This is a genomic window from Clostridium tetani (genome assembly GCF_900167265.1).
Classification (GTDB): Bacteria; Bacillota; Clostridia; order Clostridiales; family Clostridiaceae; genus Clostridium_G; species Clostridium_G tetani.
The window spans coordinates 115,343-173,013 of sequence record NZ_FUWT01000003.1 but is presented as its reverse complement, the minus strand read 5'-3'; the positions used below and the strand labels follow the sequence as shown (position 1 = coordinate 173,013).

Here is a 57,671-nt window from a genome sequence, read left to right as displayed (position 1 = left end):
GCTTCTTAGTTTATTAATTTTAATTAAGTTCTTTGATAATTCTACTATATTTTCTCCACTTCTATAATTAATTTTTAAAAATATTTTTTCCCCTTGATGAAAATACCTAGGAAAATCTACCATACCTTCTGGTTTTGCCCCTCTAAAACTATAGATGCATTGATCTTCATCTCCCACTGCAAAAATACTATTATCTTTATTTAACATCTTTAATATACTTAACTGCATATGATCACAATCTTGAAACTCATCTATTAATAAATACTTAAATTTATTTCTACATTCATTTAAAATTTCACTATTGTTTACTAAAAGTTCTCTGCATTTTATTTGTATATCATCAAAATCTAATTTATTTTTTAAACTTTTATATCTTTCGTATTCATCATAGCATTCATAAAATAACTTTTCATCTATATGATTATCTATTCGCTGTTTACTTTTATATTTTGATATATTATTTAATACATCTTTAACTAATTCTTCTCTTATATTATTAGTGTACTTTTTTAAAACTTTCTCTATTATAAATATACTTTCTTTTTCCGAAATTATATTTATAACTCCACAATAAGTTCTTAATATATTATAAAATAAGCTGTGTAATGTTCCAAAAAATGGTGTATGCATAGAATAATAATTATTAGCTTTTTTTAATATCAAAAATCTTCTCTCCATATCTTTAGCTGCACTTTTAGTAAAGGTCATGGCAAAGATATTCTTTCCACATACACCCCTCTCTTTCATTAGATAAAATATTCTATTTATAATAACAAAAGTTTTACCGCTTCCTGGAGGTGCAATCACTACTAAGTTTCTATGATTGCTTTTTACAGCTTCCATTTGATATTTGTCTAATCTTATTTCTTTCAAGCTCTTCTGTCTCCTTTCCAATATAATAAACTTGTAATATAACATATATGGGGGTAAAATAATAATTATTAACATTAAAATTATTGCCAAAAATAAAAAAAATAAAACTTAATATGGAGGATATAGATGGAGTATAAAAAAAATTTCGACATAAGAAGTAATAGAAATTTAACTATGTTAGCAGACTTCTATGAACTTACTATGGCAAATGGATATCTTAAAAATAATTTAGGAAACAAAATAGCTTATTTTGATATGTATTTTAGAAGAGTCCCTGATGGTGGAGGATATTGTGTAATGGCTGGCCTTCAACAACTGGTAGAATATCTTTCAAATCTAACATTCTCTGAAGACGACATAAATTTCCTTAGAAGCAAGAGTATATTTTGTGAAGAATTTCTAGATTACTTAAAAAATTTTAATTTTACTTGTGATGTTTGGGCAATACCAGAAGGAACTCCAGTATTTCCAAATGAACCTTTAGTTACTGTAAAAGGTCCTATTATACAAGCTCAATTTGTAGAAACTATGATACTTTTATCTATAAACCATCAAACTTTAATTGCAACTAAGGCAAATAGAATTTGTAGAGCCGCCGAGGGTAGATCTGTTATGGAGTTTGGCTCTAGACGTGCTCAAGGTTATGATGGTGCAATATATGGAGCCCGTGCAGCAATAATTGGTGGTTGTAATTCAACCGCTTGTACAATTGCAGAGCAAATGTTTGGAGTTCCATCCATTGGAACTATGGCACATAGTTGGGTTCAATTATTTCCAACAGAATATGATGCTTTTAAAGCTTGGGCAGAGGTTTATCCAGACAACTGTGTTTTCTTAGTGGATACATATAATGTACTTAAATCTGGAATACCAAATGCTATTAAGGTTTTTAATGAGATTTTAAAGCCTATGGGATACAGACCTAAAGCTGTAAGAATTGATAGTGGTGATATAACTTATTTATCAAAAAAATGTAGAGAAATGTTAGATGAAGCAGGTTATGAAGATGTTCAAATAACTGTGTCTAATTCATTAGATGAATACATAATAAGATCTGTTTTAAAACAAGGAGCTCCTATAGATAGTTTTGGAGTTGGTGAAAGACTTATAACAGCTAGATCCGAACCTGTGTTTGGAGGAGTTTATAAACTAGTTGCTGTAGAAGAGGATTACAAAATAATTCCAAAAATAAAAATAAGCGAAAATGAAGAAAAAATAACAAATCCAGGATTTAAAAAAGTATATAGAATTTTTGATAAGGCCACTAATAAAGCAATTGCAGATTTAATAACACTACAGGATGAAAGAATAGATGAAGAAAAACCTTTGGTTATATTTAATCCAGTATTTACATGGAAAAAGAAAAAACTAACAAATTTTTATGTTAAGAATTTAATGGTAAAAATCTTTGATAATGGAAAACTTATATATGAAAATCCTGAAGTTTCAGAAATTAGAAAAATAGCTGAACTAGAAAGCAATAAACTTTGGCATGAAGTACTAAGATTTGAAAATCCCCATAAATACTATGTGGATCTTTCCTCAGAGCTTTGGGATTTAAAGCAAAATTTAATAAATGAACACTCCAAACATTATGATGAAATATAGCTTTAAATATAAATCTCCACATGTAACATGTGGAGATTTATATTTAAAAATAGGATTTATTTACATCATAATAATATTCTTTTAAAAAATCAAAACCTTTACAGTCAGGATTGACTTCATCATAATTATTTTTTATTTCTGACTTATACATTTCTAATGTTTTAAAAGGACAGTTGCCATAAGTATCCTTATATTCATGAATAGGACACTCTTCAAAACATTCTACATAATCATTTCTGGATGATAAAAAAGGACATTTCCCCATAATTACCCCCACCTTTCCCCTGATTAAATGTTACGTTTTTGCTTAAATTATATTATACATTATTTTGCAAATAAAATAAATACATTTTCAGAAAATTAAATAAATATTAATAATGAAAATTAATTTTCATTATTAATTTTACTTTTTAATTCCTCAATAAAACTTTTTACAATTAAAGCTGTAAATCCCCATATTACATAGCCATTATATTGATAAAAGTACTGTTTTAAATTTCCTTTGCTAAAATTATAATCTTTTCCTCCTATTATTAAATGATAAGGAAAGTCTTCTGGAAACTCAGAAACTATATTCACTTCATAACATTTCGGTTCATTTTCCATAAAAAATTTTAATGGCACTTTAAATACATGATTTACTTCATCTTTATTCGGCTTTATATCTATATCCTTAATTAAGCCTACAAATGGATAAATAATTTTATTGTAAGGAGTAACATAACAATCCATAGCTCCAATTATAGAAATGTTCTCTAAGTCCACATTTAATTCTTCTAAGCTTTCTCTAGTGGCTGCTTGTTGTGGACTTTCATTTTTTTCTATTTTCCCCCCTGGTAAAGATATATCCCCAGGTTGGTGATCTAAATGTAATGCCCTCACTTCAAAAATTATATACAACTCTCCTTTGCTGTCTTCACATAAAAATAGAACTACAGCACTTCTTTCATGATTTCCTAAGATTCCATTTTCTCTATTCTCAAATATCTTTTTTATATCGTTAATCATAAAATCATCACCTTATAAATTTATTATATCTCTAATTATAGACATTATTTAATATTTGTAAAATCCTATTTTACATGATATACTCATGAAGTGTAAATTATTTTGCAAATAGATTATTAGAAACTGGGGAGATGGAAAATGAAAAAGAAATTTATTTCTTCATTATTAGCAACTTTCATGATTTTTTCTTCAACTAGCGGTGTATACGCTGCTAATACAAATACTCAACCTAATATATATGGTAAATCTGCGATAACACTAGATATGGATACTGGAGAAATCATATATGCCAAATCTCCTGATGATAAAATGTATCCAGCTAGTACAACTAAGCTTATAACTTCCTTATTGTTGGCTGAAAATAAAAATAAAGATGATGATCTTACATATACAAAGGATGCAAAAGATCAACCTGAATACTCTTTAAACAAGAACCTTCATGCTATTTCCGTAGGAGAAACTATGAAAGCCAGCGATGCAATGGATGGATTACTTTTATATTCTGGTAATGATGTAGCTTATTTAATTGGAGATAATATTGGTGGAAATCGTGAAGGCTTTGCCAAGCTTATGAATGAAAAAGCTAAGAGTTTAAACTTAAAAAATTCTAACTTTGTAAATCCAAATGGACTTCATCATAAGGATCACTACACTACTTCCTATGATTTAAGTATATTAGGTAGAGCTGCTTATAAAAATCCATGGGTTAGTGAAACTATGGCTAAAAAAAATAGCTCTGTAAGTACTTCTAAAGGAACAACTTTTTTAATTGAAAATAGAAATAAATTAGTTGGAAGTAAAGGATGTGTTGGAGGCAAAACTGGATATACCTCCGCTGCTGGTAGATGTTTAGTGGCTATATTCGATAGAGATGGAAGAAAAATACTAGGTGTTGTTTTGAACTCTGTATATGATGCTAATGACTCCTTTGTATTTAATGACATGGAAAAAATAATAGACTGGAGTTATAAAGCTGAAAAAACTATTTTACATAATAAAGACTCTGTTGTTGGCACAAAGACTGTGTCCTATAAACCTTTACTATTTATGGGGCCTGTTAAAACTATAGATGTACCTTTAATTGTAAAAGAAGATGTTGCATATTATAACAATGTTATAAATAAAAATGAGTTTAAAGAATCTGTATCTTTAAATACTGAAAATCCTTGGAAGTTAGCTAAATCAGATAGTGTAGGAAAACTTACTATTAAAGAAAGAGAAGCTTTAAAAGAGTATAAGGTATATTCTAATATATCTAAAGGTACAATATTTAAGGAAAATATATTAATATATTTATCTGCATTAGCTATAATAATAGTGTTATTTGTAGTTATAATTTCTATTATAGGATTTTTAAATAAAAGAACTAGAAGAAATAAAAGAAATAGATATATATAATAAAAACGTCTCATTTTTGAGACGTTTTTTTATTTATCCTTTTAATGCTTCTATAATTTGTTTATTTATTTTTTCACTTTTACTAGCTAGAAATAAACCTATAATAATTATAGCACTTCCAAGTATTTGTTTTGAATTTATATTTTCATTTAATAAAATTTTAGCACTTATTATACTTACTATAGGCTGGAGATTTATATAGGTAGTTATAACTGTAGCACCTAATTTATTTTGACAATAAATATATATAGCATATCCAATACAAGTACAGAAGAATGACAGATACAACAAATTAGCTATTGCTTTTGTCGAAGGCATAATACTATGTTGAAAAATAAATATACTTGGGCTTAAAAAAATACATCCCCAAATAGTTTGGTATGTTGTAATTACTATACTTCTATAATTTCCTTTAAGTTTACTAATAACTACAGTATATGCCACCCAACAAAGAGCGGCTCCTATTCCCATTAAATCACCAATAGTTCCTTTAGAAAATAAACTTACTTTTCCCTTTGATAATAATATTATACCTATACCTATTATACTAAGAGAGGCTCCTATAGCTTTTACCACATTTATTTTTTCTTTAAAGATAATTCTCTGAGAAATTAACGTAAATATAGGTATAGATGATATTATTATTGCTACATTAGAAGCAGTTGTAAAATACACTGCATAATTTTCAAATAAAAAATACATGGCTACTCCAAAAAAACCGCCTAAAGCCATTTTAATTTTATCTTCTTTTAAAACTTTCTCTTCTGGATATCTAACTTTTAGATATATAAATAGTATAATAGCTGCTATTAAAAATCTATAAAAAGCAGATAAAACAGGATGTATTTCATGAACTACTACTTTTATACTTAAATAAGACATACCCCATAAAATCATTAAAATAATTGCTAAAAAATGAGCTTTCTTTACATCTTTCACTCTCTTCCCCCCAAATCTTAATTATACAATCTTAATTCTTATATATGCTATAATATATGTATAGATTATAAGATATGTAATTATATAAAAGCAAATGATATCTATATAATAAAAGTGATATAATTTAAATATATTCTTATTTTTAGAACTTGGAGGGGTAATTATGAAAATAGAATTCTTTGGTGCTGCAAGCTGTGTAACTGGTTCTTGTCATCTTGTGAAGATTAAAGATAAAAAAATCCTATTAGATTGTGGTCTTTATCAAGGTAAAGATGAAAAAGAACGTGGCAATGAAACATTTAATTTTAACCCTAAAGAAATAGACTATGTTATATTATCTCACGCTCATATAGATCATAGTGGAAGAATTCCTCTTTTGTATAAAAAAGGATTTAAGGGAAGAGTTATATGCACAGAGGGTACAAAAGATCTTTCTTCTATAATGCTTTTAGATAGCGGACATATTCAAGAAATGGAAACTGAATGGACTAATAGAAAAAGAATGAGATTAGGGCAACAACCTGTTGAGGCTTTATATACATCAAAAATCGCAGAACTATCTTTATACTTATTTGATGGTTATCCATATAATCAATGGATTGAATTATTTGATGGATTAAAAATTAGATTTAGGGATGCTGGACATTTATTAGGATCAGCCATAGTTGAACTATTAATAAATGAAAATGAAAAAGATACAAAGCTTGTCTATTCTGGAGACCTAGGTAATAAGGGTAAACCAATAATAAAAGATCCTTCAATAATAGAAGAAGCTGATTATTTAATATTGGAAACTACCTATGGAGATAGACTCCATGAAAACTTAGATACAGATTTAAGAGAATTGGTAGATATAATAAAAATGACCTTTCAAAGAGGAGGTAATGTAGTCATTCCGTCTTTTGCTGTGGGAAGGACTCAAGAAGTTGTTTATGCACTTAATAAATATGTAGAAAATAATTTATTAAAAGATATAAAAGTCTATGTGGATAGCCCACTTGCTTATGAATCAACAGAAGTGTTTAGAAAGTTCACTAAATATTATGACAAAGAAGCATGTAACTTATTAATATCTGGTGATAATCCTTTGGATTTCGAAGGTTTAAAATTCACAAAATCTCCTGAGGAATCTGTGCAAATCAATAAAATCAAAAATGGTGCTATAATTATATCTGCCAGTGGAATGTGCGAAGCGGGTAGAATTAAACATCATCTTAAACATAATTTATGGAGAAAAGAGTCTTCTATTGTATTTGTTGGATATCAAGCAGAGGGAACTTTGGGACGAAAAATACTAGATGGTGCTAAGAGAGTAAAGATATTTGGAGAAGAAATAGCTATAAATGCTAAAATTTATAATTTACAAGGCTTATCAGGACATGCTGATAAGAATGGACTCTTTAAATGGATTCAAGCAATGGATAGAAGACCTAAAGCTATACTGCTAGTTCATGGTGATCCTGAAAGCCAGCTTAGCTTTAAAGAGCTATTGGACTCTAAAAAATACAATTCTTTTATAATGAAATCTGGTGATAGTTTTATTCCTGGTCAAGAAAACGAAGAAAAAAGCATGATAAAAGAAAATGTGATAAACCTATTACACTCTTTAAATGATGTAGATAATATTGATAAAGACACTCTTATATCTAAAATAAAAGAAGTTATTGAAAATACTAGTATTTAAAGTAAACTTTTCATTTCTCAATATTGAAAAATTAATTTTTCCATAATCTTGACATTGAAATGTTAGTGTTATATCATATATCTATATAATGCTCATTGCCTTTCGTCCCTTCCCAGCGGATGAGAGGTTTTTATTTTATCTAATAACTATTAAGAAATTAAAATTATTAATTTATAAGGAGTTGAATTTTATGAATGGAAACAAAATAAGAACAAGATTTGCTCCAAGCCCAACTGGTTATATGCACGTTGGAAACTTGAGAACAGCTCTTTACGCTTATTTAATAGCTAAACATGAAAATGGAGATTTTTTACTAAGAATTGAAGATACAGATCAAGAAAGACAAGTAGAGGGTGCTTTAGATATTATCTATAACACTTTAAAAATGACAGGAATTCACCATGATGAAGGTCCTGATATTGGCGGTCCAGTAGGTCCCTATGTTCAAAGTGAAAGAAAACATATTTATACAGAATATGCACAAAAACTAATTGATAAAGGTGAAGCTTATTACTGTTTTTGCACAAAAGAAAGACTTGATATGCTAAGAGAAAACTCAGAATCTTTAGGTAGACCACACAAATATGATAAACATTGTTCTCATTTATCAAAAGAAGAAATTGAAGAAAATTTAAAAGCAGGTATTCCTTTTGTTATAAGACAAAATAATCCTAATAAAGGAACTACTTACTTTGAAGATGAGATTTTTGGTAAAATAACTGTAGACAATTCTGAATTAGATGATATGGTTTTAATAAAATCGGATGGATTCCCAACATACAATTTTGCTAATGTTGTGGATGATCATCTTATGGGAATAACTCATGTTGTAAGAGGTTCTGAATATTTATCTTCTTCTCCAAAATATAATAGGCTCTACGATGCTTTTGGATGGGACGTTCCTAAATATATTCACTGTCCTCCAATAATGAAGGATTCTCATAGTAAATTAAGTAAAAGAAACGGAGATGCTTCTTTTCAGGATCTTTTAGAAAAAGGATATCTAAAAGATGCTATATTGAATTACATAGCATTACTTGGATGGAATCCTGGTACTACTGAAGAAATATTCTCTTTAGAAGATTTAATTGGAAAGTTTGACTATAAAAGTATAAACAAAGCACCTGCAATCTTTGATAATAAGAAACTTAAATGGATGAATGGTGAATATATAAGAATGTTCTCTTTAGAAGAATTCCATAAATTAGCTCTTCCATATTACAAAGGAGTTATTACTAAGGATTTTGATCTTTTAAAAATAAGTGAACTACTTCACACTAGAACAGAACTTTTATCAGAAATTCCAGAACAAGTAGACTTTTTTGATGAGTTACCAGAATACTCTTGTGACTTATATGTTCATAAAAAAATGAAAACTAATTTTGAAAACTCTTTAGAAAGCTTGGAAAAAGCTCTTCCTGTTTTAGAATCTATAGATAACTGGAACACTGAAACTATTCATGATTCAATAATGGAATTAATTAAAGAATTAGAAGTTAAAAATGGTATAGTTTTATGGCCTATTAGAACTGCTGTATCTGGAAAGAAGTTCACTCCTGGTGGAGCCTTTGAAATAGCTGAAATATTAGGTAAAGAAGAAACTTTAAAAAGAGTTAAAATAGGTATAGAAAAATTAAAAAATGAAATAAATCAATAGATAAAATAAAGTCTGCCACAATTGTGGCAGACTTTATTTTATCTATTGGCAGAGTTTACCTGGATTCAAAATATTCTTAGGATCAAAGGCCAATTTAATTCTCTTCATAAGTTCTTTTTGTTCATCTCCTATTGATTCAAATAAGTATTCTTTTTTAGCATATCCTATACCATGTTCACCTGATACAGTACCCTCTAATTCGTGAGCTTTATCATACATACACTTAAATACATCATTTAATTTCTTTTTCCACTGTTCTTCATTTAAATCATCTCTCAATACATATACATGAAGATTTCCATCTCCCGCATGTCCAAAGTTTTTAATTTTGATGCCAAATTTATTTTGTAATTCATAAGTGTACTTTATAAATTCTGCAACTTTATTTCGTGGTACACATACGTCACATTCATCCATTTCAGTAGTGGATGCTTTTATAGCTTCCAAAAATGCTCCTCTTGCATTCCATATAGATTCTTTTCTTTCATCAGTATCTGCAATTAAAACATCCAATGCTCCGTTTTCTATAGCTATTTTTGCTACATTATCATAATACTTTTCTATTTCTTCTTTGCTATTTCCATCAAAAGTTAATATTAAGTATGCATCTGATGAATTGTCCGGAAACTTTTTACCTAAAAACTCTTCTGAAGCTAATATAACATCTCTTTCCATAAATTCTATAGAAGTTGGTATGGATTTTGATTTTATAATTCTAGGTACTGTTTCTATAGCTTTGTCCAAATCTTTAAAAGGTATTAAAAGACTTATGGATTGTTTAGGAAGTGGAAGTAATTTTAATATAGCTTTTGTAACTATAGCTAAAGTTCCTTCTGAACCACATACAAAATCTTTCAAACTGTATCCTGAACTATTTTTTACAACTTTACCCCCAAGTTCCATAATAGTTCCATCTGCTAAAACTACTTCTAATCCCCTTACATAGTCTCTTGTTACACCATATTTTACAGCTCTCATTCCTCCTGCATTAGTATTAATGTTCCCCCCTATAGTAGCAGACTTTTCACCTGGGTCTGGTGGATAGAAGAAATCTTTATCTTCTACATAATCAGCTATTTCCATTAATAATACGCCTGGTTCCACAGTTAAAGTTAAATTTTCTTCGTCTAATTCTAATATTTTATTCATTTTAGTTAAATTTATCATTATTCCACCGTAGATTGGAACAGATGCCCCTACTAGTCCTGTACCTGATCCTCTTGGTACTACTGGTATATTATTTTCATAGGCATATTTCATTATTTTTGATATTTCCTCTGTTGTATTAGCTTCTACTAATACATCTGGCATTTTTTCTATTCCACCTAATTCGTCATGGCTAAAGTCTTCACTGATTTCATCTCCTACTAAAACCCTATTTTTCCCTAGAATTGAAATGAAATATTCTATATCCTTTTTATCTATTGTCTTATAAGCTTCATTTACTTTCATAAAATAAACCTCCTAAATTTATACTATTTTCTTATGATTTTTTATATCGCTAATTATTTGAGGTATTACTTGATATATATCCCCTACTATGGCGTAGTGAGCTACATTAAAAATATCTGCATTAGGATCTTCATTTATAGCAAAAATATGATCTGAATTATTCATACCAGCTATAAATTGTACTGCACCTGATACTCCACAAGTTATTATTAATTTAGGTTTTACAGTTCTTCCACTTAATCCTATTTGTTTTTTAGGTCCAATCCATCCTGCTTCAATTAATGGTCTTGTCGCTGCAACTTGTGCATCTAAACAGTTAGCTAATTCATTAATCATTTCCATATCTTTTTCAGATTTTATTCCTCTTCCAGCTACAACTATAACATCTGCTTCAGATATATCTTCTTCTTTTTCTTTCTTTACTGTATTTAATACTTTTATATTGGATTTAAGTTTTTCACTATCTACTTTACCTCTTATAATTTCTCCACTTTTTTCTTCTTGTCTTTCTGCTGTAGTCATTATCTTATATCTTACAGTACAGAATTGTGGTCTTTGATTGGGAGTAATTATTTGTGCCATTATATTTCCACCAAATGCTGGTCTTATCTGAACTAAGTCAGTATTTTCTTTCATATCTAAAACAGTACAATCTGCTGTCAGCCCTGTTCTAAATCTTGCTGCAACTCTTGGTGCAAGTGATCTTCCTACAGTAGTAGCTCCTACTAAAATAGAACATGGTTTTACTTTGTTTATAAAATCTTCAAAAGCTGCTGTATAAGGTTCTATTCTAAAATCTTCAAGTTCTTTTTCATCATATACAAAAACCTTATCAACACCATAGTGAAGTAATTCTTCTGCTTTATCTTCTATGCTACTTCCTATAAATACTGCATATACTGGATGATTTATTTTGCCTGCAAGTTCTTTTGCTTTGCCTATAAGTTCATAAGTTACAGGATGTATTCTTCCCTCTGTATGATCTACATAAACAGCTATACCGTTCCACTTACTCTTATCTATTTTTTCAACAGTTTCTTCTATAAATTCAATAACCCCTTTAGGTCCTTTTTTTACGCATAATTTACACATTTTGCAGCCTGCATTTATTGATAATTTTCCATCTGCTTCTTCTATGGCATTAAAAGGACATATCTTTACTAACTCTTCTATATTTTTTTCATTTAATTTATCTTGATTTATATATAATTTTCCCATAAATCTCCCTCCAAAAATCCTTTATTTAAACATATTTTAATTTCTTTAATTCTTGAAAAACTCTATCGCCTAATTCTATTCCATTGCCTTCCCACATTTCTTTGTGATCATTTACTGGTGGTGGGAATATTTTTTCTACTTGTGTTGGTGAACCATTTAAACCATATTTATGTTCATCTTTATCATCAAAGTTGTCTAGACTAAGCATTTTTATTTCTTTTTGTTCAGTTGATTTCTTTCTTTTATAAGAGGGAAGTCTTGGTTGAAAAATATCTTTTTCTACAGTTATTAAACATGGAAACTTCACTTCAGCTAATTCTACTGATTCCGGCATGTCCATCTCTACTACTAAGCCATCTTCTCCTACCTCTTCTATTTTCAAAACATTTGCTATATGTGCAATATCCAAATATTCAGCTACTTCAGGTCCTACTTGAGCAGTATCTCCATCAGTTGTTTGTTTTCCACATATTATAAGATCAAAATCTCCTACTTGTTTAATTCCTTGATATATTGCATATGAAGTTGCTAATACGTCAGCTCCTGCGAATCTTCTGTCAGATATAATGATTCCATCATCTGCTCCCATAGCATAAGCTTCACTTATTATTTCTTTTGCTTGCGGAGGTCCCATAGTTACAACTTTTACTTCTCCTCCAAAATCTTCTTTTAATTTAAGTGCAGTTTCAAGAGCATATAAATCGTATGGATTCATTTTAGAATCTATTCCATCTCTTTTTAATACTCCTGTCTTTTCATCTACTTCCACTTTAGAAGTTCCAGGTACTTGTTTAATACATACCAATATTCTCATATTAATACCCCCTATTTTTTAGATTTAAATTAATATTCTTTATTACATTTAAATATTAAATAATGATCCTCCTAAATAAGATATTAGTCCTAAAATTACTACGTAAAATATACAAAATTTTAGTGTAGCTTTTAAAATATATCCTTCAGTACCTTCTAATCCAGTTGCTGCTGTTGCCACTGCAATACTTTGAGGCGATATCATTTTACCAGCTGTTGCACCTCCTGTATTTGCCGCTGCTAGCCAATAAGGATTCAAGTTAAGACTATTTGCAACTTCTACTTGTAATCCTCCAAATAATACATTGGCTGAAGTATCACTTCCTGTTACAAAGGTGCCTAAAGCTCCAATCAATGGTGCAAATAATGGATAAAAGTCTCCTGTAATTAATACTAAAACTACAGCTATTGATTTTATCATTCCACTGTATCCCATAACTTTGGCTAATGCCACTATGGATAAAATAGTTATAAAGGAATTTTTCATTTGTTTAAAGGTACCTACTAAAATATCAAATATCTCTTTAACTTTAGCTCCTTGAATCACTCCTCCAATAAATGTTGCAATTATAATAAGTGTTCCTGGTGTTGCTATCCAAAGAAAAGTATATGGTTCCGCATCTTGTCCTGTATATATATTTAAAGATGTACTTACAGATGAGAGTAGTTTATTAATTGTAGGGAATAATGAACTTGAAAATAATATGAATACAAAAACCAATATAAAGGACAGCCATGATAGTAGAATATCTTCCATAGGAATCTTATTTTCTTTTATCGCTGTGTCTTTATAGAATGTTTTTGCAATAAGAATTGTAACGATCATGCTACAGAGACTACCTACAATTGCAGGTAATTCTGCACCCATGTATTTAGCTAGTAGTACTTCTGGTATTGCAAAGGCTAGTCCAGACATAATGGATATTCCAAAAACTCCTTTTATAGCTTTTACACTTCTTCCAGCAAGCATAACTAAAAGTATAGGTACTATTACTATTAGTCCTGATAATTGTAGACCAACAGCATAGCTTAAGATATTAACATCTAGTCCTGTTATTTTTGCTAAAGTTGTAATAGGTATTCCTATAGCTCCAAAAGCTGTAGGTGTAGTATTGGCAATTAGACAAATAATAGCCGCGAAAACTGGATCAAAACCCAAAGCTGCCATAATGCTTGCAGGTATTGCAACTGCTGTTCCAAAGCCTGCAATTGCTTCTAGAAATCCCCCAAAACCCCAAGCTAATATAAGTACTAATATGCGCTTATCATTAGTAATACCAGTTATCATGTTTTTTATGGTTTCCATACTCCCTGTCTTTATGGATACGTTGTAAATAAATACTGCAGATATTATGACCAACATTATGGGCCATAATCCTAAAGCTCCCCCTTCTAAAATTGCAGTAAAAGCATCTATAAATCTCATTTTCCAAAATAGCATTGCCAAAACAAAAGTTATAACCAAAACCGCAGGACAAGCTTTATGGGCAGAGATTTTAAAAACTCCTAAGGCAACCATCAAACAGACAATAGGTATCATGGCAATAAAAAATAACAAATAACTATTCATATTACCTCTCCTTATTTAATGTTACTGGTCATACCATAGTACCAGTTAAATATATATTATCACAATTTTTAGAACATTGCTATATATTTTAAAATAAAAAAGATGTCTTTTTTAAAAGACATCTTCTAATTAATATTATCTATTTATCATGTATTTATTTGCAAAGTCCAAATGCTTTGTCATAGCTTCTACAGCTTCATCCTCACTATTATTATTTAATGCTTCAAAAATATTTTCATGCTGTGTTATAAGTTCTTGTCTATTTCCTTCTTCTTCTAAAATACTTTTTCTAGCATCTTTTATGTAAGACTCCATTAGCGCTGAAATTGCATTTAATACTCCTAATAATAAAAAGTTTTTAGAAGCAGCTGCTATTTTATAGTGAAATTCTCTATCTATTTCTGCTAAATTTTCTTCTTTATTAGGAGTTTTTAACTTTTCTTTAAGCTCATTTAACTTCTCTAACTCACTTTCTGTTATCCGTTCTGCAGCTAGCTTAATTGTTCCTACTTCTATAATCTTTCTTAGCTCTAAAATTTCTTCTGATTTGCTATCCTGAAGCATAAACATTACTGAAAGCGGTTCTATAAGTCCATCCTCAAAATCCTCTTTTATGAAATTTCCTTCTCCTTGCCTACTTTCAATAAGACCAACAATTTCTAAAGATCTTAAAGCTTCTCTTACAGATGTTCTACTAACCTGTAATTTCTCTACCATATCTCTTTCTGAAGGAAGTTTATCTCCTTTTTTTAGTATTCCTTTATATATCATATCTTTAATTTGTTCTATAACTTCTTCATATATTTTCTTATTCTTTACAGGACTAAACATTTTTTTCTTCCTTTCTATGTTAATATATTATTTTCCAAAGAAAAATAAAGGTTTCTTAGCCTCTATTTTTCCTTTATTACTCTAAACCAATTAGTAATAATATAGAAAAGACTCACTACATCCTGCTCATTATAAAGAAGAATTCTATTTTTTTTATCTGATGGCATTCTATCTATATAGTCCCTATCCTTCATAACCTTACCAAAGGTTTTTGCCAAATTTTGACCACTTATAACTTCACTCTGTCTTTCAATATTAAATTCTTTTTCCAAATCTTTAAGCCCTATACTAGCTCCCTTTACTTTCTCATACTCTCTTTGTAAATCTACATGTTGAAAGGTTTCCTTTATTTTAAAATCTATATTATACTTTTCAAAAAGATAATTTATTACAGTAAAATCATTATTTCCTGAAAAGGTAACAATATATTTTTTACCTAAACTTTTCATATTATTAAAATATTCTTTAGCGTAATTTAATATATCCTTAGCATCCCTTTTATTTTCTATCATATACTGAGTTGTTTTTAATTTTTTACTTTCTTTATCATAAAAACCACATCCAAATACACCTATACATATTGGTTTTTTATAAATATAATGCTCTAAATCAAAATATATTGCATCCTCATATATATCGACTTTTCCATTTTTTAATGAATGCTTTTCAAATATTTCTCCTACAGTGTTACTATTTTCTTTAATAATCAAAAGTACCATCTCTTTCCATATATTTATACCTCTAAAATATCTATATTATCAGGTTTTAAATTATATATCACATCTTTTCTTTCAACTATTATGCTTATTTTTTCCTTAACTTCTTCATCTTTTGAGATTTTAGTTAAAAGTTCTCTTGTAGGATTTACACAAATAGGATATTTCATCATTTGAAACATTGATAAATCCCCTGTTGTATCTCCATAAGCATAGCTTTTATTTATATCTACATTATATTTTTCTATAAGTTCTGCTATAGCCATTTTTTTATTTCTACTATCCCACATGGGTTTAACTTCACCTGTGTAAATTTCATTATTATCTAATTCATATATACTTCCTCTAAAATCATCAAATCCATGTTTTAAACTCATCTCTTTAACTAATTCTATTGGACTTCCTGATACAGTAACTATTAAGTGTCCTTGCTCCTTATGCCATTTTATTCTATTTCTTGTATAAGTGTATACTCTATCTCCCTTTTGTTCTACTACATTTTTTGCTATAAATTCTACTTGATATTTATGAAGACCTTTTATAGCCTCAATATATATCTTTGCCATTTTCAATAAATAATCATCATAATCCCCTGTTCTATTATCCCATTTTAAGTATTCTGGTCTTACCTCATTATACCATCTTTTAGGATGTATTATTTCATACTTTATCATTTTTTTAAACACTTCTGTTATTAGACCTTCCCTATATAAAGTCCCGTCTATATCAAAAAAAGCAGCAACTCTTTTCAAAATAATCACAACCTCTCTTTTTTATTTTAAAATTACATATTAAACTTAATTATATCATTTTAATTACTTTATGGAAATATCCAGGTTTTATTTAATGAACACTTAATTATTCATTATTTACTGTTAGTTTTTCATTATTTATAAAATAAAAATTTTGTGAAGCAAAATTTTTATTTTACGAATTGACATATTACTTCAAAAATGATATATTATATTTGAAATTGATAATAGTTTTCAATTAAGGAGTGATTACTATGACTTTAAACGAACTAAAAATTGGAGAAAAAGCTTATATTAATACAATATCTGGTAATGATAAACTAGCTAAAAGACTTTTAGCTCTTGGCTGTATTAAAGGAACAGAAATCTGTATTAAGAAGGTAGCTCCTTTTGGAGACCCAATTATTATTAATCTAAGAGGTTTTGACTTGGCTTTAAGGAAAAAAGATGCAAAAAACATTTCAATAGAAGATTCACTTGAAACCGTAGAAAGGATGGCAAAAATATATGATAACTGTTGCATTAGTGGGTAATCCCAACGTTGGGAAGACTTCACTTTTTAATGCTCTTACTGGTTCTAATCAATATGTAGGTAACTGGGCAGGAGTAACTGTAGAAAAAAAAGAAGGATACATTGACAATTTAGTAAAAATAGTAGATTTACCTGGTATATACGCTATGGATACTTATTCTAATGAAGAAAAAGTATCCAAAAATTATTTATCCACAGAAAACATAGATGTAATTCTAAATATAGCAGATGCATCAAATTTAGAAAGAAATTTGTACTTAACTTATCAACTAAAAGAATTTAAAAAACCTATTATTCTTTTATTAAACATGATGGATATAGTAGAAGAGAAAAATATTAAAATAGATTTGGAATTATTATCAAGAGAATTAAATGTTAAAGTAATACCTATTTCTGCCTCTAAAAATATGGGCATTGATAAACTAAAAGAAACTTTAAAGGTAAGTAATTTTTCTGATATTAATATTGATAATGAATTTCAGTTTCGCAGTGAAGAAGAAACTTATTCTTTAATAGAAAAAGTTCTAGAAAAAACTGTAGTCTATTCTGACTCTAATAAATCTAGTATTACAGATAAAATAGATAATTTACTTTTAAATAGATTTCTAGCGTACCCTATTTTCTTAGGAATACTTTATTTTATATTTCAATTTACTTTTTCATGGGTAGGACAACCTTTATCTGATTTGTTGGACGAGGGGCTTAACGATAGTCTTATACCATACCTAAATGATAGTCTATCTAGTCTTAGTCCCTGGTTTAAATCATTGCTAGTAGATGGTATCGTAGGAGGTATTGGATCCGTAATTGTATTTTTACCAATTATTTTAGCACTATTCTTGGGAATCTCATTTTTAGAAGACAGTGGATATATGTCTAGAGCTGCCTTTATAATGGACAAACTCATGAGGAGAATGGGACTTTCAGGTAAGGCTTTTATACCTTTAATAATAGGTTTTGGATGTTCTGTACCAGGAATTATGGCTTCTCGAACTTTAGAAAGTGAAAAAGATAGAAAACTTACAGCTCTACTAGTTCCTTTAATGTCTTGTAATGCTAGGCTGCCTGTTTACGCCTTATTTGCTTCAGTATTTTTCCCAGGCAATGAAACTTTAATAGTATTTTCTTTATACCTTCTAGGTATTTTGATAGCTTTTTTAATTGGACTACTATTCAAAAATACTATATTTAAAAAGGATGAAGAACCTTTTATAATAGAACTTTCTCAATATAAAATGCCTGGATTTAAGAGTTTAACTAAGCTTACTTGGGAAAAAGGAAAGGGATTCCTTAAAAAAGCTGGAACTATAATTTTTGCAGCCTCCGTTGTTATATGGTTTTTATCTAATTTCAACTTTACAGGTATGGTAGAAATGAATGATAGTTTATTAGCATCTATTGGTAAGTTTATAGCTCCTATTTTTAAACCTTTAGGCTTTGGTTCTTGGGAAAATTCTGTAGCTATATTAACTGGAATAACTGCTAAAGAAATAATCCTAAGTTCTATGGGCGTTATATATGGTGGCAATTTAAGAGAAGTATTACCAAATCATTTTACTATCTTATCTTCCTATAGTTTCTTAGTATTTGTACTACTATATACTCCTTGTGTATCTGTAGTTGCTGCAATGAAAAAAGAATATGGTAATAAAATGATGTTTTTATCTGTTTTTTATCAGTTAGTTTTAGCATGGATTGTATCCTTTATAGCATATAATATAGGTTTACTTTTAATATAAAGAAGGTGATTTAATGGAAACAATTATAGCCCTTTTAATAGGTGCCATAGCTGTTTATGTATTATACAAAAACATTAAAAAAAGTGCTTCTGGTGGTGGTTGTAGTGGCTGTAGTGGTTGCTCTTCCTCTTCACATTGTTCAAGTTATACAGAAGAACCTGATGAGAAATAAATATTAAAACCTAGTATGATTTCATACTAGGTTTTAATAGCTTTCTTTTACAATTCTTTTTAACTCTTCTTCATCCTTTGTTCCTTTTAGTAATTCTCCTATAAGTTTTGAAGCTGTCCTTTTAGATACTTTTCTTACATTAAATTTAATACTTATATCATTTTGTTTTAGTAAATAGCGTAGATATTTATATTGTCTTTCTGTAATAATATCTTCTCTTTCTAAATCATCGCTTGTTTCAATTTTATATCTTAGTTTAAATATTTTAGGAAGATTTAAAACATCCTCATAGTTATGAAGCATTATAATATCTCTTAATTTTTTATCTCCTGTATTTAAGTATTCTTCATAAAGTTTTACACTAATTCCACCATTTATTTCGTCTTTTCTGTTTACCCCTATAAATCTTTCCACACTTTTTAAATTACATCGTTTCATTCCTAATTTTTTATAATAAGGTTTTATATGTCTATATAAATCTACATGCTTTTCAGGCAAATGGTATTCTAAGTTTTTTTTATCAAATCTATATTTTATAAAAGGTTCATCAAAGGCTATTCCATTATAAGAACTCCAAACATGAAAGTCCTTTATATCCTCTCCAAAGCTTTTTAATATATCATATTCTTCCTGTAAGCTTTCTGCATAGTACTGTTTTATTATAAAATTATGATAATCTTCATACCATCCTAAAGATATGAGTATTATATTATTATTCTCCCTATCAAAACCCGTAGTTTCTATATCAAAATAAGCTATTTCATCCATATAATATCTTTTAAATATATCCAGAGGTATTTTTATATCCTCTTTTTTTGTATTTATTATCACCTTATTCACTCCTCTAATGTTGCCCATATACTATTATACAATAAAAACAGCCCACATAGATAGATTTATACAAAAATCTATTTATATAGGCTATTTAATAATTATTTTACATTTTTTCTACTACTTCTATTCCTAATAAGTTAAGAGCATTTTTTATAACTTGACAAGTTGATTCAACAAGTTTTATTCTAGCTTTCTTTATCTCTTCATCTTCTGCATTTAAAATACTATTGTGGTTATAGAATTTGTTAAAAGCTTTAGCAACTTCTATTACATATCTTGTTACAATAGATGGTTCTAATTTTTCTATTGCTTGAAGTATGGATTTATTAAAACCTTCTAAAGTTTTTACAAGTTCAAATTCTTCTTTAGAATTTAATTTACTATAATCAACATCTCCTTGTATTTCTCCTGATTTTCTCAATATGCTTTTTCCTCTAGCATAGCTATATTGAACATAAGGTCCCGTTTCCCCATCAAAGCTTAACATTTCATCCCAACTAAATACTATATCCCTTTCTCTGTTGTTTTTAAGATATGTAAATATAACTGCACCTATTCCTATTTTTTTAGCTGTTTCTTCTTTATTTTCTAGTTCTGAATTCTTTTCATTTATTATTTCTAATGTTTTATCTACAGATTCTTTTAAAAGATCTTCAAGGAATATAACCTCACCTTTTCTAGTAGATAGTTTTCTATCTGTAAATCTTACTAAACCAAATCCTATATGAGTACAATCATCTGCCCAATCATGTCCCATTAATTTTAATGTTGTAAATACTTGTTTAAAGTGTAAGGATTGTTCTAATCCAACTACATATATACTTTTATAAAAATCATATGTCTTTTTTCTATATATAGCTGTAGCTAAATCCCTAGTAGCATAAATAGTTGCTCCATCTGATTTTTTAATTATACAAGGTGGCATATTGTAGTCCTCTAACATTACAACCTTTGCACCATTACTTTCTACAAGTAATCCTTTTTCATCTATTTCTTCTACTACGGCATCCATTTTGTCGCCATAGAAACTTTCTCCTGCATAGGAATCAAACTCTACATTTAACATATGATACACTTTTTCAAATTCCTTTAGACTTAGTTCTCTAAATTTCTTCCAAAGCTTAACTTCCTCTTCTTCTCCATCTTCCAATCTTTTAAAATGTAGTCTTCCTTCTTCTTCTAGGGCAGGATCTTTTTCTGCTTCATCATGGAATTTAACATATATTCTTAAAAGCTCTTTTATAGGTTCTTTTTCTAAGGCTTCTTCATCTACCCATCTTTTGTAAGCGGCTATTAGTTTTCCAAATTGTGTTCCCCAATCTCCTAAATGATTTAGTCTTTCACAATCATATCCTTCAAAGGTAAATATTTTATATAAAGCATTTCCAATGGCAGTACTAAATAAATGTCCTACATGGAAAGGCTTTGCAATATTAGGAGAAGAATATTCTATTAATGCTTTTCTTCCTTTTCCTTCATTTGAAGCTCCATATTTATCTTTCTCTTCTAATATTTTTTCTATTACATTTTTACTAAATATAGATTTATCCACAAAAAAATTCAAATAGGGCCCTAAGTTTTCAACCTTTTCAAAATTACTTTTATCAAATTTATCCTTTAATTCCTCTGCAATCATATTAGGTGCTTTTCTAAATGTTTTAGCTAACTGAAAGCATGGAAAAGCAAAATCCCCCATTTCTGGTTTTGGTGGTATTTCAATAAGTTTTTCTATATCTTCTATAGGCAATTCTATAATGGAACTTAATCTTTCACTTATTAACTCTTTATAATTCATTTTATAACCCTCCTGTATTTATTATTTTTCATATAAAAAAACCATCTCTTTAACATTATAAAGAGACGGTTTTATCCGCGGTACCACTCTAATTGACATAAGTCCTCTTAAAAATTTAACGCTTTTTAGCGGTTTATCCTACTATTAGTTCAGATAAACTTCTCTAAGGCTCTATTTTACTTATTCCTCTTTTACAGGCTCCCACCATACCCTGCTCGCTTAAAAAGAAAGAAAAAGTTACTTTCCTCTTCCTAGAATTTTATTATATTATAAATTAATCTAAACTATATTATAGTGTTATATTTTCATATTTGTCAATACTTATCTATTAAATCTTCCAGTGAAATTATAGGATTACCACAAGCAAAGTTTTTACATATATATACTGTGGTTTTATTTTGTATATTGTTTTTTTCTTTTAATTCTGGCATTAATTTTTCCACTTTTTCATCCTTTACAATATTCATAGAAAAAGGATGATATTTTTCATTTATTACTTTAATCATAGCTTTAAATATATCCTCATCTTCTCCTTTTACTATAACAATCTCTTCACTTTCTAAAACATAATGCATATAGGATATTAAAAAGAATGTATGGGATTCTAAAGTGCTTTTTATCCTTCCTGAAAAATAATTTAGATTTTGTTGAATTATTTCATCTAATTTGCTATCCCCTGTAATTCTACTAAGTCTTACCATATTATACATAGCCACAGAATTTCCTGATGGTATAGCAGAATCATAGCTTTCCTTAAGTTTTAATATTAATTCTTCTCCATCTTTTCCAGTATGGAAAAAACCATGATTTTCTTCATCCCAGAATAATTCAATCATATCATAATTAATCTTTAATGCCTTTTCTATATACTCAGTTTTAAAGGTACTTTGATAAAGCTCTATAAGAGCCCATATTAAAAAGGAATAGTCTTCAAGATGCCCTTTATGTGCTCTTTCACCATCTCTATATCGAACATATATTCTTCCATTTTCATCTATTAAATTTTTCATTATAAACTTTACTGCTTCTTCTGCACTTTCTATGTAGTCCTTTCTTTTTAACACTCTACCACTATAAGCTAAAGCCGCTATCATCAATCCATTCCAAGAAGTAAGTATTTTAGTATCCTTATGGGGATGTATTCTTTTTTCTCTATTAATAAAAAGAGTCTTCCGAATATTTTCTAATTTATCCTTTACATCAGGCTCTAAATCCTCTAGAGGTGTCTCAATTAAATTAGGTATATTTTCACCCTCAAAGTTTCCTCTATCTGTTATTCCATAATATTTTGAGAAAAGTTTTGCATCCTCTTTGCCTAAAATATCTTCTATCTCTTCTAAAGTCCATACATAAAATTTGCCTTCTACTCCTTCTGAATCCGCATCTTCTGCTGAATAAAAAGCTCCTTTTTTATCTTTCATATCTCTTATTACGTAAGAAATTGTTTTTTCTATTATTTCTTTGTATAACTCCTCTTTAGTTATTTGATACATTTCAGCATAAGCTATTGTAAGCATTGCGTTATCATATAACATTTTTTCAAAATGGGGAACTAACCATTTATCATCTGTAGAATATCTAGAAAAACCATATCCTATATGGTCAAATATTCCACCTTTATACATAGATTTAAGAGTTTTTTCTACTATATTTAAAGCCTCTTCATCTTTGTATAATCTATAGTATCTTAAAAGGAACATAAGTTTATGACTTGTAGGAAATTTAGGTGCATCATAAAATCCTCCGTGTATAGGATCATAGCTTTCCTTTAATACTTCAAAACATTCCTTTATAACTTCTTTATTTAAATCTTCCCTTTGTGATACTGATATATATTGACTCATATCTTTTAATAGTTTTTCAGAGGAATTTAATATGAGTTCTCTATTATTCTTCCATTGATTACTCATTTCTTTTAAAATATACATAAGTCCCCTTACTCCATATCTATCTTCCTTAGGAAAATAAGTTCCAGCAAAGAAAGGCTTTTTATCAGGAGTCATTATTATAGTTAAAGGCCACCCTCCACTTCCTGTAACTGCCTGACAGAAGGTCATGTATATATTATCAATATCTGGTCTTTCCTCTCTATCAACTTTTATAGAAATAAAATTATCATTTAATACTTTAGCTACTTCTTCATCTTCAAAAGATTCTCTCTCCATTACATGGCACCAATGGCATGTAGAGTAACCTATGCTTAAAAATATTGGTTTATCTTCTTCTTTTGCTTTTTGGAAAGCTTCTTCTCCCCATGGATACCAATCTACAGGATTATAGGCATGTTGTAATAGATACGGACTTTTTTCTTGAGCTAATCTATTTGGTACTCTATTTGAGTTAGTCATACTATCACTTCCTTTTATAAGTTGTTTTATGTTATTATACCCTAAAATAAAAAAGATACTATAAATTTTAAAAGCTGCTAATACCAATAGGTTAAAAATATTCCTCAATCAGCAAGTTATTTATCAAAGATTTCTAGTGAAAAAATACACAAACAAATGCTTTTTACCAAATAATATGTTATAATCTTTATATCCCCATACGGGGGATATAAAGAAAGGAGAATGTAAGATGCATGACCATCCACATAAAAAATCCGTTGTTAATAGACTTTCCAGAGCAATAGGTCATTTAGAATCTGTAAAAAGAATGGTGGAAGAAGGAAGAGATTGTAGCGAAGTATTAATACAAATTTCTGCTGTAAGATCTGCTTTAAATAATGCTGGAAAAGTATTACTTGAAGATCATATTAATCATTGCATAGTTAAAGCCGTTGAAAACAATGATAAGGAAATCTTAGATAATTTAAATAATGCAATAGATAAATTTATCCGATAACTAAATGATAACTATTTTGATATTTAAAAAGGAAGTGGAATTTAATGATTAACCAATTTGTAATAAAAACTCTTGTTTCGTCAATAATAATAGCTATTGTTTCAATTATGAGTAAAAAATCCCCACTTATAGGAGCTATAACAGCTTCATTACCTATTACCTCTATGCTAGTACTATGCTGGCTTTATGTAGATACAAAGGATACAAATCAAATTATACATATGTCAAAGAGTATATCTTTAATGATTGCACCTTCTTTTATCTTTTTTATTGCATTAATATTACTTATTAAAAATAATGTTAAAATGCACTATTCAATGATATTTGCTTCTATAATAATGATAATCTCATACAGTATATATACATTTGTATTAAAAAGTTTTGGAATTAATATTTAAATTAAAAATGGATTGTCCCAAAACAAAATTTTGAGACAATCCATTTTTAATTAATGACTTCCATGAATTACTTTAAATCCTTCACTTTTAAGCATTTTTTCATGCCTTCCATACTCATTACACTCTACCTCTATACAACGTGCTAAATGAATAGTATCTACATTATTCTTCTTAAGTTGAATTATTTTGTGATTCCAATCTTCATCTTTAAATTTTGTTTCTTTACACCCATTACAATAAAAGAAACTTGCAAGTTCTGGCTTATTACTTTTATATATTTCAAAAGCTTTAGTAGATTCATTGTAAACTTTAAAACATCCTGTACCTGAGCATTGTCCAACTAACTTTCTACATGCCATTATTGCTATTGCCATATAGTATCATCCTCTCTTCATACCGTTTTAAAGGTTATGTACATTGGCTCTTGTTCTGTATGGATTTTACAATCTACTTCATATACTTCTTTAATAAGTTGTGATGTTAATATATCTTTTGGCTCTCCATTAGCTACCACATTTCCATTATGCATAACATATAATTTATCACAATAAGCTGCTGCTAAATTTAAATCGTGAAGTGCCACTACTGCTGTAGTTTTTAAAGATTTAACTAAATTTAATATTTGAATTTGATATTTTATATCCAAATGATTAGTAGGTTCATCTAATATAAGTAGTTTTACTTGTTGAGCTAATGTTCGAGCTAAAAGAACCCTTTGTTTTTCTCCCCCAGATAAGGTTGAAAAGCTTCTTTTTGCATAATTGAGCATATCTACTTTTTCTAACATTTCCCTGGCAATTTTATAATCTTGTTCATTATCCTGTTCTAACATCTTCTTATGAGGACTTCTTCCCATAAGCACCATATCCTCTACTTTAATATCAAAAGCTATATGATTAAATTGACTTACAACTCCTAATTCACAAGCCATATCTTTTATAGGCATAGTGAGAAGATTTTTTCCATCCAAATATATAGCACCAGATTCAGGTTTACAAATACGATAAATTGTTTTTAACAAAGTAGATTTTCCACTTCCATTAGGGCCTATAAGCCCTACAAATTCACCTTTATTAACTTCAATACACGCATTATGAACTATTTTTTTATTACCTAATTGTACATTTATATTTTCAACACTTAACTTCATATTCAGTTACCCCTCTTAAAAACTATATGCACGTTTTAATATAATATATATAAAAAATGGAGCCCCTATTACCGAAGTTATAATACCTATTGGCATCTCCATATTTTTAAGAATAATACGTGCTAATACATCTGCCCACACAAGAAAGATACCTCCAATAAGTATAGCCACAGGCAAATTATTTTTATGATTTGACCCAACTAAACTCCTAGTTATATGTGGAATTACCAATCCTATAAAACCTATAATTCCACAGCTTGATACTAATACTCCAGTTAATATAGATACCATAATCATATATAATTTTCTATATTTACTTAAATCTATACCTAACGTTATAGCCGCTTCATCACCTAAAAGCATAGTATTCATAATGCGATATTGACATAGGAAAAAAGCAATTAATATAAAGGTTATTATTGTAGGAAACCACAAATTACTCCATTTCCCCCCTGTTAAACTACCCATAGCCCATTCTGAAATAGAACGTACAGCATTGTTATCATTAGTAAGATATACCATCAAACTTGAAAAAGCTGAGCATATGATACTAACTACCATACCTGATAATACTAATTTTGTTGAAGTAATTCGTCCCCCTATACTAGATAGTTTAAAAACCATTATAGATGACATTAATGCTCCAATAAATGCCCAAAACGCTATTCCAACGCTTTGAAATGTCCCTGTTAAAATATTAGATCCTACTAATATAAAAAACGTAGCTCCTAAAATAGCACCAGAGGAAATTCCCAATATATATGGATCAGCTAAAGGATTTTGAACCGTTGCCTGCATTACAACTCCTCCTAGAGCTAACCCCATACCTACAACTACTCCAAGCAAAACTCTTGGCAATCTTATTTGCCATATGATATCAACAAATTGTCCTTGAATAGCAGACTCTAGTCCTTTAATGCCGAATATCTTATATAAAATAATCCTATACACATCTGCTACAGGTATTTTTACTGAACCAATACCTACAGCACAAATTATTGATATTATTAAAAGTATAATTAGGCCTATTACAACTATTGAATTAGCTACTTTCACTGGTTCTAAATTTTTCTTTCCTCTACTAGTGGATTTTGATTTTAATATATCCTTCATATTATTTAAATAGCTCTGGATATAGTTCCTTAGCATAACGTTCTACTGCATCAACAGTGCGAACTCCGCCGGCCCATGTTTCTGCTAAACCAGTGATAATTATTTTTTTATTCTTAATAGCATTTACATTAGCTAAAGCCTTATTTTCAGTAAATTCTTTAGCTAACTCAGCATCATGTATTTCCTTTTCATCTCCATAATGAATGAATACAATTGCATCTGGATTAGCAGACACTATATTCTCTAAACTCATAGTTCCTGACTTTTCTCCTAAGTTTTCTCCACCTGCTTTTAATACCATATCTCCTACTAAATCATTTTTACCATATAATCTAAATTCACCTTTGTTTTTATCTCCAAGAATTAATACTTTTTTCTTATTTTTAACCTTAGATGTTTTTTCTTCTATTTTGTTTAATCTATCTCTTAATTCCTTAACATATTTGTCAGTTTTGTCTTTAATATTAAATATAGTACCTAAGTCATTAATATCTTTAAAACCATTTTCTATTGTATAGTTCCCTACTGTTTTTACTGTATTACGCTGAGCAAAAGTTTTAACATTTCTATCATTCCACTCCTTTACATCACCTAAAGTTTTATCTGCAAATACACTTTTCCACCCAAAAATTAAATCTGGTTGTAGTGCTAGTACCTGTTCTTTTGTTGGATATTTTTCTGATACCACATTAACTTTTTTATATTTATCTGCCAATCTGTCTAATATTGGATTATCAAGATAGCAAGTACCTACTAAATACTTCTCTAAGCCTAAATCCAACATTAATTCAATAGTAGTCTGATTTGTGGTTAATACTTTTTCTGGTGTTTTATCAAATATTACTTTAATTTCTTCTCCCGCAAAATTATAGTTTGTTATTGTTACTGGATAATGAGACTGCTTGTCTCCTTTTTTCCCTGAAGTTTCTATATTATTTTTATTTGCACTTTCACCATTTTTTGATGAGTCATTTCCTGAACATGCACTCAATGATGCTACCATTGATACAGCTATTACTCCTAATATTAACTTTTCATATAGCTTTTTTATTACTTTTCCTTTCATTTTTCCACTTCACCTTCTTAATTTTTATTTAAATAAAAAACTCTCCAACTACGAATAGCTGAAGAGTTATAAATATGTACATAAACAAACTATAACAAACACTCCTCTATTACTCGTAGAGCTATAGTGAATAAAATAGGCAGATATTCTGGCTCGAGTATCATAATTTTCTTCTGCCTTCCCATTAAAAAACAGTGGCATAATAGAAGAAAACTTCTCTCTTACAGCGGCGGTACCGCGTGGGATTTTCACCCAACTTCCCTTTTAATTAAAGTTATTAAACCTATTTTCATAAAACATTTTTCTACAGTATATTAACATAAATATACTCTCATATCAAGCTAATAAAATCTAAAACCTTTGGTAAAAAGTAATTATTACTATATAATTTATATATAATTCTATTATAAAACAACAAAAATCCAAATTTTGTTTTAACTGTAGTTTTCCATATTTATTATGTTATACTTTTTATGAAAGCTAGTTTTATAAAATAACGTTAAAGAACTCCATTCATTAACTTTTTTCCATATTAATAGGAGGAGAAACATTGAAAAAGTTTATTTCAACTTTATTATTAACAATTTCAATGTTCTCTTTTTTTATATTATATAATGATCACAAACAATCACAAATTTATAATATAAAAAATGTAGAACATACTCTTAAAAATAGTTATGAAGTTATTATTCCTTCAAAAATAAGCAAACTTCCTACCTCTAAACAAGAGAAAGTACTATTAGATGCATCAGATAGTGAAAATATAAATTTTTATTTTACACGTATAATCACTAAAAATGATAAAGAAAAAATAATTAAATATATTTACACTACTAACAATGACTATATGGATAGGATTCAACTTGAATGGGGTAAAAAATTAGATAAAACATTAATGTCTAGTGACTATTTTCTATCTACTGAAGATACCAATAATAAAAACCAAATAGGTAAAATTGCTAGCTTTGATGGCATATCTATGGAAATACGCACATTACATAATTTACTTGATGATGGACTATTTTTAGATGGACCTTGTATAGTTACAGTGCCTAGTGACAAAAACTTCAATAAATTCATCAGCATACTAAAAGATATTTTAAATGTAAAATTTATTAATTCATCTAAGCCACAAAATATAGGACAAGTTACAAAAAATACTTATTTACAAATGTCAGTACTATTTTTCATAGTTATGTTACTAATCTTATATGATATATTAAAATCATATAAAAAAATTGCAATAGAAAAATTGCTTGGATACTCTAACTTAGATATATGGAAAAAAAGAATTTTCAAGATAATAATTGTTCAGCTAATAACTATGATTATTTCGATAGTTATTATGAGCCTATTCCTTTTCAAAAAATTTAATATATATCATATATATTTTTTAAAAGACTTAACTATTAAATATGTTATTTTAATAATTATTACATTTATAATAGCATCTATACCATTTACTTATATAAACAATATACATACTATTTCTGCTATAAAAAATAAATACCCAGCAAAAGAAATTTTACTTTTTAATACATCAATTAAGATCTTATTATGTATAGCATTTATTTTTATAATAAATAAGCAAGTAGCAAATTATAAGGACATAAAAAAAATATTCGACGGTTCTTACAATAAATGGGAAAACGTTTCAGATTATCGGGTTCTTAACTTTGATAATGCTAACTTTGATAGCCCAATTTTTGATATAACTAGCTCAAGTAAAAACATAGAAATTTATAAGTACTTCAATAAAAAAGGTGCTTTATTTGCAGCGTTTAATATGTATACTGATCTTAGTTTAAAAGCAAATAATAAACTTCACATTACAAATATGAATGCTCTAGTAAATCCAAATTATTTAAAAGAAAATACCGTGTATGACGTTAATAGTAAAAAAATTTCTATATCAGAGCAAAATAGTAATTGGATATTGTTAGTTCCTATCAAATATAAAAAATATGAAAACTCTATAAGAAAGTTCCATAAAAAGTGGATAAATGCAAGTAGTCTTAATCGTAAAATTGAAATAATATGGACAAAATCTGAACAAAAACTTTTTTCTTATAATTTTATGGTAAACCCTGATAATGGTAACTATGTAACTGATCCTATACTATTAGTTGGTACTGAAAATGGAGCTTATCCTGGATGGAATGCTCAATTATTCAATGTTGATGGAAACCCTTTCAAAGTAAAAATCCCTTCATCTGAATCTGATAAAAGTTTTATAGAATCCGAATTAAACAAATATGGATATCCAATATATGATCTTAAAATAAATTATGCCAATGAAGAATTAAATTCTAAGGTTAGGGATTTTAAAGATTTACTTTTATGGAGCATTACAGGGATACTTTTACTTTTAGTTAGTATATCAATAATTATAATTCAAAATATATATACTTTTTTTGAACAGTTTAAAGTTTATTTGGCAATAAAACAACTACATGGTTATAAAAAGCTATCAAACTACAAAGAGTACTTTTACTTAATCCTAATTTCTTGGATAATTGTTGCAACATCTGTATTTATATCTAAAATAGCTATTTCAAAAGTTATTTTAATTACTTCAATAGTAGGATTAATAACTGAATCCATAGTTTCATTTTTAATGTTAAGTTATATACAAAAGAAAAAGATAATTGAATTTATAAAAAAAGGAGCTTAATTGGAGCATAGAAGGAATTAAGGATTATAATAAAAAGCTGCAGCTATTAATATTACTAAGCTGTAGCTTTTAGGATATCTCTTATATGAATGCACTTTCCATTGTAAACAATATTTACATCACTAGCTTTTTATTATATTTCACTATGACTTTTGAGAATTATTTTCTGCTCCAAAAATAGCCACATTTTGATTATTTAAGTCAAATTTATTATTCTTCCATTTTAAAGTGTTTAATATATAACCTAAAGCATCTGCATTGTATCTACCTGCTATCTTTTGATATGCTAGTAATTCGTACACTCCATCAGAATCAAAATCTACAGGATATAGACCACTTAGTGGGTTTACAAATCCTTCAATTGGATTTTTCAACTTTCCATTCTCATCATATATCTCATTTAAATAATCAGCATCTCTACTAGATATATCAATAATGTACTTTTTATTATTCTTTTCACTTATAACTTCAACCTTATAGTTATCTTTAAAATTAACATCATATTTATATTCTTCATTATATACATTAAAATCAAAAAGTAATCTTGGTACATTATTTATAAATGAATAAATATAATCATAGGTTATTGCACCACTTCCACCTGAATCAATGCCTATTAAAATATCTTTTACTCCATCACCTGTAAAGTCTCCTAAAAATAATCTAGGCCCATATCCCGAATTTTGATTAAGTGGTATGCTAATAAATCTTCCTGTTATCCCATCCTGTATTACAAGAGTAATATTTTGAATAAATGGACTACTTGACGCCTTTGTACCTGTTAAATACACATTATCAAGTATTCTATCACCATTCACATCTCCCCTAGCATAAGCTACAACTCTTGTATAGGCTATATCATTCCTAAAATAAGAATTATACATAAAATCTCCTCTACATTATAAGTGATATATACTATCTTATGATATAAATAATATCATTGTTACTTTATAAACGTTATAACTTAAATTTCTTTAACTTTCCATAAAGCATATATTATTTTGATTAATTGACCATTAGTTAGATATATAAAGAAAATCTACAATATTATTCAAAATATGATTAATATTGTCAAATATATTGTTTGTTAGTTTTAAAATTCTATGCTAGGATTATTGATGAATTTGCAAAAATTAGCCTCATTATTAAATATATCGTATATCTTTGCATATTCTTTTGGCTTAATAAAATTAAATTATTTTAACATTTAAGGAGGACTTTTTATGAACAAAAGATTAATTGCTATCACATTATCTACATTAGTATTAGCAGGAGGTATCACTGGTTGCTCTAATAAAAGTGCTAGCACAAATAGTACAAGTACTAAAACTGAACAAGCTAGTAATAAAGCACTAAAACTAGATTTTGTACAAACTAGTAGACATGATGATAGTGTAAACAAATTCTCAATGGTTTATGATAAAAAACCTGAAAAAACCCTAGCAATAACAAATGCTATGATAGAAATGATGTTATCCATGGGACTGGAAGATAAAATGGCAGGTACTGCATATGCTGAAAACAACATACTACCAGAACTAAAAGCATCTTATGACAAAGTACCAGTTATGAGTAAGACATATCCATCTAAAGAACAGATATTTGCAAAAGGTGTTGACTTTATAATAGGTTGGGGCGGTGACTTCAACGATAAAGGTATAGGAAGTATTGATTGGTTAAATGAAAATAAAATAAAAGCCTATATCCCAAGATCTGTAGAAGCAGATGCAACTGTTGATTCAATCTATGAAGATTTTAAAAATCTTGGTTTAATATTTGGTAAAGAAGATAAAGCAAAAGAAGTAACAGAAAAAATAAAGACAGAATTAAAAGAAACTACAGATAAAATCAAAGGTATTGATAAAAAAGTTAAGGTTTTAGGATATGACTCTGGAACAGATAAGGCAGTAATTGTTGGAAAAGGTATCAACAATGAAATAATTAAACTTGCACAGGGTGAAAACATTTTCAGTGATATGAATAAGGCTTATACTGAAGTATCTTTTGAAGAAATAATAAAAAGAAACCCCGATGTAATAATGGTTTTAGAGTATTCTGTTGGAAATGGTGGAATGACTTTTGAAGATAAGGTTAAAACACTTAAATCAAATCCAGCTCTTAAAGATATAAATGCTGTGAAAAATAATAGATTTATAAAAGTTGAATTAACTGAATTATATCCTGGTATAAGGGTTCCTCAAACTGTAAAAAAATTAGCTAAAGAATTTTACCCAGATAAATTTTAATTGGTGAAAAAATGGATATTACTAAAGAAACTTTAAGTTACAAAAATAATCATTCTTTAAAATTTATTTTGCTAATTATAGCATTATTTATAATAACTACAGTTTGTATAACTTTGGGTTCTGTCAGCATAGATGTGGATGTAACCTTTAAATCCCTTATAAATAACATATTAAATAAAGAACTTTTTTTAAAAACTTGGGATAATAATATTGATAATATAGTTTTTAAATTAAGACTACCAAGATTGCTTCTAGCCATAGTTTCTGGCGGTTCTCTAGCACTTGTTGGTATTTTAATGCAAACTTTAACTAGAAATTCATTGGCAGACCCCTACATACTAGGTATATCCTCTGGTGCATCTGCCGGTGCTACACTATCTATAGTGCTTGGCATTTTAGCCTCCTTTGGACATCTTGGAGTAGCTCTTGGAGCATTTTTAGGTTCCATGATTGCATCTATTTTAGTATTTAAATTATCTGGTATAAATAAAGCCTATTCTAAAACCAAATTAATACTAACTGGAGTTGCTGTATCTTGTATATTTACTGCTATTACAAATTTTGTAATAACCTTTGCAAAAGATGATAGCTTAGTAAAAAGTGCAGTATTTTGGACAATTGGTAGTTTGGCGGGGGCAAATTACAATCAAGTAAAATTTGCTCTTGTAATAATGGTTATAACCACCATTATAAGTATGCTATTATACAAGGATTTAGATGCTATGCTTCTAGGGGAAGCTGTGGCAAAAAATATAGGTATAAATACTAAATTTATAATCAGATTTATAATGTTTGCGTCTACAATTTTAACGGGTACTATAGTAGCTTTTACAGGTGTAATTGGATTTGTAGGTCTTATAGTTCCCCATGTGGCAAGACAAATAGTAGGATCTTCTCATAAAAAATTAATTCCTTTTGGTATTGTTATAGGTTCAATACTTTTAGTGGTTACAGATACTATAGCTAGAACTATATTATCTCCTCAGGAAGTTCCTATAGGAGTAATAACTGCATTTTTAGGAGGCCCTTTCTTCCTATATTTAATGCATAAAAGCACCTATAAATTTGGAGGTAAATAAATGAAATTAAAATTAGAAGATATAAAATATGATATAGGCTCAAAGGAACTTTTACGTGGAATAGATTTAAATGTAGAAAAAGACCACTTTGTTGGACTAATAGGGCCAAATGGTTGTGGAAAAACCACATTATTAAAAAATATATACAGATATTTAACTCCTAAAGAAGGGTCTGTGTATATAGATGGTAAAAACATATATGGAATGAAAAACAAGGATCTTTCAAGGCTTATGGCTGTGGTTATGCAGGAACATTCACTAGGGTTTGATTTTACTGTAAAAGAAATTGTTGCTATGGGAAGATTTTCTTCCAATAAACGATTTGGAAGTGTAGATGAAGATGATGAAAAACTTATAGAAAAAGCTTTAAGAAATGTAGGTCTTGAAGAACATGGTAACAGAAGTTTTTTAAATTTATCTGGTGGTGAAAAGCAAAGGGTTATGATTGCTATGGCTCTGTGTCAAGATACAGAACTTATAGTATTAGATGAACCTACTAATCATTTAGATGTAAAATATCAACTTCAAATAATTCATATGTTAAAGCACTTAGATATTACAACCTTTACAACCCTTCATGATATGAATATAGCTGCTACATTTTGCGATTATATATATGTAATGAAGAAAGGTAAAATAGTTACTCATGGATCCATAGAAGAAGTTTTTACAAAAGAAATGTTTAGGGAAGTTTTCGAAGTAGACGCTCATATATACAGAAATCCACATAATAATAAACTAAATGTAAGTTATTTAACTTGTGGTGAATAATATATTAAAAAAAAGGTTGCATAAAAATTTTGATGCAACCTTTTAAATCTATTTATTTTCTACCCCAAAAATAGATACATTTTGATTAGCTAAATAAAATTTATCCTTCTTCCACTTTAAAGTATTTAATACATATCCCAAAGTATCTACACTAGATCTACCTAGTATTTTTTGATATGCTAATACTTCACATATTCCATCCGAATCAAAATCCATAGTATATAGACCACTTAGTGGATTTACAAACCCCTTAGTTATTTTTTTTAATTTTTCATTTTTATTGTATACCTTATTTAAATAATCAATCTCCCTACTAGATATGTTAATAATATACCTTTGATCATTCTTTTCACTTATAAACTCTACTTTATGGTTATCTTTAAAATTAACATTATATTTATACTCATCATTGTATTCCTCAAAATCGAATAGTAGTCTTGGCACATTGTTTACAAATGAATAAATATAGTCATAAGTTGTTGCAGAGCTATCTCCTGAATCAATACTTATTAAAATCTCATTTACGCCATCCCCTGTAAAGTCTCCTAAAAATAACCTAGAACTATATCCTGAATTTTGATTAAGTTGTATATTCGTAAATCTACCTGTCCTTCCATCCTGTATTACTAGGGTAGCATTTTCAACAAATGGACTACTTGATGCCTTCATAGCTGTTAAATATACATTATCAGTTATTCTATCACCATTTACATCTCCCTTAGCATAAGCTACAATTCTAGTATGTACTATATAATTCCTAAAATAATAGTTATACATAGCCCCTCCTCTACATTATAATCTGAATTTTTGTGATTTCTCATTTAATTCTTTTACATTATTATCCAAGTTCTTTATCATATTATTTACTTCTGATATATTATTATTTACTTCTGTTACTGATGAAGCTATTTCTTCTGTAGCTGATGATATTTCTTGTGTCAAACTTAATACTGAATTCATGGATTTATTTACTGTATCTTTTTTATTATAAGCTTCATCTATTTTATCAACATTATCTTTTATGTATTCTGGAATTTTCTCTATAAATTTTATAACTTTATTAAGAATATTTTGTGTTTCATTTATAGTATTTCTTTGTATTTCTGAAGATTTTTTTGTTTTTCTTACACTATGTACAGAAGATTCTATTGCCTCTATAAGCTCGTCTATATGTTTATTAATTTTACTTGTAGCCTCTTCTGTTTGTCCTGATAACTCTTTTATCCCTCTAGCTACTATTGCAAAGCCTTTTCCTGACTCACCTGCCCTTGCAGATTCAATAGATGCATTTAATGCTAATAGATTTATTTGTTTTGATATATTTTCTATAGTATTTACTATTTCTACTATTGTATTTGATTTTTCTGTTAATAAATTCATATTTTTAGAAGTTTCTTCTGATAAATTAAAATTCTCATCACTTTTTTCCCCTAAATCCCTCAATATATTTAATATATTGGAATTTAAATCTCTTACATTTATAGCCTCTTTTTGTAAAAGTAAACTTGTATCTTTAATTGAATCAATATTATTGGTTAAATCCATTACAGAGTTAAAACTTAGCTCCATATCTCGTGCAGTGTCTAATGCTGCACAGGTAATCTCCTCTATTGCTTCTGTTATACGTTGAAATGATTCAAAATTACTTTCGCTAGCTTCGTTTATATACTTAACTTTATGATCAACCTTTTCTGAAACATCTTTAAGACTTATAATTATAGATTTTATATCATCTAAAGTATTATTTAATATATTTGCCATATATCCTAATTCATCTTGTGAATTAAGATCTATTTTACAACTTAAATCCCCATCACCTATTCTTCTAATTAGTTCAATTAGTTTATTTAATGGCTGAACCTTCCTAGATATGCTAAGCCTTATTAAAAAGATACTTAATATTAAAACAATTACAGTTGCTACTAATATGTTAATAAAAATATGTACTATATTTCCGTAAAAATCTTTATAATAGCAACCTACATTTATATACCAATCCCATGGTTCGTAATAAGCTACTGCATTTACCTTCTCTTTAACTTTTTTTTCACCAGGATTTTTCCATGAAAATGTTATTATGCCGTTATTTTTCTGACCTTTTCCTTCCTCCATAATAAGTTTAGTAATATTTTTTCCTTTATCATCCACCACATTGGAAATGTTTTCTCCTTCCCTAAATGGATGCATTTTTTCATTTCCATTGCTATCTATAGCATACATATAAGCCTTAACATTAAGCTCCAACTTTTTATTTAAACCTCTAGTTTTACCATCACTCCCCTTCTTATTTAACATTTTACTTTTAAATATTTCTTGTGCCTCTTCCCTTGTTATCTTAGAGTCCTTAACTTGGGATTCTAAAATACTCATCATTTCGATTCCCATATTAATTTTATTTTTTAAAGCTTCTTCACCTAGTTTCATTGCTGTGCTTTTAGCTCCTATAAATGAAACAAAGGTAATTGCTAAAATTGAAATAAAAAATAATGTGAATATCCTGATATAAGATTTAAATAATCTTTTCTTTATTCCATCATTATATTTTTTCATAAGCTTCCTCCTAATACATGAATATATTAAATTTCCTACTATCCATCATTATAATACAAAATATTAAGTTATTTGCCAAAATACATCAATACAATTTTCAAAATAGATGTTTTTTATTACAAAAATGATATATAATTAAAACTAACTTGAATAAATTAACAAATATATCTTATTAATTATGGGAGGGTTAAATTATGTATAATGTAGCGATTTGTGAAGATAATTCCATTCACTCAAATGAGATAATTAATTTATTTAATAGGTATTCTGATAATGAAAATGTTAAATTTAACATAGATATATTTCGCACTGGAGAAGATTTTCTCACCCACGAATATAGCAAATATGACATTATAATACTAGATATTCAAATGAATGAAATAAATGGTATAGAAGTAGCTAAAATAATTAGAAAAACAAATAATTATGTAAAAATTGTATTTATAACAGCTTTAGAAAAATATTGGCCTGAAGGATATAATGTTAATGCCTTTAGATACATTCTCAAACCCATAGATGAAAATACTTTTTACAATGAAATAAAAAATTTAATTACAGATATAAATAAACATAAGATATTTATTCCTGTTAAAAACAATGGAAATATAAAAAAAATATTAATTTCTAGCATAAAATATTTAGAAATTTCAAATAGAAAAGTAATTATACATACTGACTCAGGAAATTATATAAGTACATATAAGTTAAAGTATTGGAATGAGAAACTCTCTTCTTTTAGTTTTGCAAATCCTCATAGTAGTTTTTTAGTAAATATGAATTACGTTATGGAAATGGATCGAGAAAAAGTAACTCTTTTAGATGGAGAATATATATATTTTTCTCAAAGAAAATTTAAAGATTTCAAAGAGAAATTTATTGAATTTTTAGCTAAGCTATAATATTTTAAAATTTATATTTATGAATAATTGATAGGAAAGGACATCTATATGGTGAAGAAAAAAATTCAAATAAAATATATTTATATAATGATAATTTGTATAATATCTATAATGTTACTTTCACTTAGTTATATATACAAAATCAGAAAAGTACATAAAAATAACTTAGAAGAATTAACTAACACTGCCCTTGAATTGAAAAAAGATAGGTTAAAAGAAGTGGTTAATAGAACAATACAAGAAATTGATATAGAAAGAGAATATATCTTAAACGAGACTACAAAATTGCTTCAGCATTTGAATAATAATTTAACCTTATCTCCATGCCAAAATATAGATTTGATAAATGCTGAATCTACAAAAAAATACTTTTCAGAATTTATTAAAATGTACCAGCAATTAGAAATATTAGTTTGGGATAAATCACTTGGTAAATTAATATATACAATTAATTCTAATATAAATATAAAAGATTTAAAAAACGAAAAAATCTTTATGGATTATATAAATAAATATAAATTAAACACATATAAACATATAAAAGAAAGCAATAAAATTGTAGCATTTTGCATTTCTAATAATTCTATTGAAGAAAAAGTAAAAAATAATATTAAAAATAGAATTAGAAAAACTGTCTTAGAAAATAATGACTATATATGGATAAATGAAATTTTAAATTATAATGGTGGAGATGGATATGCTATACGATTGGTTCATCCTAACCTTTTAGAAGAAGAAGGTACAAAACTATCTACTAATACTAAAGATATAAAGGGTAATTTACCTTATCTAAATGAGTTAGAAGGAATAAAAAAAGACGGTGAAATATTTCATTATTATTATTTTAAAAAAAATGGTACAAACTATATTTCTCATAAATTAAGTTATGCTAAATTGTATCCAAAATATAACTGGATTATATGTTGTGGAATATACTTAGATGATTTTGAGGATTTAATAGATAAAAAAAATAATATCTTTTATAAAGATATATGGTTACAAATCAACATAACTATAATAATAGCATTTCTTTGCTTTATCATATCTGGTATAATAGGCTCCCTTCATGGAGTAGCTTTAATGAAGCAAAAAAGTGATATTATTTCTCATCATTATAATATACTAGAAAATAGATATGATAAGACTAATGGAATTATCCACGATATAAAAAATCATTTAATTTGTATAAATGCTTTAGCAAAAGATGGACAATCTCAAAGAATTATACAATACATTAAAAACATAAATAAAGACATTAGACAATTACCAGGTATCCCCATAACTAATAATAAAATGTTAGATATTATTATTAATGATAAAATCCATTTGATGGGAAAACATAATATTAATCTAAATCATGAGATTCAAATTGTTAATTTGGACTTTATAGAAAATAAAGATATATGCACTATTATGAGTAATTTATTGGATAATGCAATAGAAAGTTGTATAAAAAGTATCCATAAAGATATATTACTAAAAATTCATTGTTTTAACAACTCTTTTATTGTAATAAAAATCATAAATAGTTGTGATGAAAAACCTATAATAATGAAAAACAATTTAATTACTAATAAAAAAGAAAAGGCTTATCATGGATATGGTATAAAAAATATTAAAAAATCCCTTGATAAATATTCAGGTAATATGACTTGGAACTATGACGAATTAAATAAAAAATTTACCATTGTTATAATATTACCTATATCAAATAGCTAAAAAAAGTGCATAGCACTTTTTTTAGTTAATCAGTATAAATCTTACTATTTTTTCTTTACAGGATAACATACTTCACTAACCCAATTTTCTGGATTCTTATCCATTGCAGGGCTTACATGATAAATATTAAACATAGCACCGTTAAACTCATAATTATTATCCACTATCCAATTTGCAATAGCTTCATTTACCTCTCCTATTTGTTCGTAACCACCCTTAAATGTTACAGAAGCTATTTCTATTGCTTCTACAGTTTTAAATTTCACTTTTTTAGTATCTTCATAATTGCCTTCCACTGATATTTGTATTTCCACATCAACATCACTTTCTTTATACCCCTTGTCATGAAAAACCGCTATTGTATTACATGGGTTTCCAAATTGAACATTTTGTGCATCCATTTCTTTTCTTATCTCTTCCCACAAAATACCTTCCATTTCATATGACGGAATAATTTCTCTAAGGCTTGCTACCTGTCTTTTAGGCATTTCTTTTAATGTGACATTATATTTCATTGCATCCTCATCCTTTCTTAACCTTTTTATTGTACTTTTTAATAAAGTTAATCGTCTGTTTATATCTTCTGATTTTTCATTTAACTCCTCATACTTTATTAAAAGATATTTTTCTAATGCTTCATTATCACCATATTCTTTTAATATTTTTTCGATAGTACTAAGTTTAAACCCCATATCCTTTAAAGCATTTATTCTATTAGCTAGGGGTAATTGTACCTCACTATAATAACGATATCCAGTAAACTCATCAATATCCTCTGGAATAAGTAGCCCAATATCGTTATAATGACGGAGCATACGTATACTGATTCTTGATAATTTTGAAAAATCACCTATTTTAAGCATATATTCACCTCCATACATGTATGTTTTCGAGCTCATTTTTAGTATAAACTATAACATAATGTGAGAGTCAACTCCTAAATTTCTAAAAAAAGGTAGTCTGTAAATAATTCTACAAACTACCTTTAATTACACAATTATATTATTATTTTTATTCTGGTAATTTATTTAAAATCTTTGCATAATCAATATACCAATCTTTAACATTACCAAAAGTACCTGTTATATCCATATGATCTGTATTTATAATTAAAGGCATTGCATTCCATCGTCCCTTTTTAGCTGTACCATCATATTGTTCAATAATATCACTTGAACCTAACTTAGGACCATTTTGACTAATACAATTTACAACACCATCATTAGGAAACCATTCTTTATTAATAATAGGAAGATTTGGCTCATTTCGTGAATATTTACCCATTAAATTTGCCGGTACATAAAGTAATGGATTCATAGGACCAATTTGTGCTATAGAATGCCCAGTAAGTGCTGATTCTTTAGTTGCTTGAGTTGTCCAAGAAAAATAATACACATCTGGCTGAGCCTTTACCCATTTGTTAAGCTCCTCTGCACCTTTTGTTGATAAATCATAAGTTGCTATATCCTTTGTTCTCTTCCAAATATCACTATCTAAAACTCTTTTTATATATTTTCTTTGAGATTCGCCTTCTTGTTTTTTAAGTCCCCATTGATCTAATTTAAAATCATATAATGAGTTAAAGATACCATTGTTACCTGTTATTGTTCCTAAAGCACCAAATGCAGAGCTTAATAACTCTCCTGCTGGCATTAAATCCGATAAAGTTGTTCCATCATTAGGTGTTGATATTGTAGTAACGCTATGAATCCAGTGATTTCCACCTTGAAATAAAGGTGAAAGATTTTCTTGTTTATAATTTATCTCCTCTTGGCTACCCTGGCTTAGTAATTGTGTAAGTGTACGTATAGTTTGTCCACCCATACTATGTCCTATTAAATGTATTTTATTTTTATTACTTATGTTTTTATATAAACCTGGATAGGTTCTACCATATCTACTATGCCCAAATTTTTTAGCATGAGCTGCACCATAGTCTACTGTTCCCCCCACTATATAGGCATAAAGTTCACATGCTCTATCCCAATTACTAGATACTGGTCCCACTGTTGCTGTATATGCTTTATGTCCTGAATTATTTAATTTTTCTTGAAGATCTACTACTCCACCCCAATATTTATATCCTAATAACTCATCTCTTCCATATCCCATAAAACCATGAACTAAAATAATTGGATAATTATTATCCTTTGTTATACTCCTAGTATTAATTTCTGGAAACTCTAGTGGTGCTAATTCGTTAATATCATCTTCTTTAACAGCTTTACCTGATTTCATAGAATTATTTATTTCTTCTTTAATACTTTGTGGTGTCCTCACTTTTTGTTCTGCTGCTCTAGCAGTTATTGAAAAATTTGTTAGTGATATAAAAAATGTCAATAAGGTAATACCTGTTATTTTGGTTAAAGATTTTTTCATTTTCATCCTCCTATTTTTTTATTTTTTAAATAAATCTAATCAATTAACAAGTCATTCTTATTTGACTATTATAGTATTATGGAATCCAATTCCTATAACATATGTATAATAAATACATTCTAAATATATACCAATTATTGTATTTTTTTAATGCTAATACTTTTGAATCTACTAATTCATATCTTCTTATGTATTATTTTACATAAAAAAAGGCTGTCTCAAAATGATTTTTCAAATCATTTGAAAAGACAGCCTCTTCACTTAATACATATTACTATTAAATATTTCTACATATCTTTTACCTGTTTTAATCTTATGTCTATTTTTTATAAAAGTTTTAGCAGATAATATTAGTATTCTTTCAGCTTTAACTCTTTTATTTATATCAGTAATACTTGTAATATCTAAAACCTTTGAATCTCCTACCACTCTTCTAATAATTTCAAGACCAACTTGTCCCGCTGTATCTGATAGTATAGAATGTAAATACCAATTCATATAATATTCTTCTTTTGCCATTACATCTGTTACTATTTCTTTATATTTTTTAATGAATTTTTCTTTAAATAATTCTAAAATATTCTCTATAGTTTTTTCAATCCATATTGTGAACTCTTCTACTTCTTTTCCATCTTCAGTTACATAGGCATTTGCCCATGCGAAAAATAAATTTCCTATTACATTCCCTAGGTCATAACCAATAGGTCCATAAAATGCAAACTCTGGATCTAATATTTTAGTTGACTCTTCATTTACAAAAATAGAGCCTGAATGTAAATCTCCATGAATTAAAGCTTGAGAATTATTCATAAAATTATTTTTAAGCTTACCTGCTTCCAGTATTAATTCCTTATCTTCATATAGTTGTCTTTTCACAAATTCTATATTTTCTTCTAACACAGTATTTCTACTTTTATAATCAATAAAAGGCTCTGTAAATACCAGATCTTCTGATATTTTGCAAAGATCTTTATTGATATATTTCTTAACATTATCCTTCTTTTCCCCTGAATCCATAACTAAATCTGTAGTTGGTAAAAGTGTATCAACAATAAAAGTAGTTATATGCTCTGCAAAACTTGGAAAAGTATTCCTTTTTAATAATTCCTTCCTTAAATTTCTATGATCTGATATATCCTCCATTGATAGATTACACATTACAGAATCATATTTATATACTTTAGGAACTAATCCAGGAGCTAAAATTCCTTGTAACATGAGCACCTCTGCTTCTATTCTATTTCTATCCACATCTAGTTCCCGACCTGAAGATCTAAGAAAAATATCAGCATGCTTTATTATAACTGATTTCTTAGTATTTACATCCCAAACTTTAAATACGTAATTTATATTTCCATCACCTATTTCTTCTGCTTGAAGCTTAGCATGTTCATCAAAGATCCCTAATTTTTCTTTTGCATAAAGTATAGCGTCTTCTGTTTCCATTCTAAAATGTGAATCAAATCTAGACAAGTTATCAACTCCTTAAATTTATTCTGTGTTTTTAATAATAATTTTCTACCTTTGTCTGAAAATATCTATCTAAATCATAAGGACTGAATATACCCTTATCTGTAACTACACCACTTACTAAATGAGGAGGAGTAATATCAAAAGATGGGTAATATCCTTTAACTCCCTCCATAGTATTCTTAATACCTCTAAATTCTAGGACTTGCTTAGGATCTCTTTCCTCAATTTCAACTTGATAAATGCTCTTATGATCTCTATCTGGAATACCTGTTACAAAATATGGAACCTCAAAATATTTAGCTACTATAGCTATTTGTAGTGTTCCTACCTTATTTACTATATGTCCGTCCAAACAAATGGAATCCGCTGCTGATGTAAATACATCTATATTTTTATTTTTCATAGTAAATGCAGGCATATTATCTGTAATTACAGTAACATCAAATCCTTGATCGTAGGCTACACTTGCAGTAAGTCTGGCTCCTTGTAAATATGGTCTAGTTTCTGGACAAAATAGTTTAATATTTTTATTTCGGTTTTTGGCTTCTTTTAACATCATTCCAACAATAGTTTCTCCAAAACATTGTGTCATTATATTACCCTTTTGAGGAAACATATCTACTAGATATTTTGCTACCTCACCAATTCTTGAATAACGATTATTCATGGACTTAACAGTATGTTCAAAAATTACCTGGTCAACCTTTTCTCCATTTTTCATAGCTATTTGGGCAGCCTCTAAACATCCCTTAACTACTAGCGTCATCCTATTTGCTGTTGTAGGTCTTGCGTTTGCCAATTTATAAGCTGCATTTTCAAGATATTCAATTTGCTCTTTATAAGATAATCTTCTACACTCATATGCAGCTAAAGCCATACCCATACCTGCTGCTGTATACGGACCAGCACTTTGAGTTACCATATCTGTAATAGCTTTTGCAACTTCTTCATGGGTATTACATGTAACAAACTTTACTTCTTTTGGATAAATCCTTCTATCTAATATTTTTACCTTACCGCCATCATACCAAGCTACATTTTCATATCTAAGCATGAAAGCTAAATCTTTATCTGATCTTTCCATATAAATCCTACCTTTCTTTGCGTTTTAATTATTATTCTTATTTTTTTACTTGTCCATAGCTTTGAAATAATCCTAACATTTTGTCCATTTCCTTATCTGAAAGTATTTTAGGCTCTCCTAAGGTCTTTGTTCTGTAATATATCTCTGCACAAAACTCAATTTCTTCTGCTTTGTTGAAAGCATTAGCTAAATCTTTTGCTCCTGTTAATAAGCCATGATTTGCTAAAAAAACCGCATATCTATCTTTCATACCTTCAAATGCATTTACAGCAAGTTCTTGGGTTCCAAAAGTTGCATATTCTGCACATCTTACATTGTGTCCACCTGAAATTGCAACTAAATAATGTACCGCTGGTAGTTCCCAATTCATACAAGATAACACTGCTGAATATGTAGAATGAACATGAACTATTGCATTAATATCTTCTCTTTTTTCATAAAAGATTTTGTGCATAGAGTATTCACTAGATGGTTTTTGACTTCCATCAACTACATCACCATTAAGATCCATAATTAGAATATCTTCTGGCTTAATTTTAAAATAGTCAATTCCACTTGGAGTTATAGCCATTAATTTTTTATCCCTTATAAAAACGCTAATGTTACCTCCTGTTCCTTTAGTTAAATTACTTTCAATTAACTTTCTACCGTATTGCATAACTAATTCTCTTTCTTCTTTAAATATCAAATATATCCCTTCTTTCTTAGTATTTATTTATTCTTCAATTAATCTCTTAGCCGTATCACTATCAGTAATTAAAACATCCAAATAATTTCCTTTTAATGCTCCTAAAATAGCTTCATACTTACTTACTCCTCCTGCTATTCCTATAACTAATGCATTGCTTTTGTTTTCAAGAATGTCATATCCTATAGTTTTATCCTTATAGTCATGCTCTACAATTTTACCTTCTTCGTTATACCACCTAAATCCAATATCCCCAACACATTGGCAAGATAGGAGATGTTCTATATATTTTTCATTAAAATATTTTTGTTTATATAAGGTGCTATCTGCATTTAATTCTCCTATACCAGCTATTATAACGTTACATTTCTCCATGTTTTTAAAAGTAGTTTTTAAACTTTCATCAGACATAATTGCAGATTTAGTTTCCTTATTTTCTACAATAGCAGGAGCATATAATAAATACGGTTTTCCTCCCAATTTTTCTGCAATGGTTCTAGTAATTTCATCAGGCTTTAAAGCAGTAAATGCTATATCCATTCCTCCTATTAATTGAACAACTGATGTTTGTAATTTATTATTATATGATAATCTATTTGCTATCTCTGATAATGTTTTGCCCCATGTTACTCCTATAACATCATCTTTTACAAGTAATTCTTCTAAATATTCAGCCCCTGCTATCCCCAGACTACCAGTTATATTTTTCTTATCTATAGCCGAAATAACTACAGTTTGTTTCAACTTAAATTTTTCTTCTAATTTAGTCTCTAATTCCAAATTATATTTGTCTATATCTATAATTTGGATTTGAACTATATTTTCCTTAAGGGCTTTTTTTAATAGTCTATTAACTTTTTGTCTAGACATTCCCATTTTTTCTGCTATCTCAGCCTGTATTAGACCTTTTTTATAATAATAGTATGCGACCTTTATTAATTCTCGATTATTACAATTGGACATTCCACCCCTCCTTATGTTACATTTGCTCACTTTGTTATATTTTGTAATGATTTAATAAAAGTATATCATTTAACCCCATATAATTCAATAATATTTTTCAGTATTTTTATAATTTTCTAATAATATCAGGACCATAACTTACTTCGTAAATTATAAGCTGCTTTATTTCTATATATAAAAATAAAAGCCCTTAATCGTATATTTATACTTAAAGACTTCTATTTTGTGGTGCTAAAATTTAAATTTCCCCACCACATTATTTAGTTTTTCTATGGTTTTATGTAATGTATCTGCACTTTCAGATATATTTTCCATAGTTGCTACTTGCTCCTCAGAAGAAGCAGAAACTTCTTCCATAGAAGCGGCCGCTTGTTGAGTTACGGCAGCTATGTTTTCAATAGATGATACTACTTCTGCTTGATTTTTCTCTATTTTTTTAAGCTTACTTTTTAGCGAATCTACAACTTCTATATTTCCCGCTACTAATGAATATATTGTATTGAATGCATTTTTAGAATCCTCCATTGAATTATTTACATCATTCAATGTTTTTTCTCCTAATTTTATACTATTATTTGATTTATCTATATCTAATTTTATCTGCTTTAATATATTACCAATTTCTTCAGTAAATTTGGCTGTATCCTCTGATAATTTTCTTATTTCTTCTGCCACAACAGTAAAACCTTTTCCTGCTTCACCAGCTCTTGCAGCTTCTATTGCAGCATTTAATGCAAGAAGATTTGTTTGTGTTGATATAGCAATTATTGCTTCCACAATATTTCCAATAGATGTTGATTTTTCAGTTAAAGCATTAATATTTTTTTCTATTATCTTAGTTGTTTCAACATTTATCTCAAACTTATCTACTAGATTTTCTACTGATTTTAAACCTTTTTTAGTAGCTTCCCCAACTTTATGACTATTTTTCTCAACTACTTCTCCATTTAAAACTGTACTTTTTATATCTTTAGCCAGTAATTCTAAGTTATCTGATCCTCTTTCTGATTCTTTTGCTTGTTCTGTTGCTCCCTTTGCTAATCCTTCTATTGTTTTTGCGACTTCATTTATAGAATGACTTGCTCCATTAGTTGCTAAAGCCAAATTACTCATATTGCAGTATATATCTTCAGATATTTCACTAATTACTTCAACTATCCCTTTAAGTTCTTGCTTTAATTTGATTGAAGCTCGTCCTATTTCTCCTATTTCATCTTTTCTTAAAAGTAACTTATTAACTTCATCTAATTCACTATTGCAAGATAAATCAAAATTAGAAAGCCTATTTAAATTACTAGTAACTAATTCAATAGGTTTAGAAATTGTTAATCCTAATTTATAAGCTATAAAAATAATACCTATAGCACATACAAACATAATAATTGCTATAATATAAATTAGATTATTCATCTCTCTAAATATTTCTTTTTTAGGAACCAATAATACAAATATTCTTCCATCATCAAATTTTGAAAAACTTAATAATTGTTGTTGTCCAAAAAGTTGTACCTCTATTAATCCACTTTTGCTATTTTTTATTTCTTTAATAATATTTTCATTTAAATTTTTCAAATCAGATTTTTGTTTTAAATTTTTATGAACAATATATTCATAATCTTTATTTAATAAAAAAGCATACCCTGTATTGTAAACTTTAATATTATTTATCATATTTTTAAAACTCTCAAAATTTATATCTACCGAAACTACTCCCAATGCTTTGCCATTTATTTTTAAGGGATAAGAATAAGTAACTGTGCTTATATGTGTTCCCTTAGATATATAAGGATCCATCCATATACCATGATCCTTTTTCATAATATCATAAAACCATTTCATACCATTTCCTTCTCCATTTTCATCATAAATTGATATATCACTCTGAGGCTGAAGAATAAAATGTTTGTTGTCTTTTTCATCTAGATACCATATCTCTCCAAGTATTCCTCCAATACTTTTAGGTTCAAATGTTACATCTATACTTTTACATACCTCTATCTTTTTTGCAGTGGCTTTTACCATAGGTTTTAATGAGTTTAAATAATTATCAACATAATTTTTATCTTTACTTGCTAAATCTAAATTAAAACTACTTTCAATTAAAGTAGCTATATCTTCCACTGAATTAGAAATATTTTTAAGTCCTACATCAAACTCTCTTTTTCTTGCTTTTGTCATTTCTAAAAGCCTATTTTTTACTTCCTTCTCCATTACTTTTTTACCTTTAACTATGCTAGTTGCCCCTATAATAGCTCCTATAGTAATTGAACATATAACTATGATAGCTATTATTTGATTGCCTATTTTCTTCATTTGTCATACCTCCCAAGATTTGATAACTACCCCATTATTTTATCACTAATTCAACATCTTTCAACGTATTTTGATATTATTTTTAATTTATAATTTTAGTTCTGCAAAATAAAAATCTAAATTGGTAATACTACCAAAAATAAATATGGCACACTGACTCATTTCATAGATGTAATTACCGTCAAGGATAAGGAAAGGATTTAACAAAGAACCCTGAAATACAGGATTCTTTATTTTTATCTTAAATTTTTTATACAAATATAAATGCAAATCATTTGCATTTATATTTGTTTTTTTGTATTATAAAAACATACCTATTTTTACTAAAAGTTTTTTATTTACTATTTTAAAAGGAGTTGATTACATGAAAACAAAAATAGATATTTTCTCAGGATTCTTAGGTGCTGGTAAAACTGTGCTAATAAAAAAATTAATAAGCGAAAAACTTTATAATGACAAAATAGTTATTATCGAAAACGAATTTGGTGAAGTTGGTATTGATGGAACTATTCTAAAAAAATCAAATATACAAGTAAAAGAAATAAATGCTGGTTGTATATGTTGTACAGTTACTGGAAACTTTAATGATTCTATAAAAGAAGTTATTGAAAAATATAATCCAGAACGAATTATAATAGAACCATCAGGTGTAGCAAAACTTTCTGAAATATTAGATATATGTAAAAAGCATGAATTAAAAGATATACTATCCATAAATATGATTATTACTGTAGTTGATGTATTACGATTTAATATGTATATTACAAATTTTAATGATTTTTACAAAAATCAAATTGTCAATGCTAAAACTATTATATTAACTAGAACAGAGAACTTATCACCTGAAAACCTATTAAAAACAGTAGAAAAAATTAAACAAATAAATTCTAAAGCAGCTATCATCTCAACTAATTGGAGTAATTTACCTGCAACTAAAATAATTAAAGTTGCTGAAAAAGACTTATATAGTCCACAATTTAAAAGTTTTACTTTATTAAAGCCGACTACAAATAAAATCTCAGTTAAACATAAAATTAAAAATATTACCAATGAAACATTTGAGTCCTTTGGAATAGAAACTCCTAAATTATTTCCAAAAGAAACTTTAAATGTTATATTACATAAACTGGAAAATAGTAATTATTATGGAACAATTTTAAGGGCAAAAGGAATTGTTCAAGTAAATGAAAAAGAATGGCTTCAATTTGATTATGTCCCTGAAGAATTAAACATAAAAACAAGTTCCCCAGATTATACAGGAAAAATTTGTGTTATAGGTACTAATTTAAATAAGTTAGCATTAGAAAATTTATTTTTATCTTAAGATTGGAGTAATAAATTAATATGAAATCACATATTGAAATTGTAACAGGTTTTCTTGATTCTGGTAAAACCTCTTTTATTAATTTCCTCATTAATTCTACTTTAGTATCCAATGAAAAAATTATTGTTATACATTGTGAAAAAGGTGAAAAAAGCTTAGATAATAATATAGAAACTAATCCTCAAGTTATTATTAATTTTTATCCTCCAACCCAAGCTTTAACAGAAGAATATATAAAACATTTATTGTATTTACACAAGCCTCATAGAATTATAATTGAAGCTAATGGTACAAGCCCTTTAGATAAATTATTAAATATCTTAGGTAAAAAAAGTCTAAGAAAATTTTGCAAGATAACAACTATATATTATATTACTGACGCTAAGACTTTTAATGTTTATTTTAATAATATGCTAAATATTTTTCTCCCATCAATACAGTTTAGCAATTTGATTTTAATTAATAATACAGAACAAATAGATAAAAAGGAGCTAGATAGTATTAAATCTAAATTAGATCTTTTAAATCCATATGCTTATTTAATTGAAATAAATAAAATTAATTTGATGAGTAGCATTATTGGAAAAATGAATATATTAGACAATGGATTACAAAAGAAATTAAGAATATTTATAAAAAATCTACTATACAAATAAATTCTTCCCATGGGGGTGCAAAGTGTTCTACATAAATACCATAAAATTCAAGTATAAAAAAATAATAAAATTAATATTTCTATTTATATTTTCTTTAATACTATGTACACCAATAGAATTATCATCAATGTACCATACACCATTCATTGAAAACTTTTCTATTATTTTTAGTAGTATAATTTTAGAATCAGTTCCCTTTATATTACTTGCTTCGCTTGTATCTGCATTAATTCAGGTATTTGTTTCCGAAGAATTTATTACAAAAATCATACCTAAAAATAAATTTTTAAGTTTTTTAGGTGTATCTCTTATGGGACTTATATTTCCGGTATGTGAATGTGCTATTGTTCCTATAACTAAAAAATTAATAAAAAAAGGTGTTCCTATGGAAATTGCCTTTACATTTATGTTATCTGTACCTATAGTAAACCCCATAGTATTAATGTCCACTTACTATGCCTTTTATAATAAACCTTCTATCTTTATATTAAGAGCTATCTTTGGAATCTTAATTCCAATAATAATAGGACTTATAATATCCAACACAGAGGAATTTAAGATATATCCTATAAAAGAATCTATTTATGAATCCTATAATGTTTGTAATTGTGGTTGTTCAAACAACCCTAATTTATATATAAATAATTCTAAATTAAGAATTGTTCTAGAACATACAATAAAAGAACTATTTACTATAAGTAAATACTTAATTTTAGGAGCATTTATTTCTACTTTATTTCAGTTAACAATTTCTAAACAATTTATTCTACCAATAAGTGAAAATTCTATTCTTTCAATTTTAGTTATGATAATATTAGCCTTTACTTTATCCATCTGTTCTGAGGCAGACGCATTTATAGCTAGTACTTTTTTAAATCAATTTACAATGGGTTCTATAGTATCATTTTTAATTCTGGGTCCTATGATTGATATTAAAAATGCTTTAATGTTATTTGGAACTTTTAAAAAGAACCTAGTTTTAAGACTTATTTTTTACATTTTTTCTTTATCATACATAGTAGGAATTTTAATAAATATTCTTAACGGGTTAGGAGTTATTTAAATGAAGAGATTTAATATAAATGAACTTTTTAAATTTATAATAATGGTAGGGTTTACATTTTATTTTTATTATTTAGTACTAACTGATAAATTAAACCTATTTATTAACCCAAAAATGGTTAAATATATTATATTTGCCTCTATTTTTTTTACTATATTAACAGTATATCAATTCACCAAAGTATTCACTGTAAAAACAAAAAAATCCGTAAATATAAGTTACATATTAATGCTTCTAACTTTGCTAATTGGTTTTTACGCTACACAAACTAGTTTAAACCCAAATGTAGCAAATAAAAAAGGTATAAATAATAATTTTTCATTTATAAATAGTAAAATAAATAAAAGTAACACAACAGTTAAACCGATAGTAGAAAGCTCAAATTCTATTATATTTACTGATGAAAACTACTTTAAAAATTTATATGATATTGGAGAAGATCTTTATAAAAAATACAAAGGTACAAAAATTGTTATAGATGGCTTCATATATAAAGAAGACACCCTTGAAAATGATGAATTTATTATTGCTAGATTAATGATGGCTTGTTGTGCTGCTGATTCTCAAGTGATAGGTTTAGTATGTAAATATCCTGATACTTTAAATTTAAAACAAAATACTTGGTTCAAAGTTGAAGGAATACTTGATTTTAAAAATAATGTTCCAATTATATTAGTAAATAAACTAACCTCTATACCTAAACCTAAAAACCTTTATGTTTATCCTTTTAACTAGATCTTAAAATACTTTTTTCCATACTGAATATATTAAAAAAATAAAATTAATAAATGCACTTCTAAACAATATCGTTAAAAGTGCATTCTGATTTCATTGTATTATCTAGAAATTTTAAACCATTAATGTGCTCCAATATTACAATGGATTCCAAAGTCTTCTACTACTTTTTTGAGACTTAGCATAAGTTCATCACTTGGGATACCAATTTCATCTTTCATATTATATTCTTTTCCGACACATTTATATTTATTTACTCCAAGTTTATGATAAGGCAATAGATGTATCTCTTTTACTGTCTCTAAATTTTTAGCAAACATTGCTATATCAGCTATACTTTCCTTATCAGCATTGAATTCTGGAATAACTGGTACTCTAATAATTACATCTTTGACTAGTTTAACTATTTCTTTTGCGTTTTCCAATATAATTTCATTATCCCCTCCTATATATTCTTTATGTTTACTAGAATTCAAAATTTTAATGTCTAATAATGCTAAATCTAAGTAGGGCATTACATTATTTATTATATCTTTATTTGTATAAGCTGTTGTTTCCATTGCTGTATGCCATCCCATAGTTTTACAGGCTTTCAATAGTTCTAATGTGAATTCCAACTGCATTAGAGGTTCCCCTCCTGAAAGTGTGATTCCTCCATTAGAATTCCTAAAATGAATGGCATCTTTTTTTAATTCCTTTACAACTTCTTCAACTGTCATTTCTTCCCCCGAAATAACTAATGCCCCCGGATAACAAACTTCAACACATTCACCACAATGTGTACACTTATGTCTATCTATTCTATTAGGGTTAGAAAAATCAATAGCTTTTAATTTACATATCTCTTCACATTTGCCACATTCAATACAGTTTTTAATGTTAAACATTAGTTGTTTATTTTTATCTTGAGATTCAGGATTACTACACCACCGACAAGACAAAGGACAACCTTTTAAAAACACTGTTGTTCTAAGACCTGGGCCATCATTTACAGAAAATCTTTGTATATTAAAAATAGTTCCTTTTTTATTATAATCCACTTGCTTTTTTACCATAGAGTACCCTCCTCTATAAAATGACTAAATTTAAGGCTTGAATATAATCAAGCCTTAAATTAGTACTTATATATTAAAAACTTTGTTCTGTTCTTTTAATTATATCGTCCTGAATTGCATTATCTAGGCAAATAAATTGAGCACTATATCCTGCAACACGAACTATTAAATCTCTATACTGTTCCGGACGTTTTTGTGCATCAATAAGAACATTTTTATCAACTACATTGAATTGCATGTGCATACCTTTTTGGTCAAAATAGCTACGTATTAAAGAAGCAAGATTCTTCAATCCATTATCCCCTTGAAGGGAACTTGGACTAAACTTTTGATTAAATAAAGTTCCACTTGGTGCACAAAAATGCTCTAATTTTGCTACAGAATTTGCAGCAGCAGTTGGTCCATTAACATCAACTCCACGAGTTGGAGATACTCCATCTGCTAAAGGCTTCTTGGCTCCTCTTCCATCAGGTGTTGCTGATACTAAAGTTCCTAGATGTACATTATTTGAAACTGGGTATAAGCCTGGTATAAATTGTCCTCCACGTTGATTTGTATGCTTTTCTACTTCTTTACAATAAATTAGTGCACCTAATCTTGTATATTCATCAACTTCATCTATATCATTTCCAAACTTAGGAGCTCTATTTAAAAGCATTTGTTGAATATCCTTATATTTTATCTTTTTCTCTGGGTTCTCTTCAAACTCACCATAATTGGTATCTATAGCTTCTTTTATCTCATTTAAAGTAAGCTTTTTCTCATCAAACACAAGCTTTTTAATAGCCATAAATGAATCTCCTATATTAGCAATACCAACACCTAAAGGTCCTGAGAAACGATAGTGTCCTCCACCTTCTTGTATTGATTTTCCTTTTGATATACAATCATCAAGCATACATGATAAAAACGGAAGTGGTGCTCTTTCAGCATGTGCAATATCAACACAATTATCTGCTGAAACCATGTAAGACACAAAATATTCTGTTTGCTTTTTGTAAGCTTCTATAAATTCGTCTATATTACTAAATGAAGTAAATTCACCTGTTTTAGGTCCTATTTGTTTTCCATCAACTTTACCATTATTTATAGTCATTTCAAGGACTTTCGCCATATTAAAAAATGCTGCATCGTACCATCCATCTGTTTTACCAGGTTTTTGAGGTTCAACACATCCTACAATTGCATAATCTCTAGCATCTTCTAGTGTTAATCCATGATTAACCAACATAGGTATAATAACTTCATCATTATAGAAAGCAGGAAGTCCTGTGCCTAAACGTGTTAACTCACAGCTTCTTATTAAAAATTCTTCAGGAGCTTTACTCCATATTCTAACTGAAAGTGAAGGTTGAGGTAACATCAAAGTTCCAGTGGCATCCATACACATATATGATAATTCATTAGTAGCATCCTTACCTTCTGGAGTCTGTCCTCCTACAATTAGATTTTGAAACATTGAATATCCACTAAAAGCTTTGGTTGTAGTTTCGTCACGAACTTTAGTTAAATCATTAAATTTAACCCATAAGCAATGAAGAATTTCTCTAGCTGATTCTCTATTTTTAGGGTGTAAATCTATATCATGTTTAAAATATGGGTACATATATTGGTCAAAACGAGCTGGAGATATAGCATGTCCGTTTGATTCTAAGCTTATAATTGCTTGAACAAACCAAAAAGATTGACATGCTTCTTGAAATGTTGTTGCTGGCTTTTCCGGAACTTTTTCACATATTTTAGATATATTTAACAATTCATCTTTTCGAGTAGCATTTGTTTCTTTTTGTGCTAATTCTTTTGCAAGTTGTGAATATCTTTTTGCATAACTTATTGCTGCCTCACAGGAAATAATTATAGCGTCCCAAAACCTTCTTTGCTTAATATATTCAGGATTATTTTTATCAGCATTATTAATGGTTTCATTAACTTCTTTAATAATTCCGCTAAACCCTTTTTTAAGAACTTTTTCATAATCTACAGAAATATGTCCTAATCCATTAAAATGATAGTTTGCAACTGTAAATACTTTTGCATTCATTGCATCAATAGTATCATCGGTCATATATGATGTAGCAAGCTCACTTACAGTTTTTCCTTCCCAATATTTAAATACTTCTATAAGTTGTGACTTTGCTTCATCTGAAATCTCAAAAGCATCGGATGTTCTCTTATTAAGTTTATCAAATTCTTCTACTAACCACTTATTAGAAAACTCAGGGAAAACTTGTGCTGATCTTGGATTTTTAGTTAAGCTTCCAACTATAAGTTCCCCATCTCTAATTACAATAGGAATTTCATTTAAAATCTTTTCCAATGCTTTAGCTTTACGAATAATAATAGGTTGATCTTCAGTTTCTTTAAATGATTCCGTTAACAGTATAGCTCTGTCTGCTTCAACACAAGGAACTGCAGAAAATATCTGCTCTTTTAACCTTTTCACTCTGTCTGTTGATTCACTAAATCCTTTTTCTAAAAAACTCATAATTATCCCCCTATTTTTATAATAATTTAATCCTTTTTAAGAATTAATCACAATTAATAAAATTAAAATAGCTTGATAATACCATACTTATATAGTACCATCAAGCTATTATTTTCTTTAACACTTATTTATTTAATCTCTATAAATATTTATTCAAAATTCACTTCATAATTCATCTTTTCTTCTACTTTATAGTAATATTTTATTCTATAATTATACTTTTTTATTATTCACCTTTTTTCTATACTCTAATGGAGTTACTCCTTTTTCTTTTTTAAAAACTTTACAAAAATAACTAGGTTCATTGTATCCTATTTGGAATGCTAAATCATTTACACTAATATTTTTATTTTCTAATATTAATGTAGCTTCCTTTATTCTTCTTTTAGTTATATATTTATTAAAATTAATGCCTATATTATTTTTAAAAAGCTTACTTAAATAGGTACTGCTAAAATTCACGTAATTAGCTACCTCATTTAGTGTTATATTCTTTCTAAAGTTTTTTTCTATATAACTTAAAGCACATTCTAATTCATCTATTTTATAGACTGAAATATTATTTTCAGAGTTAAAAATTTTATCTTCATCTATAAATTCTTTTAATAGCATTATTACTTTCTCGGGTTTAATGGGTTTTAGTAAGTAATCATCAACTTTTATTTTTAATGCTCTTTGAACAAGTTCAAAGTCGTCATATACACTCATTAATACAATTTTTTTACTACTATCTTTTTCCTTTATAATTTGAGCTACTTCGAGTCCATCTATGCCAGGCATAATTATATCCATAAAAATCACATCTGGGTTTAATGATTCATTTATCTTAATAACATCTTCACCGTTATATGCCTCACCAACAATATCTACATTTTTAACTTTTTCATTTATAATTATTTTTAGAGCTTCAATTTCTAAATGTTCATCATCGGCAAGCACTACTCTACACACATTAATTCCCCCTCATATGCAATTCCATTATACATATTTGCAAAAAAGTTTATATTTTAAGTAAACGGAAATTTAAGTTTTATCATAGTTCCAACATTAATTTCACTTTCAATTTCAACTCTATAATTCTTGCCATAACATCTAGTTAATATTTCATTAACATTGTATATGCTCATACCAACATTGTTATTTTTAATTCTATCACTTCCATTTAATATAAGAAAAAGTTTGTCTTTAGAAATTCCTACTCCATCATCAGTAATTGTTATAGTAGCAGCTTTTTCTAAAATTTCTCCTTTAATTTTAATTGTTCCACCTTCTTTTTTAGGACATAATCCATGTATTACAGCATTTTCTATAAAGCATTGTAAAACCATTGAAGGTATTTTTAGTTTTTTTATA

General features: G+C 27.9%; 51 protein-coding genes, 1 riboswitch and 1 other annotated feature (2 of these 53 running past the window's edge). Of the genes, 19 read left to right on the top strand and 32 right to left on the bottom strand.

The features are described 5' to 3' along the window. Window positions 1–873, bottom strand: partial view of an ATP-dependent helicase gene (locus tag B5D21_RS03055; protein WP_052042387.1) — the beginning only. 1,134 nt of this gene lie to the left of the window's left edge; only the first 873 of its 2,007 coding nucleotides appear in the window; the start codon lies at window positions 871–873; the stop codon falls past the left edge of the window. Window positions 874–999: 126 nt separating this feature from the next. On the opposite strand from B5D21_RS03055, the gene B5D21_RS03050 reads away from it, so the two are divergent. Further along, window positions 1,000–2,481 carry a nicotinate phosphoribosyltransferase gene (locus B5D21_RS03050; protein ID WP_011099232.1) on the top strand — a complete coding sequence of 494 codons (1,482 nt, stop codon included), beginning with the start codon at window positions 1,000–1,002 and terminating at the stop codon, window positions 2,479–2,481. 43 nt (window positions 2,482–2,524) lie between these two features. Here B5D21_RS03050 and B5D21_RS03045 read toward each other — a convergent pair whose 3' ends face one another. Together B5D21_RS03045 and B5D21_RS03040 are read right to left on the bottom strand one after the other, a co-directional pair. After that, window positions 2,525–2,746, bottom strand: a complete 222-nt coding sequence (locus B5D21_RS03045) for a hypothetical protein (protein ID WP_035110124.1) — start codon at window positions 2,744–2,746, stop codon at window positions 2,525–2,527. Between the two features lie 119 nt (window positions 2,747–2,865). Then, window positions 2,866–3,489, bottom strand: coding sequence for an NUDIX hydrolase (locus B5D21_RS03040; protein ID WP_011099231.1), 624 nt, complete (start codon window positions 3,487–3,489; stop codon window positions 2,866–2,868). Between the two features lie 138 nt (window positions 3,490–3,627). On the opposite strand from B5D21_RS03040, the gene B5D21_RS03035 reads away from it, so the two are divergent. Then, window positions 3,628–4,887, top strand: coding sequence for a D-alanyl-D-alanine carboxypeptidase family protein (locus B5D21_RS03035; protein ID WP_011099230.1), 1,260 nt, complete (start codon window positions 3,628–3,630; stop codon window positions 4,885–4,887). Between the two features lie 33 nt (window positions 4,888–4,920). Here the strand turns inward: B5D21_RS03035 and B5D21_RS03030 are convergent, their stop codons facing one another. Then, complete coding sequence (locus tag B5D21_RS03030) at window positions 4,921–5,826, bottom strand: DMT family transporter (RefSeq protein ID WP_011099229.1); 906 nt, start codon at window positions 5,824–5,826, stop codon at window positions 4,921–4,923. Between the two features lie 163 nt (window positions 5,827–5,989). Between B5D21_RS03030 and B5D21_RS03025 the strand changes: the two genes are divergently transcribed. After that, window positions 5,990–7,510 (top strand): MBL fold metallo-hydrolase RNA specificity domain-containing protein, encoded by a 1,521-nt coding sequence (locus B5D21_RS03025; RefSeq protein WP_011099228.1) that lies wholly within the window; start codon window positions 5,990–5,992, stop codon window positions 7,508–7,510. Window positions 7,511–7,700: 190 nt separating this feature from the next. Continuing rightward, window positions 7,701–9,167, top strand: coding sequence for a glutamate--tRNA ligase (gene gltX, locus B5D21_RS03020; RefSeq protein ID WP_035125348.1), 1,467 nt, complete (start codon window positions 7,701–7,703; stop codon window positions 9,165–9,167). A 42-nt stretch (window positions 9,168–9,209) separates the two neighbouring features. Here the strand turns inward: gltX and B5D21_RS03015 are convergent, their stop codons facing one another. The 7 genes from B5D21_RS03015 to B5D21_RS02985 form a co-directional block, all read right to left on the bottom strand. After that, window positions 9,210–10,619, bottom strand: a complete 1,410-nt coding sequence (locus tag B5D21_RS03015) for an FAD-binding oxidoreductase (protein ID WP_011099226.1) — start codon at window positions 10,617–10,619, stop codon at window positions 9,210–9,212. A gap of 18 nt (window positions 10,620–10,637) precedes the next feature. Continuing rightward, window positions 10,638–11,837, bottom strand: a complete 1,200-nt coding sequence (locus B5D21_RS03010; RefSeq protein ID WP_011099225.1) for an electron transfer flavoprotein subunit alpha — start codon at window positions 11,835–11,837, stop codon at window positions 10,638–10,640. 25 nt (window positions 11,838–11,862) lie between these two features. Continuing rightward, entirely contained in the window at window positions 11,863–12,651 is a 789-nt protein-coding gene (locus B5D21_RS03005; protein ID WP_011099224.1) for an electron transfer flavoprotein subunit beta/FixA family protein, read from the bottom strand. A 48-nt stretch (window positions 12,652–12,699) separates the two neighbouring features. Continuing rightward, window positions 12,700–14,220 carry an L-lactate permease gene (locus B5D21_RS03000; protein ID WP_011099223.1) on the bottom strand — a complete coding sequence of 507 codons (1,521 nt, stop codon included), beginning with the start codon at window positions 14,218–14,220 and terminating at the stop codon, window positions 12,700–12,702. Between the two features lie 135 nt (window positions 14,221–14,355). After that, window positions 14,356–15,051: a FadR/GntR family transcriptional regulator gene (locus B5D21_RS02995; protein WP_011099222.1), complete on the bottom strand. Its 696-nt coding sequence runs from the start codon at window positions 15,049–15,051 to the stop codon at window positions 14,356–14,358. A gap of 62 nt (window positions 15,052–15,113) precedes the next feature. Beyond that, window positions 15,114–15,770, bottom strand: a complete 657-nt coding sequence (locus tag B5D21_RS02990; protein WP_011099221.1) for a ribonuclease H-like domain-containing protein — start codon at window positions 15,768–15,770, stop codon at window positions 15,114–15,116. A gap of 14 nt (window positions 15,771–15,784) precedes the next feature. Beyond that, window positions 15,785–16,519, bottom strand: a complete 735-nt coding sequence (locus B5D21_RS02985) for an HAD-IB family hydrolase (RefSeq protein WP_035110142.1) — start codon at window positions 16,517–16,519, stop codon at window positions 15,785–15,787. Between the two features lie 254 nt (window positions 16,520–16,773). On the opposite strand from B5D21_RS02985, the gene B5D21_RS02980 reads away from it, so the two are divergent. Genes B5D21_RS02980 through B5D21_RS02970 form a run of 3 tightly spaced genes read left to right on the top strand, consistent with a single transcriptional unit; the run spans window position 16,774 to window position 18,962 of the window. After that, entirely contained in the window at window positions 16,774–17,052 is a 279-nt protein-coding gene (locus B5D21_RS02980; protein ID WP_046655447.1) for a FeoA family protein, read from the top strand. Next, window positions 17,027–18,790, top strand: coding sequence for a ferrous iron transport protein B (gene feoB / locus B5D21_RS02975; protein ID WP_011099219.1), 1,764 nt, complete (start codon window positions 17,027–17,029; stop codon window positions 18,788–18,790). The genes B5D21_RS02980 and feoB overlap by 26 nt, the downstream gene beginning before the upstream one ends. A 13-nt stretch (window positions 18,791–18,803) precedes the next feature. Next, a complete protein-coding gene (locus B5D21_RS02970; protein ID WP_078688068.1) occupies window positions 18,804–18,962 on the top strand; it encodes a FeoB-associated Cys-rich membrane protein in 159 nt (52 codons plus the stop codon). A gap of 33 nt (window positions 18,963–18,995) precedes the next feature. Here B5D21_RS02970 and B5D21_RS02965 read toward each other — a convergent pair whose 3' ends face one another. The 3 genes from B5D21_RS02965 to B5D21_RS02955 all read right to left on the bottom strand — a co-directional run bounded on the left by B5D21_RS02965 (window position 18,996) and on the right by B5D21_RS02955 (window position 23,939). Then, window positions 18,996–19,820, bottom strand: coding sequence for a ribonuclease H-like domain-containing protein (locus B5D21_RS02965; protein ID WP_011099218.1), 825 nt, complete (start codon window positions 19,818–19,820; stop codon window positions 18,996–18,998). A gap of 79 nt (window positions 19,821–19,899) precedes the next feature. Beyond that, window positions 19,900–21,591: an arginine--tRNA ligase gene (gene argS / locus B5D21_RS02960; RefSeq protein ID WP_011099217.1), complete on the bottom strand. Its 1,692-nt coding sequence runs from the start codon at window positions 21,589–21,591 to the stop codon at window positions 19,900–19,902. Window positions 21,592–21,649: 58 nt separating this feature from the next. Beyond that, window positions 21,650–21,853 (bottom strand) — a binding site (T-box leader). A gap of 52 nt (window positions 21,854–21,905) precedes the next feature. Further along, window positions 21,906–23,939 carry a thioredoxin domain-containing protein gene (locus B5D21_RS02955; protein WP_035125403.1) on the bottom strand — a complete coding sequence of 678 codons (2,034 nt, stop codon included), beginning with the start codon at window positions 23,937–23,939 and terminating at the stop codon, window positions 21,906–21,908. 229 nt (window positions 23,940–24,168) lie between these two features. On the opposite strand from B5D21_RS02955, the gene B5D21_RS02950 reads away from it, so the two are divergent. Both B5D21_RS02950 and B5D21_RS02945 read left to right on the top strand, forming a co-directional pair. Continuing rightward, entirely contained in the window at window positions 24,169–24,435 is a 267-nt protein-coding gene (locus tag B5D21_RS02950) for a metal-sensing transcriptional repressor (protein ID WP_035125353.1), read from the top strand. A gap of 44 nt (window positions 24,436–24,479) precedes the next feature. Further along, a complete protein-coding gene (locus B5D21_RS02945; RefSeq protein WP_035125355.1) occupies window positions 24,480–24,833 on the top strand; it encodes a hypothetical protein in 354 nt (117 codons plus the stop codon). Between the two features lie 50 nt (window positions 24,834–24,883). On the opposite strand, the gene B5D21_RS02940 is transcribed toward B5D21_RS02945, so the two are convergent. The 4 genes from B5D21_RS02940 to B5D21_RS02925 are packed head-to-tail and all read right to left on the bottom strand — an operon-like array spanning window position 24,884 to window position 28,162. Next, window positions 24,884–25,207, bottom strand: coding sequence for a CGGC domain-containing protein (locus tag B5D21_RS02940; RefSeq protein ID WP_011099215.1), 324 nt, complete (start codon window positions 25,205–25,207; stop codon window positions 24,884–24,886). Window positions 25,208–25,224: 17 nt separating this feature from the next. Next, on the bottom strand, window positions 25,225–25,983 hold the full coding sequence (locus tag B5D21_RS02935; protein WP_011099214.1) for an ABC transporter ATP-binding protein: 759 nt from the start codon (window positions 25,981–25,983) through the stop codon (window positions 25,225–25,227). 15 nt (window positions 25,984–25,998) lie between these two features. After that, on the bottom strand, window positions 25,999–27,096 hold the full coding sequence (locus B5D21_RS02930; RefSeq protein ID WP_078688071.1) for a FecCD family ABC transporter permease: 1,098 nt from the start codon (window positions 27,094–27,096) through the stop codon (window positions 25,999–26,001). A gap of 1 nt (window position 27,097) precedes the next feature. Next, window positions 27,098–28,162, bottom strand: a complete 1,065-nt coding sequence (locus B5D21_RS02925) for an ABC transporter substrate-binding protein (RefSeq protein WP_011099212.1) — start codon at window positions 28,160–28,162, stop codon at window positions 27,098–27,100. Window positions 28,163–28,283: 121 nt separating this feature from the next. Then, a riboswitch (cobalamin riboswitch) is annotated at window positions 28,284–28,464 on the bottom strand. 248 nt (window positions 28,465–28,712) lie between these two features. On the opposite strand from B5D21_RS02925, the gene B5D21_RS02920 reads away from it, so the two are divergent. After that, the gene (locus B5D21_RS02920) at window positions 28,713–30,836 is read left to right on the top strand and encodes a bacteriocin-associated integral membrane family protein (protein WP_011099211.1); all 2,124 of its coding nucleotides are present in this window, start codon (window positions 28,713–28,715) and stop codon (window positions 30,834–30,836) included. A gap of 143 nt (window positions 30,837–30,979) precedes the next feature. Here B5D21_RS02920 and B5D21_RS02915 read toward each other — a convergent pair whose 3' ends face one another. After that, window positions 30,980–31,720: a hypothetical protein gene (locus B5D21_RS02915; RefSeq protein WP_011099210.1), complete on the bottom strand. Its 741-nt coding sequence runs from the start codon at window positions 31,718–31,720 to the stop codon at window positions 30,980–30,982. Window positions 31,721–32,059: 339 nt separating this feature from the next. On the opposite strand from B5D21_RS02915, the gene B5D21_RS02910 reads away from it, so the two are divergent. The 3 genes from B5D21_RS02910 to B5D21_RS02900 are packed head-to-tail and all read left to right on the top strand — an operon-like array spanning window position 32,060 to window position 34,932. Next, window positions 32,060–33,082: an ABC transporter substrate-binding protein gene (locus B5D21_RS02910; RefSeq protein WP_011099209.1), complete on the top strand. Its 1,023-nt coding sequence runs from the start codon at window positions 32,060–32,062 to the stop codon at window positions 33,080–33,082. A gap of 11 nt (window positions 33,083–33,093) precedes the next feature. After that, entirely contained in the window at window positions 33,094–34,161 is a 1,068-nt protein-coding gene (locus tag B5D21_RS02905; protein ID WP_011099208.1) for a FecCD family ABC transporter permease, read from the top strand. Continuing rightward, on the top strand, window positions 34,162–34,932 hold the full coding sequence (locus tag B5D21_RS02900; protein WP_035125357.1) for an ABC transporter ATP-binding protein: 771 nt from the start codon (window positions 34,162–34,164) through the stop codon (window positions 34,930–34,932). Between the two features lie 48 nt (window positions 34,933–34,980). Here B5D21_RS02900 and B5D21_RS02895 read toward each other — a convergent pair whose 3' ends face one another. Together B5D21_RS02895 and B5D21_RS02890 are read right to left on the bottom strand one after the other, a co-directional pair. Continuing rightward, the gene (locus tag B5D21_RS02895) at window positions 34,981–35,709 is read right to left on the bottom strand and encodes a hypothetical protein (protein WP_011099206.1); all 729 of its coding nucleotides are present in this window, start codon (window positions 35,707–35,709) and stop codon (window positions 34,981–34,983) included. Window positions 35,710–35,724: 15 nt separating this feature from the next. After that, complete coding sequence (locus B5D21_RS02890; RefSeq protein ID WP_011099205.1) at window positions 35,725–37,482, bottom strand: methyl-accepting chemotaxis protein; 1,758 nt, start codon at window positions 37,480–37,482, stop codon at window positions 35,725–35,727. A 194-nt stretch (window positions 37,483–37,676) separates the two neighbouring features. On the opposite strand from B5D21_RS02890, the gene B5D21_RS02885 reads away from it, so the two are divergent. Beyond that, window positions 37,677–38,381, top strand: a complete 705-nt coding sequence (locus B5D21_RS02885; protein WP_011099204.1) for a LytR/AlgR family response regulator transcription factor — start codon at window positions 37,677–37,679, stop codon at window positions 38,379–38,381. Between the two features lie 87 nt (window positions 38,382–38,468). Beyond that, window positions 38,469–40,100, top strand: coding sequence for a cache domain-containing protein (locus B5D21_RS02880; RefSeq protein WP_242942725.1), 1,632 nt, complete (start codon window positions 38,469–38,471; stop codon window positions 40,098–40,100). Window positions 40,101–40,144: 44 nt separating this feature from the next. Here B5D21_RS02880 and B5D21_RS02875 read toward each other — a convergent pair whose 3' ends face one another. The 7 genes from B5D21_RS02875 to B5D21_RS02845 all read right to left on the bottom strand — a co-directional run bounded on the left by B5D21_RS02875 (window position 40,145) and on the right by B5D21_RS02845 (window position 49,000). Then, on the bottom strand, window positions 40,145–40,963 hold the full coding sequence (locus tag B5D21_RS02875) for a MerR family transcriptional regulator (protein ID WP_035110161.1): 819 nt from the start codon (window positions 40,961–40,963) through the stop codon (window positions 40,145–40,147). A gap of 148 nt (window positions 40,964–41,111) precedes the next feature. Continuing rightward, the gene (locus B5D21_RS02870) at window positions 41,112–42,479 is read right to left on the bottom strand and encodes an esterase/lipase family protein (protein WP_035125358.1); all 1,368 of its coding nucleotides are present in this window, start codon (window positions 42,477–42,479) and stop codon (window positions 41,112–41,114) included. A 261-nt stretch (window positions 42,480–42,740) separates the two neighbouring features. Then, a complete protein-coding gene (mtnK, locus tag B5D21_RS02865) occupies window positions 42,741–43,952 on the bottom strand; it encodes an S-methyl-5-thioribose kinase (protein WP_011099200.1) in 1,212 nt (403 codons plus the stop codon). Between the two features lie 31 nt (window positions 43,953–43,983). After that, window positions 43,984–45,036 carry an S-methyl-5-thioribose-1-phosphate isomerase gene (locus tag B5D21_RS02860; protein ID WP_011099199.1) on the bottom strand — a complete coding sequence of 351 codons (1,053 nt, stop codon included), beginning with the start codon at window positions 45,034–45,036 and terminating at the stop codon, window positions 43,984–43,986. 37 nt (window positions 45,037–45,073) lie between these two features. Further along, on the bottom strand, window positions 45,074–45,724 hold the full coding sequence (locus B5D21_RS02855; protein ID WP_011099198.1) for an L-fuculose-phosphate aldolase: 651 nt from the start codon (window positions 45,722–45,724) through the stop codon (window positions 45,074–45,076). A gap of 27 nt (window positions 45,725–45,751) precedes the next feature. Beyond that, the gene (locus B5D21_RS02850; protein WP_035110168.1) at window positions 45,752–46,687 is read right to left on the bottom strand and encodes a sugar-binding transcriptional regulator; all 936 of its coding nucleotides are present in this window, start codon (window positions 46,685–46,687) and stop codon (window positions 45,752–45,754) included. 231 nt (window positions 46,688–46,918) lie between these two features. After that, window positions 46,919–49,000: a methyl-accepting chemotaxis protein gene (locus B5D21_RS02845; RefSeq protein WP_011099196.1), complete on the bottom strand. Its 2,082-nt coding sequence runs from the start codon at window positions 48,998–49,000 to the stop codon at window positions 46,919–46,921. A 364-nt stretch (window positions 49,001–49,364) separates the two neighbouring features. Here B5D21_RS02845 and B5D21_RS02840 point away from each other — a divergent pair, with 364 nt between their 5' ends. The 4 genes from B5D21_RS02840 to B5D21_RS02825 are packed head-to-tail and all read left to right on the top strand — an operon-like array spanning window position 49,365 to window position 52,778. Then, complete coding sequence (locus B5D21_RS02840; RefSeq protein ID WP_035110170.1) at window positions 49,365–50,324, top strand: CobW family GTP-binding protein; 960 nt, start codon at window positions 49,365–49,367, stop codon at window positions 50,322–50,324. A gap of 20 nt (window positions 50,325–50,344) precedes the next feature. Beyond that, complete coding sequence (locus B5D21_RS02835) at window positions 50,345–50,980, top strand: GTP-binding protein (protein WP_011099194.1); 636 nt, start codon at window positions 50,345–50,347, stop codon at window positions 50,978–50,980. 22 nt (window positions 50,981–51,002) lie between these two features. Next, complete coding sequence (locus B5D21_RS02830; protein ID WP_011099193.1) at window positions 51,003–52,043, top strand: permease; 1,041 nt, start codon at window positions 51,003–51,005, stop codon at window positions 52,041–52,043. After that, complete coding sequence (locus tag B5D21_RS02825) at window positions 52,044–52,778, top strand: TIGR03943 family putative permease subunit (protein ID WP_011099192.1); 735 nt, start codon at window positions 52,044–52,046, stop codon at window positions 52,776–52,778. 122 nt (window positions 52,779–52,900) lie between these two features. Here the strand turns inward: B5D21_RS02825 and B5D21_RS02820 are convergent, their stop codons facing one another. From B5D21_RS02820 to B5D21_RS02805, 4 genes are all read right to left on the bottom strand, one after another. Then, complete coding sequence (locus tag B5D21_RS02820; protein WP_011099191.1) at window positions 52,901–53,833, bottom strand: glycyl-radical enzyme activating protein; 933 nt, start codon at window positions 53,831–53,833, stop codon at window positions 52,901–52,903. Between the two features lie 73 nt (window positions 53,834–53,906). Further along, window positions 53,907–56,318, bottom strand: coding sequence for a glycyl radical protein (locus B5D21_RS02815; RefSeq protein ID WP_011099190.1), 2,412 nt, complete (start codon window positions 56,316–56,318; stop codon window positions 53,907–53,909). A gap of 213 nt (window positions 56,319–56,531) precedes the next feature. Beyond that, the gene (locus B5D21_RS02810; protein WP_011099189.1) at window positions 56,532–57,269 is read right to left on the bottom strand and encodes a response regulator transcription factor; all 738 of its coding nucleotides are present in this window, start codon (window positions 57,267–57,269) and stop codon (window positions 56,532–56,534) included. A 56-nt stretch (window positions 57,270–57,325) separates the two neighbouring features. Next, window positions 57,326–57,671 carry the 3' portion of a sensor histidine kinase gene (locus B5D21_RS02805; RefSeq protein ID WP_011099188.1) on the bottom strand. It continues 875 nt past the right edge of the window, so the window shows 346 of its 1,221 coding nt (coding positions 876–1,221); the start codon falls outside the window, past its right edge; it ends in the stop codon at window positions 57,326–57,328.

Excerpts from the sequence above, each read along its gene's own strand:
- B5D21_RS02965 (WP_011099218.1), bottom strand. The coding sequence starts at position 19,820 with ATGGGCAACATTAGAGGAGTGAATAAGGTGATAATAAATACAAAAAAA.
- B5D21_RS02825 (WP_011099192.1), top strand. The coding sequence starts at position 52,044 with ATGAAGAGATTTAATATAAATGAACTTTTTAAATTTATAATAATGGTA.
- B5D21_RS02900 (WP_035125357.1), top strand. The coding sequence starts at position 34,162 with ATGAAATTAAAATTAGAAGATATAAAATATGATATAGGCTCAAAGGAA.
- argS (WP_011099217.1), bottom strand. The coding sequence starts at position 21,591 with ATGAATTATAAAGAGTTAATAAGTGAAAGATTAAGTTCCATTATAGAA.
- B5D21_RS02915 (WP_011099210.1), bottom strand. The coding sequence starts at position 31,720 with ATGTATAATTCTTATTTTAGGAATGATATAGCCTATACAAGAGTTGTA.
- B5D21_RS02835 (WP_011099194.1), top strand. The coding sequence starts at position 50,345 with ATGAAATCACATATTGAAATTGTAACAGGTTTTCTTGATTCTGGTAAA.
- B5D21_RS02870 (WP_035125358.1), bottom strand. The coding sequence starts at position 42,479 with ATGAAAAAATCTTTAACCAAAATAACAGGTATTACCTTATTGACATTT.
- B5D21_RS03035 (WP_011099230.1), top strand. The coding sequence starts at position 3,628 with ATGAAAAAGAAATTTATTTCTTCATTATTAGCAACTTTCATGATTTTT.
- B5D21_RS02905 (WP_011099208.1), top strand. The coding sequence starts at position 33,094 with ATGGATATTACTAAAGAAACTTTAAGTTACAAAAATAATCATTCTTTA.
- B5D21_RS03025 (WP_011099228.1), top strand. The coding sequence starts at position 5,990 with ATGAAAATAGAATTCTTTGGTGCTGCAAGCTGTGTAACTGGTTCTTGT.
- B5D21_RS02925 (WP_011099212.1), bottom strand. The coding sequence starts at position 28,162 with ATGAAAGGAAAAGTAATAAAAAAGCTATATGAAAAGTTAATATTAGGA.
- B5D21_RS02910 (WP_011099209.1), top strand. The coding sequence starts at position 32,060 with ATGAACAAAAGATTAATTGCTATCACATTATCTACATTAGTATTAGCA.
- B5D21_RS02990 (WP_011099221.1), bottom strand. The coding sequence starts at position 15,770 with ATGGTACTTTTGATTATTAAAGAAAATAGTAACACTGTAGGAGAAATA.
- B5D21_RS03000 (WP_011099223.1), bottom strand. The coding sequence starts at position 14,220 with ATGAATAGTTATTTGTTATTTTTTATTGCCATGATACCTATTGTCTGT.
- B5D21_RS03015 (WP_011099226.1), bottom strand. The coding sequence starts at position 10,619 with ATGAAAGTAAATGAAGCTTATAAGACAATAGATAAAAAGGATATAGAA.
- B5D21_RS02845 (WP_011099196.1), bottom strand. The coding sequence starts at position 49,000 with ATGAAGAAAATAGGCAATCAAATAATAGCTATCATAGTTATATGTTCA.
- B5D21_RS02935 (WP_011099214.1), bottom strand. The coding sequence starts at position 25,983 with ATGAAGTTAAGTGTTGAAAATATAAATGTACAATTAGGTAATAAAAAA.
- B5D21_RS03005 (WP_011099224.1), bottom strand. The coding sequence starts at position 12,651 with ATGAGAATATTGGTATGTATTAAACAAGTACCTGGAACTTCTAAAGTG.
- B5D21_RS02890 (WP_011099205.1), bottom strand. The coding sequence starts at position 37,482 with ATGAAAAAATATAATGATGGAATAAAGAAAAGATTATTTAAATCTTAT.
- B5D21_RS02850 (WP_035110168.1), bottom strand. The coding sequence starts at position 46,687 with ATGTCCAATTGTAATAATCGAGAATTAATAAAGGTCGCATACTATTAT.
- B5D21_RS02840 (WP_035110170.1), top strand. The coding sequence starts at position 49,365 with ATGAAAACAAAAATAGATATTTTCTCAGGATTCTTAGGTGCTGGTAAA.
- B5D21_RS02995 (WP_011099222.1), bottom strand. The coding sequence starts at position 15,051 with ATGTTTAGTCCTGTAAAGAATAAGAAAATATATGAAGAAGTTATAGAA.
- B5D21_RS03040 (WP_011099231.1), bottom strand. The coding sequence starts at position 3,489 with ATGATTAACGATATAAAAAAGATATTTGAGAATAGAGAAAATGGAATC.
- B5D21_RS02980 (WP_046655447.1), top strand. The coding sequence starts at position 16,774 with ATGACTTTAAACGAACTAAAAATTGGAGAAAAAGCTTATATTAATACA.
- B5D21_RS02885 (WP_011099204.1), top strand. The coding sequence starts at position 37,677 with ATGTATAATGTAGCGATTTGTGAAGATAATTCCATTCACTCAAATGAG.
- B5D21_RS03050 (WP_011099232.1), top strand. The coding sequence starts at position 1,000 with ATGGAGTATAAAAAAAATTTCGACATAAGAAGTAATAGAAATTTAACT.
- B5D21_RS02895 (WP_011099206.1), bottom strand. The coding sequence starts at position 35,709 with ATGTATAACTATTATTTTAGGAATTATATAGTACATACTAGAATTGTA.
- B5D21_RS02880 (WP_242942725.1), top strand. The coding sequence starts at position 38,469 with ATGATAATTTGTATAATATCTATAATGTTACTTTCACTTAGTTATATA.
- B5D21_RS02940 (WP_011099215.1), bottom strand. The coding sequence starts at position 25,207 with ATGGCAATAGCAATAATGGCATGTAGAAAGTTAGTTGGACAATGCTCA.
- B5D21_RS02820 (WP_011099191.1), bottom strand. The coding sequence starts at position 53,833 with ATGGTAAAAAAGCAAGTGGATTATAATAAAAAAGGAACTATTTTTAAT.
- feoB (WP_011099219.1), top strand. The coding sequence starts at position 17,027 with ATGATAACTGTTGCATTAGTGGGTAATCCCAACGTTGGGAAGACTTCA.
- B5D21_RS02860 (WP_011099199.1), bottom strand. The coding sequence starts at position 45,036 with ATGGAAAGATCAGATAAAGATTTAGCTTTCATGCTTAGATATGAAAAT.
- B5D21_RS02970 (WP_078688068.1), top strand. The coding sequence starts at position 18,804 with ATGGAAACAATTATAGCCCTTTTAATAGGTGCCATAGCTGTTTATGTA.
- B5D21_RS02815 (WP_011099190.1), bottom strand. The coding sequence starts at position 56,318 with ATGAGTTTTTTAGAAAAAGGATTTAGTGAATCAACAGACAGAGTGAAA.
- B5D21_RS03010 (WP_011099225.1), bottom strand. The coding sequence starts at position 11,837 with ATGGGAAAATTATATATAAATCAAGATAAATTAAATGAAAAAAATATA.
- B5D21_RS03045 (WP_035110124.1), bottom strand. The coding sequence starts at position 2,746 with ATGGGGAAATGTCCTTTTTTATCATCCAGAAATGATTATGTAGAATGT.
- B5D21_RS02945 (WP_035125355.1), top strand. The coding sequence starts at position 24,480 with ATGATTAACCAATTTGTAATAAAAACTCTTGTTTCGTCAATAATAATA.
- B5D21_RS02875 (WP_035110161.1), bottom strand. The coding sequence starts at position 40,963 with ATGCTTAAAATAGGTGATTTTTCAAAATTATCAAGAATCAGTATACGT.
- B5D21_RS02950 (WP_035125353.1), top strand. The coding sequence starts at position 24,169 with ATGCATGACCATCCACATAAAAAATCCGTTGTTAATAGACTTTCCAGA.
- B5D21_RS02930 (WP_078688071.1), bottom strand. The coding sequence starts at position 27,096 with ATGAAGGATATATTAAAATCAAAATCCACTAGTAGAGGAAAGAAAAAT.
- gltX (WP_035125348.1), top strand. The coding sequence starts at position 7,701 with ATGAATGGAAACAAAATAAGAACAAGATTTGCTCCAAGCCCAACTGGT.
- B5D21_RS02955 (WP_035125403.1), bottom strand. The coding sequence starts at position 23,939 with ATGACTAACTCAAATAGAGTACCAAATAGATTAGCTCAAGAAAAAAGT.